The organism is Pseudomonas sp. BNK-30 (genome assembly GCF_047456185.1).
Taxonomy (GTDB): Bacteria; Pseudomonadota; Gammaproteobacteria; order Pseudomonadales; family Pseudomonadaceae; genus Aquipseudomonas; species Aquipseudomonas putida_E.
This window is the reverse complement of record NZ_CP179904.1, coordinates 3,631,646-3,687,562: the sequence shown is the minus strand read 5'-3', so window position 1 is coordinate 3,687,562 and position 55,917 is coordinate 3,631,646. Positions and strand designations below refer to the sequence as shown.

The following is a 55,917-nucleotide window of genomic DNA, read 5'->3' as shown; positions in this document are numbered from 1 at the left end:
GAGCTTGACCGAATACATGCCCAGTACATCCACGCCGAAACCTACGACGCCCTGGGTGAAGCCGGAGCGGGCATCGAGGATGAAGCTTTGCGTCCATTCCTCTCCCTTGGCTTGGGAGTGAGCCGGGTCGACAAAGTTGCGGTTGATGTAGAAGTTGCGCAGGTTGAGGGTGGCCTTGGCGTCCTCCATGAAACCGCCTTCGGCGGCCAATGCGGGGAGGGCACAGGACATGGCCAACAGGCCGGGCAGCAGCTGGCGTGCGGGGTGCGAAATGCTCATCTGTCGTGGATCTCTTGTTTTTATTGGCGAACCGGTGCGCTGCAGAGTGCAGCCTGCAGGGCGGGTCTTTTTGTCAAATTGGCAACGTGTTGCTGGAGAGGATGGTGCGGGGAGGGCAGCAGTGAGGCAATTCGTCGCAAGCGGAAGCGGGCGATAATCGAACGGAATGTTCCAGTTGGTTAATTATTTGTCAGGCAGCGTTGTGCGCAACAAAAAACCCACCGCGAGGGGTGGGTTTTTGTGTTTACCTGAACAGTCAGCTCTTCGGTGTTGCCGCCGATGCCTGCTGATTGGCCTGCCCGGTCTGCTCGTACCAGCCACCGCCGAGCGCTTTGTACAGGTTGACCTCGCTGGTCAGCTGCGACAGGCGATCGGTGATCAGCGACTGCTGTGCACTGAACAGGTTGCGCTGGGCGTCGAGGAAGGTCAGGTTGCTGTCGATACCGATGCGGTAACGGCGTTCGGCCAGGCGGTAGTAATCCTGGTTCGCCTGCACCAGGTCACGTTGCGCCTGCAACTGCTCTTCGAAGGTCTTGCGTGCCGCCAGGCCATCGGAGACTTCCTGGAAGGCGGTCTGGATGGTCTTTTCATACTTGGCGACGTTGATGTCCTTCTGGATCTTCGAGTAGTCCAGGCTCGCCTTCAGACTGCCGGCGTTGAAGATCGGCAGGTTGATCTGCGGCTGGAACAGCCAGGTCCCCGAACCACCTTTGAACAGCCCGTCCATGTCCGGGCTCAGGGTGCCGGCGTTGGCGGTCAGGCTGATGCTCGGGAAGAACGCTGCTCGCGCTGCGCCAATGTTGGCGTTGGCGGCCTTGAGCAGGTGCTCGGCTTCCTGGATGTCCGGGCGGCGCTGGAGGATGTCCGACGGCAGGCCAGCCGGCACTTCCGCCAGCTGGTCGGCATCGAGCTCCAGCGGCTTGGGCAGGTTGGCCGGGATGCCGGTACCCACCAGCACGGCCAGGCTGTTGAGGTCCTGGGCGACAAGGCGCTGATACTGCGAATACTTGACCCGTGCCCCTTCCACGGCGGTGCGCGCCTGGCTGAGGTCGAGCGCCGAAGCTACACCGACTTCGTTGCTGCGGCGGGTCAGGTTGTAGCTTTCCTCGTAGGTCTTGAGCGTCTCTTCGGTCAGCTTGAACAGTGCCTGGTCGGCCTGCCAGGTGTAGTAGGCGTTGGCCACGCTGGCCACCAGGGCGATCTGCGTGGAGCGACGCGCCTGCTCACTGGACAGGTAGGTTTCCAGGGCCTGCTCGGTCAGGCTGCGTACGCGGCCGAACAGGTCCAGCTCGTAGGCGCTGACGCCCAGCGTGGCCGAGTACTGGCTGGTGATGTTGGCCTCACCGGTTGTCGACAGGTCCGCCGGGACGCGCTGGCGGCTGCCGCTGCCGGTGGCTGAAACCGCCGGGAACAGGTCGGCGCGCTGGATGCGGTACTGCGCGCGGTAGGCGTCGAGGTTCAGTGCCGCCACGCGCAGGTCACGGTTGTTCACCAGCGAAGTCTGGATCAACTGCTGCAGTGCCGGGTCGTGGAAGAACTGGCGCCAGCCCTGTTCGGCGGCGGCCACGTCGGCCGACTCGGTCGGCGAGTACGCAGGGCCTTGCGGCCACTGCGCTGCCACCGGTGCTTCCGGCGTCTGGTAATCAGGGATCAGCGAGCAGCCGCCGAGAATGAAAGCGGTTACCGCCAGGGACAACAAAGACTTGGTCATTGCCCAGCCTCATAACGTGGAGTTTCAGGGGTGGCGTCCTGTTCCGGCTTTTTGCTGCCGAACAGCGACGACACTGCGACGAAGAACAGCGGTACCCAGAAGATGGCCAGCACGGTCGCACTGATCATGCCGCCGATTACCCCGGTACCGATGGCATGCTGGCTGCCCGCGCCAGCGCCGCTGGAAATGGTCAACGGTACCACGCCGAGGATGAATGCCAGCGAGGTCATGATGATCGGGCGCAGACGCATGCGGCATGCCTCGATCGCTGCGTCATACAGGCTCTTGCCTTGTTCGTGCAGTTCCTTGGCGAATTCCACGATCAGGATCGCGTTCTTCGCCGCCAGGCCGATGGTGGTCAACAGGCCTACCAGGAAGTACACGTCATTGGACAGGCCGCGCAGGCTGGTGGCGATCAGCGCACCGATGATGCCCAGTGGAACGACCAGCACGACGGCGATCGGGATCGACCAGCTTTCATACAGTGCTGCCAGGCACAGGAACACGAACAGGACCGAGAGCGCGAACAGTGCCGGCATCTGCGAGCCGGAGAGCTTTTCCTCGTAGGACATGCCGGTCCAGGAGTAGCCGATGCCGTCCGGCAGTTCGCCAGCGATCCGCTCCACCTCAGCCATGGCTTCACCGGTACTGTAGCCTGGTGCCGGTGCACCGAGAATCTCCATTGCCTCAACGCCGTTGTAGCGCGACAGCTTGGGCGAACCGTAGGTCCATTCACCGGTGGCGAAGGAGGAGAACGGTACCATCTCGCCTGCACCGTTGCGCACGTACCACTTCTGCAGGTCTTCCGGGCTCATCCGGGCGTTTGGTTCACCCTGGATGTACACCTTCTTGACCCGGCCGCGGTCGATGAAGTCGTTGACGTAGCTGGCACCCAAGGCAATCGACAGGGTGTTGTTGATGTCGGAGATGGTCACGCCCAGGGCGCTGGCACGTTCGTCATCAATGGTCAGCTGGTACTGCGGCTCGTCGTTCAGGCCGTTCGGACGCACGGCGCTGAGCACCTTGCTCTGGGCAGCCTTGGCCAGGAACTGGTTGCGCGCCTCCATGAGTTTCGCATGGCCGACGCCACCACGATCCTGCAGGAATACGTCGAAGCCGGTGGCGTTACCCAACTCCAGTACCGCAGGCGGAGCAAAGGCGAACACCATCGCATCACGGAAGCTGAAGAAGTGCTGCTGGGCACGCTCGGCCAGGCCGAACACGCTGTTCTCCTTGGAGCGTTCGTCCCACGGCTTGAGCATGATGAACGCCATGCCCGAGCTTTGCCCGCGACCGGCGAAGTTGAAGCCGTTGACGGTGAACACCGACGACACGGTATCGGCTTCGTCCTCGAGCAGGTACTCACGCATCTGGTCAATCACCACCTGGGTGCGCTCGGCACTGGAACCGGCCGGTGTCTGCACCTGGGCGAACAGTACGCCCTGGTCTTCCTCGGGCAGGAACGCGGTAGGGATGCGGGCGAACAGCCAGATCATGCCGACGACGATCAAGGCGTAGCCCAGCAGGAACGGCACCTTGTTGCGCAGGATGGTACCCACGCTGCGCTCGTAGCCGTTCACGCTGCGGTCGAAGTTGCGGTTGAACCAGCCGAAGAAGCCACCTTTGGCCACATGGTGCTCGCCCTTTTTAAGCGGCTTGAGCATGGTGGCGCACAGCGCCGGGGTGAAGATCAGTGCCACCAGCACCGACAGGCCCATGGCCGAGACGATGGTGATGGAGAATTGCCGGTAGATCACACCCGTGGAACCGCCGAAGAAGGCCATCGGCAGCAGCACTGCCGACAGCACCAGGGCGATACCCACCAGCGCGCCCTGGATCTGCTCCATCGACCGCTTGGTCGCCTCTTTGGGCGGCAAGCCTTCCTCGGACATGACCCGTTCGACGTTCTCCACCACGACGATGGCGTCGTCCACCAGCAAGCCGATGGCCAGGACCATGGCGAACATGGTCAGGGTGTTGATGCTGAAGCCCGCGGCGGCAAGGATGCCGAAGGTGCCCAGCAATACCACCGGTACGGTCATGGTGGTAATGATGGTGGCGCGGAAGTTCTGCAGGAACAGGTACATCACCAGGAATACCAGGACCACGGCTTCGATCAGGGTGTGTATGACCCCGCTGATCGATTCGGTGACCACCGGCGTGGTGTCATACGGGAACACCGCCTTGACCCCTGGCGGGAAGAACGGCTCCAGGTCGCTGATGGTCTTGCGCAGGGCCGTGGCGGTATCCAGGGCGTTGGCGCCGGTCGCCAGCTTGACCGCAAGGCCCGAGGCCGGCTTGCCGTTGAACTGGGCGCTGATGGCGTAGTTTTCGCCGCCCAGGCCGACCTGGGCAACATCGCGCAAGCGAACCTGCGAGCCATCGCTGTTGACCTTGAGCAGGATATTTTCGAACTGCTCGGCGGTCTGCAGGCGAGTCTTGCCGATGATGGTGGCGTTCAGCTGGGTGCCGGGTATGGCAGGCAGGCCGCCGAGCTGGCCGGACGACACCTGCACGTTCTGCGCGGCGACCGCGGTCTTGACGTCGACCGGAGTCAGCTGGAACTTGTTCAGCTTGGCCGGATCGAGCCAGATACGCATGGCGTACTGTGCACCGAACACCTGGAAGTCACCGACACCTGCCGTGCGCGAAATCGAGTCCTGCATGTTGGAAACGATGTAGTTGGCAAGGTCATCCTTGGTCATGCTGCCGTCTTCGGACACCAGGCCGATCACCATCAGGAAGTTCTTCACTGCCTTGGTGACGCGGATACCTTGCTGCTGTACTTCCTGCGGCAGCAGTGGGGTGGCCAGGTTCAGCTTGTTCTGTACCTGAACCTGCGCGGTATCAGGGTTGGTGCCCTGCTCGAAGGTGGCGGTGATGGTCATGCTGCCGTCGGAGTTGCTCTCCGAGGACACATAACGCAGGTTGTCGATACCGTTGAGCTGCTGCTCGATCACCTGCACCACGGTGTCCTGCACGGTTTGCGCCGAGGCGCCCGGGTAGGTCACGGAGATGGCGATGGCCGGCGGCGCGATGCTTGGGTACTGGTTGATCGGCAGCTTCAGGATCGACAAAGCGCCGACCAGCATGATCACCAAGGCGATCACCCAGGCGAAGATCGGGCGATCGATAAAGAACTTCGACATGGTTTACTCCGCTTTGGCGTCTGCTTTGGCCGCGCTGGCCTGATCAGGGCTGCCCGGTTTCTTGACGTTGGTGGCATCGCTGACCTTGACCTCGACACCCGGGCGCACGTACTGCAGGCCCTCGGTGATCAGGCGGTCGCCCGGGTTCAGGCCTTCTTCGATCAGCCAGTCGCTACCCAGGGTGCGGCTGGCCTTGAGCTGGCGCAGTTCGACCTTGTTCTCCTGGTTGACTACCAGCGCGGTCGGTGCACCCTTGAGGTCACGGGTCACGCCTTGCTGCGGGGCCAGGATGGCATTGCTGTTGACCCCGGCCTTGAGCCGCGCGTGCACGAACATGCCGGGCAGCAGGGTGTGATCAGGGTTGGGGAAGATGGCGCGCAAGGTCACCGAACCTGTGGTCTCGTCGACCGCCACTTCGGAGAACTCCAGGCGACCTTCCTGCTTGAACAGGCTGCCGTCTTCCAGCACCAGCTGGACGGACGCGGCGTTGTCGCCGGACTTCTGCAGCTGGCCGCTTTCCAGGTCACGGCGCAGCTTGAGCAGCTCGGCGGTGGACTGGGTGACATCGACGTAGATCGGGTCGAGTTGCTGGATGGTGGCCATGGCATTGGTCTGGCCATTGCTCACCAGCGCACCTTCAGTGAACGACGAGCGACCGATACGACCGCTGATCGGCGCCAGTACCTTGGTATAGCGCAGGTCGATCTGGGCACTTTTGAGCGCTGCCTCGGCCTGCAATCGTTTGGCATTGGCGTCGTCGTATTCCTGCTTGGACACCGCCTGTTCGTCTATCAGCTGCTTGTAGCGCTCGGCCAGCGAGCGGGTAGCCTGGAGGTTGGCCTGGGCGTTGGCCAGGGTGGCCTCGTATACGGCAGGGTCGATCTGGTACAGCTGCTGACCGGCCTTGACGTCGCTGCCTTCCTTGAACAGGCGCTTGAGAATGATGCCATTGACCTGAGGGCGCACTTCGGCCACGCGATAGGCGCTGGTGCGCCCCGGCAGCTCGGACGTCAGGGTGAAGGCTTGGGGCTGGATTGTCACGACGCCGACCAGAGGAGCCTGTGCTGCGGGCGCGGCTTCTTCTTTCTTACAGCCACTTAGCAGAGTTGCCAGGGCGACGGCGGAAACCAGAGCGGTAACGGCTGGCTTGAATTGCATGAGGATCCTCGGGTCGCTAGAGCAGGGAGACGCTCAAGAGTAATGGAAGAGTCTTGTCAGAAAAAATGCTATCAGGTGGATAAATAGCTTACTAACGAATATACTTACATTCATGGTTGTTTGTAAATACCGTTGGGTAGTACTTGGCTACTATCCGGCCCCTTGATTAGCCCATCCGGAGGCACCCTTCAGAGGTGACCCCGGCGGATTCCCCGCAAGCAACGTGCCTGCGGGCCCAGATGAGGTTGTACTGCCATGGTCCGTCGAACCAAAGAAGAAGCCCAGGAAACCCGAACCCAGATCATCGAGGCGGCGGAAAAGGCTTTCTACAAGCGTGGGGTTGCGCGAACCACCCTGGCTGACATCGCCGAACTGGCGGGCGTGACCCGCGGTGCTATCTACTGGCATTTCAACAATAAGGCGGAGTTGGTGCAGGCGCTGCTCGACAGCCTGCACGAAACCCATGACCACTTGGCGCGTGCCAGTGAAAGCGAGGACGAACTGGACCCACTCGGCTGCATGCGCAAGCTGCTGCTGCAAGTGTTCAACGGGCTGGTGCTCGACGCCCGGACCCGGCGTATCAATGAGATCTTGCATCACAAGTGCGAGTTCACCGATGACATGTGTGAAATTCGCCAGCAGCGCCAAAGTGCGGTGCTGGATTGCCATGAGGGCATTACCCTAGCGTTGGCCAATGCCGTGCGCCGTGAGCAGTTGCCGGCCGGGCTGGATGTAGAACGGGCAGCCGTGGCCCTGTTTGCCTATGTCGATGGCCTGATCGGGCGCTGGTTGCTACTGCCAGACAGCGTCGATCTGCTGCGCGATGCCGAAAAATGGGTGGACACCGGGCTGGATATGCTGCGCTGGAGCCCTGCCTTGCGCAATTGACACTTTGTTAAGGATTGTGAGGGAGTGTTTTCCCTGAGCATTAAGGGATGATTAAAACCTAAGGTGCTCCCCTAGCGCCCACGCAACTGCCGGTCCGGCAATGCCACTGCCGCCACCAGCCCCAGCAGCGCCACCGTGGCGCTGCCCAGCAACAGGTGCCTGAAGGTTTCCAGCAATCGTGCCTGGGTTGCAGGATCCGCTTCCCCAGCCTGCAGGCTCCCCAGCAACGGATTACCCGCCAATTCGAACCCCCCCTGATGCAGCAGTGCCAGCAGTACGCTGGACATGCAGGCCACGCCCATGGCGCCGCCAAGTGAGCGGAACAGATTGGTCGTGCTGGTGGCCACGCCGATGTCCTTGCTATCCACAGCGCTCTGGGTGCCTACCAGCGATGTCGGGAACTGCAGCCCACAGGCGATGCCTGTGAACAACATGAAAAGCGCACTGAGAACGCCCGACTGCGGTGGGGTGATGGCCATGGCGAAGATCGCCACCGGCATCAGCAACGCACCGGCGAGGATCTGCGGCTTGTAGCGGCCAGTGAAGCTGGTCATGCGCCCGCCGGTGAATGCACCGATGGGCAGGCCGATGGCCAAGGGCAGCAGGTGCAGCGCGGCGCTGTCGGCCCCGGCCCCGGTGATGCCCTGGTAGCGCAGGGGCATCAGCATGGTCAGAGAGATCGATTGGAAACTGGCGAAGAAAATCACCGCCCAGCACAGCACGGCCACCCGGTTGCCGAACAGCCCCAGTGGCAGCAACGGTTCCTGGCAACGACGTTCATGCCCGATGAACAAGGCTGTGCCAAGCCCGGCACAGGCGAACAGGGCCATCACGGCAGGCGCAGTCCAGGCGTGGCCCTGGCCGACCAGGGTAATGCCCAGCAGCAGGCTGCCCAGGCCAATGATCAACAACACCGCCCCCACATAGTCCACCTGGGCCTGACGGCGTTGCACGGGCATGCCCTCCAGGGCGCGGTGGATGGCCCACAGGGCGGCCAGGCCCAAGGGCAGGTTGATCCAGAACACCCAGCGCCACGACAGGTATTCGGTCAGCCAGCCACCCAGTACCGGCCCGGCCACGCTGGCTGCGGCATACATGCTGCTGAAATAGCCCTGGTAGCGGCCACGCTCCCGGGGTGGTACGAAGTCGCCAATGATCGCCTGGCTCACCGAAACCATGCCGCCCGCACCGATACCCTGCAGCACCCGCGCCAGCACTAGCTGCTGCATGTCCTGGGCCAGGGCGCAGGCGATGGAGGCCAGGGTGAACAGGCTGATGCCGGTAAGGATCATGCGGCGGCGCCCATACAGGTCCCCCAGCTTGCCGTAGATCGGCACTGCCACGGTCATCGCCACCATGTAGCCCGATATCACCCAGGCCAGCAGCCCGACGTCATTGAACCGGGCGGAGATGGCAGGCAGTGAAACGGCGACGATGGTCTGGTCGAGGGCGCCAAGGAAGATGGCCAGCATCAACGCGGTGAGGACGCTGCGCAGGGCGGTCGGGGGCAGTGCGGCGGTCACGGAGGGGCACCTTGTTTGAAAGACAGCAGTGGCTTTGCTGGCCCACGAGCGGGCCGGCACCAATACCGCGATTGTAACCTGACTTAGGTAGCTACCTATGTACTATCAGCATCGCCCATGCAAGATCGGCATTGGCGCATTCATCCAGTGCTGCATGGCTGCGTGATATCGTGCATGGACCGCAGAGCCTTGAATCCGCGGGTCGCACCAGCTTGGTGCAGCATGATGTCGCAGGATTCCAGTGCCGCTGTATCCCACACCTTTTATTCCTCTGCCTGCATGTCGAGCATGAGCGCCCCGATGGCGACGGTTGGAACAGGTCAGGTAGACCCGATTCAGGGGTCGGTAGCAACCGTTCAATTTCACGTATAAGCGGAGTGATCATGCCCAAGGCTTCCCATCAAGATCTGCGTTTTGCCTTCCGCGAGCTGCTCGCTTCAGGTTCCTGCTATCACACGGCCTCCGTGTTCGACCCGATGTCGGCGCGTATTGCCGCTGACCTGGGCTTCGAAGTCGGCATTCTCGGCGGGTCGGTCGCCTCGCTGCAGGTGCTGGCCGCACCAGACTTCGCCCTTATCACACTGAGTGAGTTCGTCGAGCAGGCTACCCGCATCGGCCGTGTGGCCCAGCTGCCGGTGCTCGCCGATGCCGACCACGGTTATGGCAATGCGCTGAACGTCATGCGCACGGTCATCGAACTGGAACGCGCCGGTGTGGCTGCGCTCACTATCGAAGACACGCTGCTGCCGGCCCAGTTCGGGCGCAAGTCCACCGACCTGATCCCGGTCGAAGAGGGCGTTGGCAAGATCCGTGCGGCGCTGGAGGCCCGGGTCGACTCGTCGCTCTCGATCATCGCCCGCACTAACGCCGGCGTGCTCAGCACCGAAGAAATCATCGTGCGCACCCAGAGCTACCAGAAGGCCGGTGCCGATGCTATCTGCATGGTGGGTGTCAAAGACTTCGAGCAACTGGAGCAGATCGCCGAGCACCTCAGCGTGCCGCTGATGCTGGTGACCTATGCCAACCCGAACCTGCGCGACGATGAGCGCCTGGCACGCCTTGGCGTACGGATAGTGGTCGATGGCCATGCCGCCTACTTTGCCGCGATCAAGGCCACTTATGACTGCCTGCGCCTGCAGCGCGGCCAGCAGAACAAGTCGGAAAACCTCACGGCCACCGAGCTGTCGCACACCTACACCCAGCCTGAGGACTATATCCGCTGGGCCAAGGAATACATGAGCGTCGACGAGTGATCGGCATTGCGCCGTTCGGCTCAGCGGACGGCGCTCAAGGTGGCGGTGTGCGGCACGCAGTGCGCCTGCTCGCAACTGGCTGCCGCGTTGGGCTGGCTGCGTAGCAGCTCGGCGCGCCAGCAGGCGGAGCCGTACAGCCCGGCGACTGCAGTCAATGCCATGACAAGGGCGACTCTTCTTGATTTGATGCCCATGGTGCTCACCTCCTGTTGCCAAAACAGGTGATACCTCAAGCATAGGTCAATCACAGGTGGACGCTTGACGCAACAGCCCGGTTGCGCGGCAGTTCACAACAAATCTTTATCCCACTCCGGTTCGTCCCTGAACCGCTGCGCCAGAAAATCCAGCATGCTGCGCAAGGTCGCCGGCATATGCTTGCGTGATGTGTACACCGCATTCAGGTTCAGCTCCTGCGGGCGTGCATCAGGCAGCAGGCGCACCAGTTCGCCTGTACGCAGGGCCGCGGCAGCCTGGTAAGTCGGCAGCATGGCGACCCCCGCACCGGCCAGTGCCGCCTTCTGCAGGGTCATGGCCTCGTTGGCACTGATATTACCTTCGACCGGGACAGTGATCGGCTGGCCGCCCACTTCGAAATGCCAGACGCTGTGGCCGAAGTAGGCATGAGTAAGGCAATTGTGCTGGCTCAGTTCCTCGACCCGTTGCGGGGTGCCATGCTCATGCAAGTAGGCGGGTGCCGCGCAGACGACTGAGCGGCATACAGTGAGGCGCCGGGCGATGAGGTTCGGGTCCAGGTCGTTGCTGGTGCGGATGGCCAGGTCGATGCGCTCGTCCACCAGGTTGACCGTGCGATCAAGCATCTGCAGCTCGACTCTCACCCCAGGGTAGCGGCGCACATACGCGGCTACCGCATCCACCAGTTGTGCCTGGCCGAATGAGGTACTGACGCTGATGCGCAGGGCGCCACGGGGCGCATCCGCCGGTTGCTGCACGGCGGCCTGCAGGTCGCCGGCCAGTTCCAGCAGATGCCGGCAGCGGGGCAGGGTCTCCAGGCCAGCGGCGGTCAGGCTCAATTTGCGCGTGGTGCGCTGCATCAAGCGCGCGCCAACCCAGTCCTCCAGCTCGGCGAGGTAGCGCGAGACCACCGGGCGGGACAGCTGCAGTTGATCGGCCGCCGCCGACTGGCTGCCCAGGTCGACGACGGTGACAAAAACGCGCATCGCGTTCAGACGGTCCATGATTTGCCCGATTTCAGAAACAAACTATGTTCGAGCATCGCATTTTTTGTCATGGATCGGGCAACTAAGCTGTTGATCATTCTTCTCGCGGACGGTCACAGAGCATGTCGATATTCACTCCCTTGCGCAGCCTGGTGCTGGCATGTGTCGCCTTGGCTGGCCAGGCCCAGGCTGCCGAGCCGTTGCAACTGGACATTTACAACCCAGGCCATGAGGCCATCTTCCCGGTCAGCTCGGTAATCGTCAGTGGCGAAAAGGACGCCATCCTGGTCGACGCCCAGTTCGGCAAGGCCCAGGCCGAACAGCTGGCGCAACGCCTGCGTGCTGGCGGCAAACACCTGACGACCATCTACATCAGCCATGGCGACCCGGACTACTACTTCGGCCTCGACACCCTGACCCAGGCCTTCCCTGAGGCCAGCGTGGTTGCTTCGGCCGACACCGTTGCCCATATCCGCCAGACCATGGATGCCAAGCTGGCTTACTGGGGCCCGCAGATGGGCTCCGACAAACCGGCGCGGCTGGTGGTGCCACAGGTGCTCGATGGCAATCGCCTGATGCTGGAGGGGCAGCCGCTCGAAGTCATGGGGCTGGATGGCCCGCAACCTGAGCGCAGTTTTGTCTGGATTCCGTCGATCAAGGCGGTGGTGGGTGGGGTGGTGGTCTCCGAAAACATCCATGTCTGGATGGCCGATACCCAGTCAGCCAAGTCGCATGCGGATTGGCTTGGCACGCTCAAGCACATCGAGCAGCTGGCACCGCGTACTGTCGTGGCCGGCCACTACTTGGGGCAGAGCGATCATTCGCTCGATGCCGTGCATTTCACGGCGAGCTACATCCAGGCGTTCGATGTTGAAGCGGCCAAGGCCAAAGACGCCGATGGGCTGATCGGCGCAATGAAGAAGCGTTACCCGGGCCTGGCCGACGAGAGCTCGCTGGAGCTCGGTGCCAAGGTCGCCAAGGGCGAGATGAAGTGGTAATTCCATTCAACTGAAGGAGTGTTCCTCATGAGCAAGATCGCAATCATCGGTGCTACTGGCCGCGCTGGCAGCCAACTGCTGGAAGAGGCGTTGCGCCGCGGGCACAGTGTGCTCGCCATTGCCCGCGACCCTTCGACACTGCAGGGGCGCGCGGGCGTGACCGTGCAGGCGCTCGACGTCAAGGACAGCGCGGCGCTGCACAAGGCGCTGGCGGGTGTGGATGCGGTGCTGAGCGCTGCGCGTTTTTCGACCATCGAGCCGCATGCGATCATCGAGCCGGTCAAGCGTGCGGGCGTCAAACGCCTGTTGGTGGTCGGGGGCGCCGGCAGCCTGCTGTTGCCTTCCGGGCATCGGGTCATCGACAGCCCGGACTTTCCCGAGGCTTACAAGGCCGAGGCCAGCGCCGGTGTACGCTTTCTTGAGGTGCTGCGCCAGGAACAGAACCTGGACTGGACCTTCCTGTCGCCGTCGGCTGAGTTCGTCGAAGGGGAGCGGACAGGGCATTACACCTTGGGCAAGGACCACCTGCTGATCGGCGCCGATGGCAAGAGCTGGATTACCTTTGCCGACTACGCCATTGCCATGCTCGATGAACTGGAGAAACCGGCGCATTCGCGGCAGCGTTTTACCGTCGGTTACTGAGCCTCGGCACGGCCCTCCAGCCAGTCCATCAGCTCGGCCAACCCTGCTGGCAAGCTTTTGGACTGGCAGGCCAGGTAATAGGCTTTGCCGGTGGTCACCTTCAACCCGAAGGGCATGCACAAACGCCCGCCGCGCAGGTCATCGCCAATCAATGCCCAATCGCCAATGGCAACCCCAGTGCCCTGGGATGCCATGGCCATGGCCATGTCCAGCGTCTCGAAGTGCTGCTTCGGCCCGTGCAGGTCGAGTGACGCACCGGCCGCTTGCAGCCACAGGCGCCAGTCATGCTCATCCCGCGATGGGTGCAGCAGCATATGGCGCGCCAGGTCCTCGACCTGCTTCAGTGGCAAAGGCCCAGCCAGTAACGATGGCGCGCAGACGGGCGTGAGTTGCTCATCGAACAGCTTGCGCACCCGCAGCCCATGATTGGGCAAGCTGCCATAGACCACCGCCGCATCGAACCCTTCGCGCCGAAAATCCACGCCATGTTGCACCGTGGTGGTCAGCTCTACCGGCACATCCGGGCGCAGTGCCTGCCATTCCATCAGGCGCGGCAACAGCCAGCGCATCACGCAGGTCGGCGCCTTGAGCTGCAAGGTCGTGCTGCGCCCGCCCACCTCGCGCACACCCTGTTCGATCAAGGCGAACACCTGTTGCACGCGCGGCAGCCAGTCCTGGCCTTCACGCGTCAGGCTCAGGCCGCGGGCCTGGCGTTGGAACAGGGCATACCCCAGGTGCTCTTCGAGCCCGGCGATCTGCCGGCTGACGGCGCCCTGGGTGATATGCAACTGCTGTGCGGCACGGGTGAAGTTGCAGTGCTGAGCGGTGATCAGGAAGGTGTGCAGAGCGGAAAGCGGTGGAAGGCGTTTCATCGCGCAAGCCATGATTACAGGACATGGCTAGTATGTGTTTTTTTGCCTTGTGGCGATAGCTGTGCGTTGGGTCCAATGAGCGCAGATTCCAACAAGATCCAAGGTGAAACGCGATGGCTACCTGCGGCGAAGTACTGGTCAAACTCCTCGAAGGCTATGGCGTAGACCATGTCTTCGGCATCCCCGGCGTACATACAGTGGAACTCTACCGAGGGTTGGCGGGCTCGTCCATCCGCCATATCACACCGCGTCATGAGCAAGGCGCCGGGTTCATGGCTGACGGCTATGCGCGTACGCGTGGCAAGCCGGGTGTATGTTTCATCATCACCGGCCCTGGGATGACCAACATCACCACCGCGATGGGCCAGGCCTACGCCGATTCGATCCCGATGCTGGTGATTTCCAGCGTGCAATCGCGCAGCCAGCTGGGTGGTGGCCGTGGCAAGCTGCACGAGCTGCCCAACCAAAGCGCCCTGGTGGCTGGGGTGGCCGCCTTCTCGCAAACCTTGATGAGCGCTGATGACTTGCCACAGGTACTGGCGCGCGCGTTTGCCGTGTTCGATGGCGCCCGGCCGCGTCCGGTGCATATCGAGATTCCGCTGGACGTGCTGGTCGAGCCTGCTGACCATCTGCTACCGGGCCGCCCTGTACGCAGTAGCCGCGCGGGCGCCGCGCCGCAGGCTGTGGCACTGATGGCCGAACGCCTGGCCAAGGCGCGCAAGCCTTTGATCCTGGCAGGCGGCGGTGCTTTGGCTGCTGGCCCTGCGCTTGCGCGCATGGCCGAGTACCTGCAGGCCCCTGTGGCTCTGACCATCAATGCAAAGGGCCTGCTGCCCTCTGACCATCCGTTGCAGATCGGGTCGACCCAGTCGCTGGTCGCCACCCGTGCGCTGGTGGCTGAGGCTGATGTAGTGCTGGCGATTGGCACCGAGCTGGCTGAAACTGACTACGACGTGACGTTCAAGGGCGGCTTTGAAATCCCCGGGGCACTGCTGCGCATCGACATCGACCCGGACCAGACCGTGCGCAATTACCTGCCGGAGCTGGCGCTGGTCGCCGATGCCGAGCTGGCAGCACAGGCATTGCTCGATGCCTTGCACGACCTGCCCCAGCCTGCCCGCGATGGCACGTGGGGGGCGGCACGCGCGCAGCGCCTGCGCACGTCACTGAACGCTACCTGGGACCAGCCAACCCTGAGCCAGACCCGCCTGCTGACCAGCATTCTGGAACGCTTGCCCAACGCCATCCTGGTGGGCGATTCGACTCAACCTGTGTACACCGGCAACCTGACCCTGGATATGGATCAGCCACGCCGCTGGTTCAATGCCTCGACCGGTTACGGCACCTTGGGTTATGCACTGCCGGCGGCGATGGGGGCGTGGCTGGGCAGCGCCGAGCAACCGGCCACGCGTGCCCCGGCAGTGTGCCTGATCGGGGACGGTGGGCTGCAGTTCACCCTGCCGGAGCTGGCCAGTGCGGTGGAGGCGCAGGTGCCGTTGATCGTGCTGCTGTGGAATAACCAGGGCTATGAAGAGATCAAGAAATACATGGTCAATCGTGCCATCGAGCCGGTAGGGGTCGATATCCATACCCCGGATTTCATCGGCGTGGCACGTGCGTTGGGGGCTGAAGCGGAACAGGTTGGCGATGTGCAGCAGTTGCAGGCGGCCCTGGGGCGGGCGGTGGAGCGTAAGGGGCCGACGTTGATCCAGGTCGATCAGAACCAGTGGCAGGCGGTGGTAGAAGGCTGATTGTGCACTCTATTACCCGGCACTGGCCCGCAAGCGCGCCACATCCCGGATCGGCGGCGCGCCATACAGCCGGCTGTACTCGCGGCTGAACTGTGATGGGCTTTCATAACCCACCCGATAACCCGCCACCGCTGCCTCGAGGCCATCGTTGAGCATCAGCCGGCGGGCCTCCTGCAGGCGCAACTGCTTCTGGTACTGCAAGGGGCTCATGGAGGTCACGGCTTTGAACCTGTGGTGCAAGGTTGACGTGCTGAGGTTGACCTCCCGAGCCAGGTCCTCGATGCGCAGCGGTTGCTGGTAATTCTGATTGAGCCAGGTGATGGCTTGGCACACCCGGTGCGTCTGGCTGTTGGCCAGGGCAATTTCATACAGGCGGTAACCCTGAGGGCCGCGCAACAGGCGATAGAGGATTTCCCGCCGGATCAGCGGCGCCAGCATGGCAATGTCCCGCGGGGCGTCCAGCAGGCGAATCAGGCGCAGCAGTGCGTCGAGCAGTTGCGGATCTGTCCTTTCCACATAGAGGCCGCGACCTGAGGGCAGATTGGGCACCAGCATCGGCCCGCTTTCGGCAATCAACTGGCTGATCTCGGCCGGGTCAAGGTCCAGACGCAGGCCCAGGCTGGGATTTTCCGGGCTGGCATCGAGCTTGGCACCGCTGAGCGGCAGGGTCACCGACACCACCATGTAATGCAGCGGGTCGTAGGCATACTGCTCGTCGCCCAGAAACAGGCTTTTGCTGCCTTGGGCGAGGACGCACAGGGCAGGCTGGGCCAGGGTTGGCACCGAGCGCACGTTCTCGGTGTAGCGCACCAGGTACAGATCATCGATGGCCGACGCGGGGCCGTGGGCTTCGCCGGCATGGCGCCCGATCAGCTCGGCCAGTTCCTGGCGCTGCACTTCCAGGGTCGGATCAATGGACGGGGCGGTGGTCATGATGGCTTTCCTCTGCTGACCGACGCAGCATAGGTTTGGGCAATGGCGGGCGCTAGTCCAAAGCTGCACGTCGATTGCCTGATCCTGCCGTGCGGCAGGATCAGGCAATCGACGTGCAGTAATGGCCTAACGCGCCGCGCGAGCGCGCCACTAACCTTGGCAGCCTGGTTTTCCCGTCCGTCTGCTCCAAGGAGATCGTGCAATGGCCCTTCTACAACCGGTCACCCATTTGGCTTTCATCCGTGCCAGCAGCGGTCGTTCGGCGGAGCTCGGCGCGCGCCTGCGGGACCTGCTTGAGCCTTCGCTGAGCGCGCCTGGCTGCCTGAGCTTTACCGTACAGCGTTCGCAGGCCGATGCCGATCTTTGGCTGCTCAGTGGGAGCTGGCGTGACCAACAGGCGATGACAGGTTATTTCGAGTCGCCGACCTTGCAGGTGTTTGGCGAACTGGTGCAGGCCCAGGTGGTCAGCAGCCTGGATCTGCATACCTTCGGTTGAATGCCATGCCGCGCAGGGTAAAATGCCGCCCCTCGATCAACGACGCGGATTGCAACATGGCACGTAAAGAATTCCCGCATTTCGAAGCGGTTTCGGCGATGGTCCCGGTGGAAGGCGGCGGCTACAACGCCGCTATCGCGGTCAAGGCGCTGGGCATGGGCGGTGCGCCGCGCTTTCACAAGGTGCTCGATGGCCAGGTGTTCAAGAGCGCCATGGCGGCCGATGAGGCCGCCTGCGCCGAACTCGAACGCCTCAAGGGCGTTGGTGAAGAAGGCGAGTTGGTCTGGTGATCAGGCCTGCGGCCTTCTCATCTTGAACAGGTTGCCCAGCTCGAAGTAGTCCGCCGGGCCACCGCCTCGCAAGATCGGCTCGGCGGCCGCGGTATCGTAGATACCGTCCTTGAGCAGGTGCTCAGCGATATGCACCGCCACCACCTCGCCGAGGATCAGCCAGCTCGGCACATGTTCCTGGTCGGCCCGCTTGAGCTGGACGATCTGGCTCACCTTGCATTCGAAAGCCACCGGGGTTTCGCCCACGCGGGGCACCTTCACCAGGCTCGACGGGGTTGCCGTCAACCCGCTCAAGTCGAACTCGTTCACCTCTGCCGGTACGGCTGCGCAGCTCTGGTTCATGGCTTCGGCCAGCGGGCGGGTGGCCAGGTTCCAGACGAACTCACCGGTCTGCTCGATATTGTTCAGGCTGTCTTTGCGCCCGACGCTGCAGAAACCGATGATCGGTGGGATGTAGTTGAAGGCGTTGAAGAAACTGTAGGGGGCGAGGTTCAAACGGCCTTCGCGGTCCTGGGATGAGATCCAGCCGATCGGGCGTGGGCCTACGATGGCATTGAACGGGTCGTGGGGCAGGCCGTGGCCTTTGGCGGGTTCGTAGTAGTACATCTGTCGGGCCTGTGGCCCTACCTCCAGAGGGGACGAGGCGCCTAGTGTGCCAAGCTTGTGCCCGCCTGGAAATGATCAAGCCCGACCGAGGCCGGGCTGGTTGCACGCATCAGGGATCAGCTGATGCGGTGGGCGTTGGTGCGGTCGAAGCCGTCTTCGGCGAAGCGTTGTGCGCCAGTGCGGTCGAAACCGTCTTCGGCGAAGCGTTGTGCGCCAGTGCGGTCGAAGCCGTCTTCGGCGAAGCGTTGTGCACCAGTGCGGTCGAAACCGTCTTCAGCGTAAGTGGCCGCTTGGCTCTGGGCCGCTGCGAAGCTGTGGGCGTTGGTGCGCTCGAAGCCATCTTCGGCGAAGGCGCCAGTGGCGAAAACCGAGAGGGCCAGGGTGAGGATCAGTTTGTTTTTCATGGTCGTTGCTCCGTTGGGTTCAAGAGGTTGTTTGTTTCTATGGGTCCAATGCTACGCCGATTAATTTGATTAAAAAGCGCAAAAATTGGCGTTAAATAATCGAATTATCAGATCATTTTGGGCGTACCGATTGTCACTTTGCACTGGGTACGGCCCGGCAACGCCAGGGATGCGTTGCGCAGTGCAATTGGGCTCTCCAGCCTACGCAGGATGCAGCAGCGGTATTAATTCGGGGTTAAGGCGGGGATTTGGTGGGCTGTCGGGTGAGTGTCAAGGGCGCCAGAACACTCAAACGATGCAACCAGCGACATCACAAAAGCTTTGCGAGCAACCAAAAAAGGGGCGCCCAGTTACTGGGGCGCCCCTTTTCAAACCGCAGGGTTACTGTCAGTCAGTCGTAATCCGCGAATGCTGCTTGGTGTCCTTCATGGTCGCGTACACCAACAGCGAACAAGCGATGCACGCCGTGACGTACCAGTAGAAACCGCTCTCCATCCCGGCGCTCTTGAACCACAGGGCTACGTATTCTGCGGTGCCGCCGAAGATCGAGACGGTCAGGGCGTAAGGCAGGCCAACACCCAGGGCGCGGATCTCGGTCGGGAACAGTTCGGCTTTGACCACGGCATTGATCGAGGTGTAACCGCTGACGATGATCAACGCAGCCATGATCAGGAAGAACGCGCCCCACCAGGACTCAATGGTGTGCAGGGTGCTGAGGATCGGCACGGTGAACAGGGTGCCCAGTACGCCGAAGGCGATCAGGATCGGGCGACGGCCGATCTTGTCCGACAGGCCGCCGATGATAGGCTGCAGGCACATGAACAGGAACAGTGTGGCCGCCGAAATGGTGGTCGAGTCACTGATGCTCATGCCAACGGTGTTGACCAGGTATTTCTGCATGTAGGTGGTGTAGGTGTAGAAGGCCAAAGTACCGCCCATGGTCAGGCCGACCACGGTCATCAGTTCCTTGGGGTGGCGCATCAGGGTGCGCATCAGGCTTTCCTTGGCCTTTTCCTTCTTGGTGAACGAGGCGGTTTCTTCCATGCCGCGGCGCAGGTACAGCGCGACCACCGCGCAGAGCGCGCCAATCACGAACGGTACGCGCCAGCCCCAGGCATACAGTTGCTCGGTGGTCAGCGTCTGCTGCAGAACGATCAGCACCGCCAGGGCGATGAGCTGACCGGAGATCAGGGTCACGTACTGGAAGCTGGAGAAGAAACCACGGCGCTCCTTGCTGGCCATTTCGCTGAGGTAGGTGGCCGAGGTGCCGTATTCACCCCCTACCGACAGGCCTTGCAGCAGGCGGGCGATGACCAGCAGGACCGGGGCGGCGACGCCGATGGTTTCGTAACCCGGGGTCAGGGCGATGACCAGAGAGCCGGCGCACATGAGCAGAACCGAGGCCATCAGCGCGGCCTTGCGCCCCTTGCGGTCGGCGTACAGGCCCATCAGCCAGCCACCGATCGGGCGCATGAGGAAGCCCACGGCAAAGATCGCGGCGGTGTTGAGCAGTTGTGCGGTGGAATCGCCGGCCGGGAAGAAGGCCTTGGCGAAATACAGCGAGAATGCGGCGTAGACGTACCAGTCGTACCATTCGACCATGTTGCCGATGGAACCGCTGAAAATCGACTTGAGGCGGCTGGCGGTGGTTCTTTCTGCGGCGGGCGCGACGGCTGCCCCGGTTGGCAGGGAGGTGGCGTTATCCATCAGGGATACCTTCTCGTTGTTTTTGTGGAGCGCGCCGAAGCGCAGCTTGCCAGCGAGATTGCAGAAGGTGTGCCAAACGGGTGCGTGGTGATTCATTTGAGGGCGCGTGGCGCCGTTCACGGAGCTGCAGCTTGCATGGAAGCCGCGCTGCCGCTGGCCGGCCGCGGTTTGCATCGGCCTGCGCCTGCACGTGATGAACTGCAGGGCAGGCTTAGGAAAAAGAGTAAAAGTAAGCGGATTTTTGCTTATTGAGATTAACCAATAGGCGGATTTCCGCTCATTCCCGCACGACGAAATCCTCGCGTACCAGCCCATGGCGCTGCATTTTTTCGTTGAGGGTGCGCCTGGGCAGTTGCAAGTCTTGCATCACGCCCTTGATCTCACCCTTGTGCAAGCGCAACGCCACACGCAGACATTGCGCCTCGAACGCCTCCATCTGCTCTACCAGGGATTGGCCTGCAGGCAAGCTGTCAAGGCTCGGCGAACCCAAGCCCAGCGCGTGGCGTTCGGCGGCATTGGCCAGTTCCCGCACGTTGCCCGGCCAGTCATGTGACAGCAGCTGCGCCAGTTGCGTACCCGACAACGGCGGGGCTGAGCGGCCGAGCTTCTGGGCTGCAGCGTGGGCGAAGTGTTCGAACAGCAGCGGGATGTCCTCGCGCCGCTCGCGCAACGGTGCCAGGCGCAGTTCGGCGACATTCAGGCGATAGGCCAGGTCTTCGCGAAAACGCCCGGCGCGTGCCTCTTCGAGCAGGTCGGGCTTGGTTGCGGCGATAATTCGCAGGTCGACGCTGATGCTCTGATTGGCCCCCAGCCTTTCCAGCTTCTGCTCCTGGATCACCCGCAGCAGCTTGGCCTGCTGGGCCAATGGCATGCTCTCGATTTCATCGAGAAACACCGTGCCGCCGTTGGCATATTCGAGCTTGCCGATGCGCTTGCCTTGGGCGCCGGTAAAGGCACCGCTTTCGTGGCCGAACAGTTCGGCTTCGAACAGCGACTCAGGGATGGCTGCACAGTTGAGCGCCACGAAGGGCTTGCCTGCACGCGGGCCGAAGTCGTGCAGGCAGCGCGCCACGCGCTCCTTGCCACTCCCGGTTTCGCCGCGAATCAGCACATTGACCGGCAGGCTGGCCAGGTCCAGCACCTGCCGACGCAATTGCTGCAGGCCTTGGGACATACCCAGAAGCGTGGATTCCAGGCGCGACTTGAGGTCTGCCTGCTCATGCAGGCGGCGGTTCTCCAGCACCAGCTGGCGCTTCTCCAGCGCGCGGCGCAGGCTCCCGAGCAGGTGCTGTGGCGTGAAGGGTTTTTCCAGGAAATCGTAGGCGCCGTTGCGCATGGCCTCGACCGCCATCGGCACATCGCCATGCCCGGTCAGAAGAATGACCGGCAGGTCCGGATCATCGGCCTGCAGGCGCTCGAGCAGCTGCAAGCCGCCCATGCCCGGCATGCGCACGTCACTGATGACAACCCCTGGAAAATGACAGGGCAACTGAGCCAGGCAGTCCTCGGCGCGGGCGAACAACTGCACGTTGAAACCGGACAGGTTCAACCATTGCTCGACGGCGCTGCGAATACTGGCTTCATCATCGACAACGATCACTGAATTCAACATGCAGGCTCCAGGTCGCGGGGCAGGGTAAGGCTCAGGCGCGCACCGCCTGGCAGGTTTTCGGCCTGTAACTGGCCGCCGGCTTCATGGATGATGCCATAGGAAATCGCCAGGCCCAGGCCGAGCCCTTCACCCACCGGTTTGGTGGTGAAGAAGGGGTCAAAAACCCTGGCCAGGTCGGTCTCGGCAATCCCGCCGCCAGAGTCGAGCACGCTCAGTCGCCATTGATCGTGCTCGGGTTCGATGCGGATTTCCAGGCGTTTGTAACGTTTGTCGGCCATGGCGTCGAGGGCGTTGCGCAGCAGGTTGATCAACACTTGCTCCAGGCGGATCGCATCACCGCGCACCCATGCCGGGCGCGCCAGGTAGAGGGCCACTTCGACCTCGTCGCTGCGGATGCGTGTGTCCAGCAGGTGCAGGGCCTGATCGACAACGGTCGCCAGGTCCAGCCGCTCGCGCAGGCCGACCGGGCTGTTACGGGCGAAGGTTTTCAGGTGGCTGGTGAGCGCGGCCATGCGCGTGAGCATCTGCTCCAGCGGCTCCAGGGCCTGGCGTGCCTCGTCGTAGCGGCCGTGATCGAGCAGCAGGCGCAGGGTTTCCAGTTGCATGCGCTGGGTCGTCAGCGGCTGGTTGATCTCGTGGGCCATGGCGGCTGACATCTGCCCCAGTGCGGCCAGTTTGGCCGACTGCACCAGGCCCTCCTGGGCGGTACGCAGCTCGCGGGTGCGCTCTTCGACCTGGCGCTTGAGCTCTTCACGGCTGCGCCGGCGCAAGCGGGCCAGGCGCAGGCGCTGGCTGACGAACAGTGCAGCGAACACCAGGCTCAGCCACGCGGCAGCTGCGCCCAGGGCTGCATTACGGCCATCAGCGGCCAGTTGTGGTTTGCGCAACAGGTGCAAGGTCCAGTCTTCACTTTCCAGCGGTAGGCTTTCCCACAGGTACTCGGCAGGCCCATCAGGCCCCTGCACGCGGCTGAGGGTGCTGTTGCTGGCGAAACGGGTCAGTACCTGATGCTGCAGCGGTACCAGCGGCTGCTTGTCGTACTGGCGGGTCTGGGCCAGCTCTGCCCGATCGGGCCCGCTGAGCGGTTGCAGCTCGCGGTAACGCCAGCCGTCCTGGTTGGCGATGAAGGTGATGCCGCGTGCGTCGCTGACCAGCAGGATGTCGCTGCCCTGGCGCCACTCGCGTTCAAGTTCGGGAAACTCCAGTTTCACCACCATGGCCCCGAGAAAGCGCCCTTGTTCGTCGGTGACTGCACTGGACAGGAAATACCCCGGCACGCCGCTGGTCACGCCCACGGCATAGAAGCGGCCGCTGCCCTGGCTGCGGGTTTGCTTGAAATACGGACGAAAGCCGTAGTTGGAACCTACGTAGGTGGTGGGCAAGCGCCAGTTGCTGGCCGCCACGGCCAGCCCGGTGTGGTCGAGCAGCTCCAGGGTGGAGGAATTGGCTGCACCATTTATTCGTTCGAGCTTGCGGTTGAGTGCGTCCTGTACCTGCTCGCTGATCGGGCCGCGCAGTGCCTGGATCAGTTCCGGGTCCAGCGCCAGGACGGCGGGCAGGGCGCGATAGCGTTCGATCAGGGTATGCAGCGACGTGGCGTACAGCCCCAACTGTTGGCTGGCGCGGCGGGCGTCATCCTCCATGGCTTGACGCTTGGCCTGCTGCATGGCCCAGCCCGCACTGAGCGCGGTGCCGGCCAGGATCAGCAGGGTGATCAGCCCCAAACGCAGGGCGCGAAAGGAAAATGGCATGGGGCGGGTCCGGATGAAGGAGTTGTCAGTACCGTCCTATCGCCGTCAAACCGGCGACAGGACGGTAATGCTTGCAGACCGGTTACAGCAGTTCGAAGCTCTTCTGCTGCACGGCCTCTGAGTCCAGCCCGACCTGGACATTGAAAGCGCCAGGTTCAGCCACCCGCTGCAGCTGCCCATTGAAGAACTTCAGGTCTTCTTCGCTTATGCGGAAGGCCAAGGTCCGCGACTCACCGGCCTTGAGCATCACTTTCTGGAAGTTTTTAAGCTCCTTCACCGGGCGGCTCATGGATGCTGCTACGTCCTGCAGGTACAACTGGACCACGGTCTCGCCATCCACCTTGCCGGTGTTCTTCACCGTCACCTTGGCCTCCAGCGTGTCGCCACGCTTGAGGTCCTTGTGCGACAGGTTCAGCCCCGACAGCTCGAAGGTGCTGTAGCTCAAGCCGTAACCGAACGGGTACAGCGGGCCGTTTGGCTCTTCGAAGTACTGTGAGGTGTAGTTGCCCGGCTTGCCTGGGGTGAACGGGCGGCCAATGCGCGTGTGGTTGTAGTACATCGGGATCTGCCCGACCGAACGCGGGAAGGTGATGGCCAGCTTGCCCGAAGGGTTGTAGTCACCGAACAGCACGTCGGCGATGGCATTGCCGCCCTCGGTGCCAGCGAACCAGGTTTCCAGGATGGCATCGGCCTGTTCGCGTTCCCAGGCGATCGACAGCGGCCGGCCGTTCATCAGCACCAGTACCAGCGGCTTGCCAGTGGCTTTCAGGGCCTTGATCAGCTCGCGCTGGCTGGCCGGGATCTCCAGGGTGGTGCGGCTGGACGACTCGTGGGACATGCCGCGGGACTCGCCCACCACCGCCACCACCACATCGGATTGCTTCGCTGCTTTGACCGCTTCATCGATCAGCACAGCGGCCGGGCGCGGATCGTCAACGATTTCCGGAGCATCGAAGTTGAGGAAGTTGAGGTAATCGACGATCGCCTTGTCGCTGGTAACGTTGGAACCTTTGGCATAGACCAGCTTGGCCTTGCCCTCGACGGCGCGGCGCAGGCCTTCGCGCACGGTGACCGAGTGCATCGGTTTGCCGTCGGCAGCCCAGCTGCCCATCATGTCGATCGGCGCATCGGCCAGCGGGCCGACCAAGGCAATGGTGCCGGCTTTTTTCAGCGGCAGGGTCTGCTTGCGGTTTTCCAGCAGCACCAGGCTGCGGCGCGCCACGTCGCGCGCGGCGTCACGGTGCAGGCGGTCTTCGCCGTAGTAATCCTTCAGGTCGGTTTCGGCCTTGCCGATCCGCACGTATGGGTCCTTGAACAGGCCCATTTCATACTTGGCGCCCAGTACTTCGCGCACGGCCTGGTCCAGTTCGGCCTGGGTCACCTCGCCTGACTTGAGCAGCCCTGGCAGCTCTTCGCCATACAGGGTGTCGTTCATGCTCATGTCGATGCCAGCCTTGATCGCCAGCTTGGCCGCTTCGCGACCATCGTGGGCGACGCCGTGGCGGATCAGTTCCTGGATGGCACCGTGGTCACTGATGGTCACGCCCTTGAAGCCCCACTCCTTGCGCAGCAGGTCGTTCATCAGCCAGGTATTGGAGGTGGCCGGCACGCCGTTGATCGAGTTCAGCGCCACCATCACCCCGCCGGCACCGGCGTCGAGCGCGGCGCGGTAGGGCGGCAGGTAGTCGTTGTACATCTTCGGCAGGCTCATATCGACCGTGTTGTAGTCGCGCCCGCCTTCCACCGCGCCATACAGGGCGAAGTGCTTGACGATGGCCATGATGCTGTCCGGGTTGGCCGGGCTGCTGCCCTGGAACGAGCGGACCATCGCCTGGCCGATCCTCGAGGTCAGGTAGGTGTCCTCACCGAAACCCTCGCTGGTGCGGCCCCAGCGAGGGTCGCGGGCGATGTCGACCATGGGTGCAAAGGTCATGTCCAGGGCGTCGGCGGCGGCTTCGATGGCCGAGGTGCGGCCGACCTTGGCGATGGCGTCCATGTCCCAGGTGGCAGCCAGCCCCAGGCCGATCGGGAAAATGGTGCGCTCGCCGTGGATGGTGTCGTAGGCGAAGAACATCGGAATCTTCAGGCGGCTGCGCATGGCGGCGTCCTGCATGGGCCGGTTCTCGGGGGCAGTGCGCGAGTTGAAGGTACCGCCGATACGGCCTGCGGCGATTTCTTCGCGGATCTTGTCGCGTGGCATCTCCGGGCCGATGCTGATCAGGCGCAGCTGGCCGATCTTTTCAGCCTCGGTCATCTGGCTGATCAGATGCTCGATGAATGCCTGCTTGTCCTGCAGGGGCGGGGCGGTGGGGGCGGCAAGGGCCGCCTGGCTGGCAAGGCCCAAGGCCAGGCCCAGCAAAGACAGTTTCATCATGAATTCCGTTGTCGAGGCCTGTGCCGTATCCACGGTGATACGCGCGCGGCCGAAGTTTTCAGGCGGCTATTGTTGTACGATTCACCGGCATTAATTCCAGCGGCGGATTATGCCTGATTATGGCGCTCGCTGAGGATCACCCGAGTGCCGGGACAACAACTATAAAAACGATCAGAGACCGAAGGCATGACTTCCCTCGACGAATACGAGCAGCGCCAGATCGCTGAGGCCATCGCGCGCGTGGAACGGCGCACCGATGCCGAGCTGGTGACCGTGCTGGCCCGGCGTGCCGATGATTACGCCTACCTTCCACTGTTTTGGGCCGCCGTGCTGGCGCTGGTGGTGCCTGGCCTTTTGCAGCTGCTGCTGGGCTGGCCCGTTGGGCACGGGCTGCTGGTGGCCAACCTGCTGCTGTTCATCGGCCTTTGTGCGCTGCTACGTACCCCACGCCTGAACGCCTGGTTGGTCCCCCCTGCGCTGCGCCGCTGGCAGGCATCGCGCCTGGCCCGGCAACAGTTTCGCGAGCAGAAACTGCATTGCACGGCCAAGGGGGCCGGGGTGCTGATCTTCGTGGCCGAGGCGGAGCTGCATGTGGAGATCCTGGTCGATCAAGGTATCGATTGCCACCTCGATGCACACTCGCGTGCGGTGATCGGTGCCCGCTTCGCCGAACAGGTGCGCCAGGGCCGTACCTTGCAGGGGTTTGTCGAGTGCATCGAGGCCTGCGGTGAACGGCTGTGCGAGCACGTGCCACGCACCCACGCACGCAACGAGCTGCCGAACCGTCTGGTGATTCTAGAGTGAACCACGCCCATCGCGAAAACCTTCGCCTGAGCCAGGCATCAACGTAGAATGCGCGGCATTGCGCAACGCGCTCACCGCTATCCGAGGCACCTGTTTTCCATGTCCGCCAGTACTTCCGCTTCTATCGCGCCGGACGCGCGCGCCCAGTTTCTCGACCTGCTGAGCGCTGCCTTGCACGGCAATACCCTGGTCAAACTGGTGCTGGCGCGCCATGTCGGCGCCGACCAGACCCTACAGCGGATCATCGCCAAGCCGGTGCAGGTAAAAGGGCAGCCCACCCTTTCGTTGGTCTACCGCCACCAGACCCGCGACATCACCCGCAACGTGCCGCTGGACCAGGCCCAGGCACTGATCGCCGAGCTGCTGGGGCAGAGCTTTCGCAACGCCCACCTGTTCGACGCCGACGGCGAAGTGCAACTGACCTTCAGCAAAAAGGGCAAGCCGATGCTCCAGCGCCACGGTGCCCAGGCGCCGCGCGAGGCTGCTGCCAGCACGGGCCACGACCGCGAGAAGAAGCGTTACCTGGAACTGTCGCGGCCCTTCCTGCGTGATCTGGGCGTGACCGACGCACAGGGTGCGCTGATCCCGTCCATGTCGCGCAAGTGGAAGCAGATCAACAAGTTCGTTGAAGTGTTCGATCACGCACTGGCCAATGCGCCGGTGCCGGCTGGCCAGGTGCTGCGGGTGGCCGATTTCGGTTCAGGCAAGGGCTACCTGACCTTCGCCATGCACGACTACCTGAGCAACAGCCTGGGCCGCGCAGCCCAGGTGACTGGGGTGGAGCTGCGTCAGGACATGGTCGATTTGTGCAATGCAGCGGCTTCGCGTCTGGAGCATCCGGGCCTGGAGTTTCAATGCGGTGACGTGCGCAGCGTAGTACCCGAGGCCATCGAGGTGATGATCGCCCTGCATGCCTGCGACATTGCCACCGATTACGCGATCCACACCGGAATCCGTTGCAACGCTGCGATCATCATGTGCTCGCCGTGCTGTCACAAGCAGATTCGCCCGCAACTGCACAGCCCGGGCTTGCTGCAGCCGATGCTGCAATACGGCCTGCATCTGGGGCAGCAGGCCGAGATGCTCACCGACAGCTTGCGCGCGCTGTATCTGGAAGCCTGTGGTTACGAGACCAAGGTGTTCGAGTTCATCTCGCTTGAGCACACCAACAAGAACAAGATGATTCTTGCGGTGAAGCGCAAGCAGCCCGTAGCGGCGCAAGCGCTGCTGGAAAAGATTGCGCAACTGAAAGCGTTTTATGGGGTGCAGGAGCATTGCCTGGAGACGTTGTTGCGCAACGACGGGTTGATTCCCCCCATCTCAGCGTAAGTCGGCTGTGGCGCTCGTCCCCGAGCGCCTGTCAGTGTTCTGCATGCACTGGCATCTTTATCGCGTACTCCGCCAACCCCAACGGATGCGTACCCGCATCAAAGAAATGCAGCGCTGTCCCCGCCAGATCACCAAAGCGGTCCACAAAGTGCTGCTTCTGATTGACCACCGAAGCCTCGCTCAATGGCCGTATGGCAATCGAAAGATGGCGCGGCCGCGCCTGGCGAATCGCTTCGAGCAAGTGCTGGTCACTGCTGTCCAGATGGTGCCCGAACAGGCATAGCCCCTGGTTTTCCTGGGCCAACTGGCCCAGGCACCAGGCCAGGTAATCCGAGTTGCGGATGGCGCGCAGTTTTTCGTCACTGCGGTCTTCGTTGACGAACAGCGGTACTTCACCCGGAATGTTCACGGCAAAGCCGTCCAGCAGCTCGGCGCTTTCGGCGCTGCGCTGACGGGTGGTACCGTCGGGCAGCTTGAGCAGGTGCAGGCCGCCGTGCAAATGCAGCACGCGCGTCCCTTCGCTGCGGGTGCGGCGTACGTCGAAGAAGCCTTGCTCATCGAACAGCGTGGCGAAGCCCTGGGGTGCGTGCTGCACTGCCCAAGGCAGGATCAGGTCGTAGTTGCTGGTATAGACACTGCGGTAGCCGCGCAAGGCTTGGTTGATCGATGCCAGGGTTGTCGCTGGCATCTTTGGCCATGGCAGGTGCACGGTACGCACGGCGTGGATCAGCGCTTCCTTGATCGAGTAGTAGCGGTTCAGCGGCGCGGTGGAGTTGATCGCCAGGGCGGCGTTGGCGCGCACAGTCTGGTTCAGCGTGCTCAGCACCGGCTCGAACAATTCAGTGCCCAAGGACTTGAACAAGGCCTGGTCGCTGATTGCCAGGCCTTTCTTGCGGCCGGCGCGCTGGGCCTCCTCGAACAGCGAGAAATAGCCGAATGATTTCCACAGCACGCGGCTGGCGCCGTTGCCCAGTAGCAGGGCATCGCAGGGGTGGCGTTGGGCGAGTTCCTGCCAGGTGGCGAGGTGGGCGTCTAGTGCGGGCATGATGGGTCCATTCGCTGGAGCGGGAAACGGGGGCGACTTTAGCATGTCATGCAATGTGTGCGAGGGTTGCGCTACAGCCACGACAAGGTTCGCAGAATGAAAGAGGACTTCACATGCGCAAGTGTTTGATCGGGATGCTGGCCTTGGCAGCACTGGGGCCGAGCTCAGTGGCCTTGGCAACGGACGGCAAAGCCCTCGCCGCAGCCCACGGCATACCATACCCGGCCGTGATCGCTCACCGCGGCGCCTCTTACGACGCACCGGAATCCACCAGGCCTGCCTACCTGTTGGCCCGCGAGTTGGGCGCCGACTACCTGGAACTGGACCTGCAGCGCACGCGCGACGGCGTGCTGGTCGTGGTCCACGACGATGAGCTGTCACGTACCAGCGATGTAGCCGAGCGTTTCCCCGAGCGCAAACACAGCCCGGTCAGTGCCTTCAGCCTCGCCGAGCTCAGGTCGCTGGACGCCGGCAGCTGGTTCAACAACGCCTACCCGGCACGTGCCAGGGCATCGTTCGCCAAACTGTCGATCCTTACCCTTGACGAAGTCATCGATATTGCCGAAGGCAACCCGCAGCGCCAGCCCGGTTTGTATATCGAGACCAAGGTTCCCAGCCAGTTTCCAGGCATTGAACGGCAGCTCAAAGAGCGCTTGGAGGCCCGTGGCTGGCTCGATCGGCCTGGGCGCGTGGTGCTGCAGACATTCGATCGCAACAGCCTGGCGTTGCTGCACGAGGCGATGCCGCAGGTACCGAAGATTCTGCTGCTGTGGGTGGGTACCAAGGCCATAGCACCGGCCTCGGGGCAAGATTTGGCGGATTCAGGCGAAAGCGACAAGGCCGCTTTTTATGCACGCCAGCAACCGAAGAGCCGGGCTGAGTTCCTGCGCTGGCTGGACTTCGCCAAGCAGGGCGGTGCGATCGGTACCGGGCCTTCTGCCAAGCGCAGCAAGCTGGGCGAACAGAGCTATGCCGATCTCATTCAGCCATGGATGAACCAGGCCAGCCATGAGCGCGGGCTGCTGGTGCACGTCTATACGCTCGATGACGCGCAGGACTTCGCCGCAAGCATGAAGGCAGGGGTGGATGGGATCTTTACCAACAGGGCGGGTGCGCTACTGCGCTTTTATGATCGCCCGGCTGAAAGTGAGCCAGGTTTGCTGAAAAGGCTGGGGTACTGAGCTGTTGAAGGCGGCAAGCAGATCGACTTGCGGATGATCTTCGCCTCAGGGGCAGCGATGACGCTGGTTGAACGCCATGCGGTAATGCGGTGTGGAGCGGGTAGAGGGAATCGAACCCTCGTCGGAAGCTTGGGAAGCTACTGTTCTACCATTAAACTATACCCGCGTCTGCGCCCGACTTTTTACCAGAACCTGCCTGGAATTAGAAGCCCTCGTTATAAACCGGTGAAAAAAAGCTGTCGGCGCCCATAGCCTGCAGGCCATGGCTACAGGGCGCCGATGCACTCAGATGGCCCATGCATGCTGCTCTTGGCTGGCGTTGTACGGGGTGCGTGCCCGGGCCTGGCGCACGGTCGGCTTGAGGAAGCCGAGCAACGCGCTGCGTGTGGCTTCGCAGGCCGTCTTGTTCTCCATGTCCAGGAAGTGCCCGGCATCACGGATCACCGTGAAGTGGCTCTTGCCGACATGGTTGCCGAACTGGCGAGCGTCTTCTGCGGTGGTGTACTCGTCACGGTCGCCGTTGATGAACAGCACCGGGATGTCGATGTTGCGCGCGCCTCGCAGTGCCCGTTCCAGGTCATGCTGCAGCACCTGGTTGATGTGGAAGTGCATCTGCGCATACTCGTGGCTGTCCAGGCTGCTGACGTGCCGGTAGTTGAAGCGCTTGAACAGCGATGGCAGGTGCTTGCCAATGGTGTCGTTGACCAGGTTGCCGACCTGGTAGCGATCGCAGGCAGCCAGGTACTGGCAACCACGGTTCAGGTAGTCGCGCATCGGTTCGTTGATCACCGGTGAGAACGAGCTGACCACCGCCTTTTTCACCATGCGAGGCTGGTGCGCCAGCGCCAGCAGGGTGCAGGCACCGCCCCAGGAGAACGACATCACGTGGTCGGCCTGGAAGTGCTCGATCAGCTCAAGCAGGATATGCGCCTCGTCTTCCTTGCTGATCAGGCGTTCCTGGCGGTTATGTGCCTTGGACTTGCCGGAGTAGGGCTGGTCGTACAGCACGACGTTGAATTGTGGGTGCAGGTTACGCACCGTCTGGGCGAACGAAGCCGTGGTGGCCAGTGAGCCATTGATCAGGATGATCGTCTTCTCGGCTGCATCCGCGCGATGGAACTCCGTGTAAACCCGATACTGACCTTGGATATCAAGTACAGCGATTTCTGGCCTCATGTCATCGACTCCTGGCGCAAAAAGGGTGTTCGCGTCACCTAGGGTGCACGTTCTTTATGACAGGTAGGCATTTGCCTGAAGGAATTACCGGGGCCCTGTGTCGATCCTTGGCACACGTGTCGACGGTATTGTTTTTGGCGGGCAATTTGCCGTGCTCCAAGGCATCGTGGCCTTGGGTAGCCGGCAAAAAGGTGTCTGGCGCGCGGTGTGACTGGCGAGTCACGCACGGACCGACAAGTTAGGAGTCAAGCAGTGGGTTGAGGATCACGCAAGTGCCGGCTGGGTGAAATTGTGACTTTTGTCGCCGGGCGGTCGTATGACGTCCGGACAGTGCCTGAAGCGGCCTAGACCGAGGCGATTTCCGTAGCCGTGAGCGCCCGGAATTCACCCGGCGCCAACCCTGGATCGAGCTGGATCGCGCCCATGGTTTCCCGGTGCAACCCTACAACCTTGTTGTCGAAGTAGCCGAACATGCGCTTGACCTGGTGATAACGCCCTTCAATGATGGCCAGCCTCGCCGTGCGCGGGCCAAGGATGTCCAGTTGCGCGGGGAGGGTGGTCAGGTCTTCGAAGGCGAAGTAGAAGCCTGTGCGAAACTTGTCGACGTAATGCGCGCCAATTTCATCTTCCGTTTCCACCAGGTAGTGCTTGGGCAGCTTGGTCGCCGGCTGGGTCAGGCGCCGCGACCATTGGCCGTCGTTGGTCAGGATCATCAGCCCGGTGGTGTTGTAGTCGAGCCGCCCGGCAATGTGCAGGTCCTCGCGCAACGGCGCAGGCAGCAAATCGAGTACGGTGCGGTGCTGTGGGTCGTGCGTGGCGCTGACGCAGCCGGCCGGTTTGTGCAGCATCAGGTAGCGCGCCGGGCGCCCCGTCTGGAGTAGTTGATCATCCACCTCGATACGGCTGAATTCGCGGACTTCAGCCCGTGGGTCGGCTACCGTTTCGCCATCCACGCGCACGCGGCGCTGTACCAGCAGCAGGCGTACTTGCTGGCGGCTATAGCTGGGCAGGTTGGCGAGGAAGCGGTCAAGGCGCATGGCATCAAGGACGTCGAGGGGAGTGGCGCGCAGTCTAGCGCTTTTCTGCCTCGACCTGGGCGGGCGCGTTCTCGGGCAGACCTGCCCCTGCGGCGCAGCGCGGGCAGAGGCAGGCTTTGTCGCGCAGCTCGGTTGGCAGGGCCTTCAGAACTGCGGGGTCGATGTTCACGGCGTAGCACCAGCAGGCTGCTGGCGCGGTGCGCGGGTCGGCCAGGGTGCATTGGTTGAGGGCGCCGCAGGCAGGGCAGTGCTGGCTGTCATTCATACACTAGTCCGGGGTGTTCAATGCAGGCACGGTTGCGGCCGGCCTGCTTGCATCGTCGAGGTGCTCATTCTAGTGATATGGCCGGAAAAAGACTGCAGGTTTATTGGGGTATCCAAGCTATTTCAAATTATTGCGCAAATGGCACTGCACGATGGCGACAATGTCTCAATCATTGTCGATGTTCGCTTTGGCTTCGACGCTCGGCAGCGCCGCTGTACGGGCACCCCAGCGGTCCAGGAGGCCGCCATGTCCTATCGAATTCTGTTGATCGCCCTGTTGGGCCTGATGACAACCGCCTGCGTGCCTTACCACGAGGGAGGCCGTTATTATCGTACGGATTACTACACCGCTGACCGGTATGCCTCGCCGGGTTATTACCGCCATGACCGCTATTACGTAGCCCCCCAACCGCGCTATTACTACCCGCCGGCACCGCGTTACTACCGGCCTGCGCCCGTGCCGCAATACCGTCCGCACCCGCAGCCGGGGATGAAGCAGTGGCATGGCAACCCGCGTCACGACTACGGCAACCGCCAGCGTTATGACTACGGCCGTGATCGTGACCGGCATGATTACCGCAACGACAGCCGGCGGTACCAGAACGACCGTTGGCACTCCAATGGACGGGGTGATGGTGACCGCCGTCCCGGTGGTGGGCGCAGTGGTGATCGCAACTGGCGACGGTGAAGGTTGACGGGGGCGCGCGGAACGGCCCAGGTCAGGCAAGATCGGCCAACGGGTGGCGCCCCTCCCATACCTTCACAAAATGGGCTTCGACCACGGCCGCCGGCACTTGCGCAACATCCGGCCAGTGCCAGCGTGGGTGGTTGTCCTTGTCCAGCAGGCGGGCGCGCACGCCTTCGCTGAATTCGGGGTGACGGCAGCAATTGAGGCTCATGCTGTATTCCATCTGGAATACCTGGGCCAATGACAGGTGTCGGGCCCGACGGATCTGTTCCCAGACCAGGTGCGCCGTGAGCGGGCAGCCCTCCTGCAGGCGTTGGCCTGCATCAGCCAACAATGGGTCGTTATGCTGCTTGAGCCCCTCCAGTGCACGCCACGCGGCCGCCGGGTCGGCAACATCGAGCAGCGCATCGATCACCTGGCGCCGGGGCAGCCATTGCGCCTCCGGCAGTTCGGCATAGGCGCGGTGCTGTTCGGCCTTGAGCAGGCTGTTCAGCTGCAGGTCGGTCTGCTCTTGCCAGTTCAGTTGCAACAATTCTTCGATAAGCCCTTCCTGTTGATGCTCGCCAAAGAATCGGTCCGCCAGGCCCAGGTCGATGGCGTCCCGGGCATTGATGGGGGCGCCGGTGAGCCCCAGAAACAGCCCGAGCTTGCCCGGCAGGCGCGCAAGAAACCAGCTGGCGCCCACGTCGGGGTAGAGGCCAATGCTGATTTCTGGCATTGCCAGGCGGCTGCTAGGCGTGACTATGCGTATCCCCGCCCCCTGCAACAGCCCCATGCCGCCCCCCAGCACATGGCCGTGGCCCCAGCACAGCACCGGCTTGGGGTAGGTGTGCAGGAGATAGTCGAGGCGGTATTCGGCGGCAAAGAACGTGGCAGCCAGCGGTGGCACGCTGCCGGGGTGGTCGCGGCAGGCCTGGGCCAGAGCCCGTACATCGCCGCCGGCGCAGAATGCCTTGGCGCCGTTGCCACGCAGCAATACACAGACAACGCCCGGGTCGCGGGCCCAGTCTTGCAGGTATTCGCCGAGCACTTCGATCATCGGCAGGTTCAGGGCATTGAGCGCCTTGGGCGCATCCAGTGTGGCAATGCCGATGCGGGCGCCATCGGCGCCGGTGAGTACCTCGCAATGAATGGCCATGGACTACCTCGTTCAAGTCATCGCTCAAGTATGGCCTGCCTGGGCGATCATGCAGGCCATAGGTCAGACCGATTGACAAGGGGGGATGGCTTACCTAGTGTCGCGCCATTGTTTACGGATGGCCTCATGACTGACGACGATCGCATCAAACTTGAACCCGGCTGGAAAAACGCCCTGCGTGCCGAGTTCGATCAGCCCTACATGCACCAGCTGCGTGAGTTTCTGCGCCAGGAGCACGCCGCCGGCAAGGAAATCTACCCGCCAGGCCCGATGATCTTCAATGCGCTCAACTCCACCCCGCTTGAGCAGGTGAAAGTCGTCATTCTCGGCCAGGATCCGTATCACGGCCCGGGCCAGGCACACGGCCTGTGCTTCTCGGTGCAGCCGGGTGTGCCGACGCCGCCGTCGCTGGTCAACATCTACAAGGAGCTGCAGCGCGACCTGAACATTCCCATCGCCAGCCATGGTTACCTGCAGAGCTGGGCCGAGCAGGGAGTGCTGCTGCTCAACACGACCATGACCGTCGAACGCGCCAATGCCGCTTCGCATGCCAAGAAAGGCTGGGAATTCTTTACCGACCGGATCATCCAGGTGGTCAGCGAGCAGTGCCCGAATGTGGTGTTCCTGCTGTGGGGCGCGCATGCCCAGAGCAAGCAGAAACTGATCGATGGCACCAAGCACCTGGTGCTCAAATCGGTGCACCCGTCGCCACTGTCTGCGTACCGCGGGTTCTTGGGTTGTGGGCATTTCAGCCGGACCAACGGCTTCCTCGAACAGCGTGGCCTGGCGCCGATCAACTGGGCGTTACCGCCGCTTTAAGGGGCGAGCCGGTGCTCAGTGGCCGGCTTGCCGGCGATCACCTGCAAAGCTTTCAGTGCTGGCCTTTCACCCAGCATCTGAACAGCGGTTCGGCCAGAAACAGCACGAACAGCAAGCGCATCACCTGCAACGCCGTCACCAACGGCACCGACAGCTGCAATGTCTCTGCGGTCAGGCTCATCTCGGCAATGCCGCCCGGCATCATGCCCAGCGTCAGCGAGCGCAGATCCAGCGCAGTCATCACGCTCAACCCCCAGGCGGCAGTGCCCGCGATCAGCATGCACAGCGCCGTGGCGAGCAACGTGCGCAGCAAGAACGATGGAGCACGGCGGAAGAATGCGCGATTGAAGTGGCAGGCCAGGCCACTCCCGATCAGCCATTGGCCGATCTGGCTGGCACCGTCGGGCAGGGCGATCTGCAAGTTGCCCGCCAGGCTTAGCGTGGCGGCCACCAGCAGTGGCCCGAACAGCCAGGGGTTAGGCTGGCGCAAGCGCTGCCAGGCGAAACCGACCGCTACACCCAGCGGTGCGATCAGCGCCAGCCAGCCCCAGCTCACGCTGCCGGCATGATTGAGCGGTACACCGTCACCGATCAGGAACTTGAACAGCGCCGGTACGCACAGCACCACCACCAGCACACGCAGGCTTTGCGCCGCCGCCACCTGGCTGAGCACCGCGCCGTTACGCGCGCCGAGGTTGACCATCTCACCGGAACCACCGGGCATGCTGGCAAAAAATGCCGTGGCACGGTCTTCGCCGGTACGCCGCAGCAGCCACACGCCAACCACGCTGGAAACGGTGGTCAGCAGTGCGGCAAAGAAGATCAGCACGAAATGGCTGGCGACCTGCTCGATCACCGCTGGGGTGAAGTGCAGGCCAATACCCAGGCCGATGATGCATTGGCCGCACTTGCGGCCATTGGGGATTTCCGAAAGCTGCCAGGGCGTCAGGCAGCGCACCAGGATGATCGCCAGCAATGAGCCGACCATCCAGGGCAAGGGCCAGCCGACCTGGCTGGCGAGATACCCGCCCGCCAGGCCGACCAGCCCTGTCGCCCAGTACAGCGGCAACGACCGATCAGGCATCGGCCATCGCCCGACGCTGCAGGCTACGTTTGCGCCAGATACGCAGCAGCGGCAGGCAGAGCATGCACACCACCAGTACCCAGATGCCCATGCTGATCGAGCTCGACCACAGAATGCCCAGCTCGCCATTGGAAATCGACAGCGCACGGCGCAGGTTCTGCTCCATCAGGCCGCCCAGGATGAAGCCGAGCAGGATAGGCGACAGCGGGAAGTCCAGCTTGCGCAGGATGTAGCCCATGATGCCGATGCCGACCATCAGGAACAGGTCGAAGGTGGTGGCGTGCACCGCGTATACACCGATCGCGGTGATGATCGCGATTACCGGCACCAGCGCCCAGTTCGGCACGGCGAGGATGCGGGTGAAGATGCGGATCATCGGGATGTTCAGGATCACCAGCATGATGTTGGCGACGAACAGCGAAGCGATCAGCCCCCAGACAATGTCAGGTTGCTGTTCGAACAGCAGGGGGCCGGGGGTGATGTTGTACAGGGTCAGTGCACCGATCATCACCGCCGTGGTGCCCGACCCGGGAACACCCAAGGTCAGCATCGGTACCAGCGCGCCGCAGCAGGATGCGCCGATGGCTGTTTCCGGGGCAGCCAGGCCACGGGCATCGCCCTTGCCGAACTTGCCGCTTTCCCCAGCGATGCGCTTCTCGCTCATGTAGGCCACGGCGCTGGCCAAGGTCGCTCCCGCACCTGGCAGCACGCCCATGATGAACCCAAGCAGGCCGCAGCGGATGTTGACGACGAACACCGAGGCCGCTTCCTTGAAGTTGAACAGCATGCGCCCTGTGGCCTTGACCGCTTGATGCCCATGATGAGTCTTCTCCAGCAGCAGCAGGATTTCGCTGATCGAGAACAGGCCCAGCACCAGCACAACGAACTGGATACCGTCGGCCAGATGCACGCTATCACCGGTGAAGCGGTATACGCCGCTGTTGGCGTCGATACCGACCGCTGACAGGAACAGGCCGATCAGTGCGGCGATGAAGGTCTTCAGCGGTTTGTCCCCGGCCATGCCGCCCAAAGCAACGATTGCGAACACCATCAGCACGAAGTACTCCGCCGGCCCGAAGGCAATCGCCCATTTCGCCAGCAGCGGGGCGAACAGCACCATGCCGCAGGTGGCGATGAGTGCGCCAATGAACGAACTCCACGCCGACAGCGACAGGGCAACGCCAGCCAGGCCGTTGCGGGCCATCGGGTAGCCGTCGAGGGTGGTCATCACGGTCGAGGCCTCGCCCGGGATATTCAGCAGGATCGAGCTGATCCGCCCGCCGTATTCGCAGCCCAGGTACACCGCTGCCAACAGGATCAGTGCCGACTCTGGGGGCAGGCCAAGGGCGAAGGCGATCGGTATCAGCAGCGCCACGCCGTTGATCGGGCCCAGCCCCGGCAGCAGGCCGACCACGGTGCCGATGAGGGTGCCCGAAAGGGCGGTAACCAGGTTGTAGGGGCTCAGGGCGACGCCGAAGCCCTGGCCCAGGTAGCTCAAGGTATCCATCTGTCAGTTCTCCAGTACGCTCAGCAGGCCGAGGGGCAGGGGCACATCCATCACGCGGTCGAACAGCCAGTAGAGGAACAGGCTCATGCCCACCACCACCAGGGTGCTGCGTAACCAGCGGCCGCCGTACAAGCGGGCCATAGGGATGCCAACCAAGATGGCGCTGAGGATGAAGCCCAAGGCTTCAAAGGTGCTGGCGAAGAGCAGCAGCAGGCCGACGCAGGCGGCAATCTTGGTCAGGGTTGCGCGGTCCAGCGCAGGCTCGTCGTCCTTGTGCACGATGGGCGTGGGGCGTATGGCGAGATAGAGCAGGCCTAGGCTCATCAGCCCAAGCATCAACAGCGGGTAGGCACGTGGGCCGACCGGTTCGTAGGAAAAGGCCGCCTGGTAGGGCCAGGCCATCACGGCCAGGACGGCGCACAGCGCCAGCAAAGCCAGGGCGAAGATGCGTTGCAGGATCATTGGGAATCCTCATTGAGGTTGCAGTGGCCGTAAAGGCCTATTCGCCGGCAAGCCGGCGATGGGGCCAGTACATGCACCCAGGCTTACTGAACCAGGCCGAATTCCTTGGCCAGTGCCTTGTAGTCCGCCACTTGCTTCTTCACATAGGTGTCCAGTTCGTCACCTGTCATGGCGAACGGGAACAGCTCGCGCTGGTCACGCAGCTTGGCGAAGTCTTCAGAGGCGAGCATCTTGTCGAAGGAGTCCTTCCACCAGGCGTACTCTTCATCGCTCACTTTCGGCCCAAGGTAGAAACCGCGCACCACCGGCCAGACGATGTCGTAACCCTGCTCCTTGGCGGTGGGGATGTCTTTCATCTCCGGCTCGTCCAGGCGGTTTTCCGAGAACACCGCAAGGATGCGCATGTTGCCGCTCTGGATGTGTGGCATGGAGTCGGAGATGTCGGTGGAGCCGACCTGGATGTGGCCACCTAGCAGCGCGGTGGCGATTTCACCGCCCCCTTCCAGGGCCACATAGCGCAGGTCGCGGGGGTTGATGCCGGCGGCCTTGGCGATAAGAGCAGTCTGCATCCAGTCCTGGCTGCCGACGGTGCCACCGGAGCCGATCACCACCTTGCTCGGGTCTTTCTTCAGCGCCGCGACCAGGTCATCGAGGGTCTTGTAGGGCGAATCGCTTTTCACGGCAATGGCGCCGTAGCTGGTGCCGACCGCCGCCAGCCATTTCACGGCATTTTCGTCGAAGCGGCCGAACTTGCCCTGGGCCAGATTGAGCAAGGAGCCGCTGGACCACGCCACCAGCGTGCCGGCATCGCCCGGGCGCTGCGCTACCACGGCGTTGTAGGCCACTGCGCCGACACCGCCTGGCATGTAGGTGACGCGCATTGGTTTGCTGAGGATCTTTTCCTGCACAAGGGCGCTTTGCACCAGTTTGCAGGTCAGGTCGAAACCGCCGCCGGGCGAGGCCGGGGCGATGCATTCGGGGCGTTTGGGTTCGGCGGCGAGGGCATTGCCGGCCAGCAGCAGGCAGCCGGTAGCCAGGGCGAGGCGGCGCAGTGAAAAGGTCATCGTCTATCTCCGTGAGCGTTGTTGTTATGGGTTACCACAGGGCGACGCTGTAGCTCACCAGCAGCCGCACTTCGTCGGCATCGCGGGCGAAATTCGAACGGAAGGTGGCGTTGCGCAGGCGCACGGCGACGTTTTTCAACGGGCCGCTTTGTACCACGTACTTGAACTCGGTATTGCGCTCCCACTCCTTGCCCTCGCTGCCATCGGCGCGGCTGACGTTGTCGCCGTTGATGTAGCGGGTCATGAAGGTCAGGCCAGGGACGCCCAGCGCTGCGAAGTTGTAGTCGTAGCGCACTTGCCAGGAGCGCTCGTCGGCGCCGGCGAAGTCGTTGATCTGCACGAAGTTGACCAGGTACGGGTTGGCACCATCGACATAAGGGAAGGCGCTGTCACCTGACAGGTGCTGGTAGGCGGCGCTCACCTTGTGCCCGCCCAAGGCATAGCTGAACATGCCGTTGACGGTGGTGTTGTCGATGTTGCCGGCCTTGGCCTGGCCCTGATCATCGCTCACTGCCAGGCGCAGGTCTGCACCGAAGGTGCCCGGGCCCCAAGGCTGGGTGGCGACCATGCCGAGGAAGTGCTGGCGGTAGATGTCGTCGAGCTGGCCGAAGTGGTAGCTGCCGGTGATGCGATCGGTGAATTGGTAGTCGACGCCCGCCAGGTCGAGGTTGTCTGCCGCGAACGTGCCGCCGAAGCGACCGTTCTTGTTGTTCAGGGTCAGGTCTTCCCAGTTGGTGTCGTTGCGATCCTTGACCTTTTCCAGGCGCCCGCCGGTGAAGGTGAGGTTCTGGATTTCTTTCGAGGTGACCAGGCCGCCCTCGAAGGTCTGCGGCAGGATGCGCCCGTCGTTGGGCTGCAGGGTCGGCAGTTCGGGGATCAGTGAACCGATTTTCAGTTCGGTCTCGGACACTTTCACTTTGCCGGTCAGGCCGAGCTTGGAGTACTCATCGGCGGCCTTGCCATCATCGTGGGTCGGCAACAGGCCGGAGCCTGCGCGGTCGGGGCTTGAGTCGAGCTTGATGCCGAGCATGCCCAGGGCGTCCAGGCCAAAGCCCACGGGGCCGTCGGTGTAGCCGGATTCGAAGTTGAGCATCAGGCCCTGGGCCCACTCTTCGCGCTTGGATTGCTGTGCACTGGTGCCGTCGCGGAAGTCGCGGTTGAAGTACATGTTGCGGGTTTCGAAGGTTGCCGTGCTGTCTTCGAAGAAGGCGGCCTGGCTCATCGGGGCGACGCCGGCAAGCGCAAGGGCGCAGGCATAGGCGTATGGGCGTGCGGATGGGGAACGGGTAGGCGCGAACGCCTGCGGCTGCGATGACAGCATCGGGGATGACTCCGTTATTGTTCTTATTCGTTGCACCTTGCTGGTGCTTTATTTCGGCGCGTGGGGCGACCGTGGTGCGATGCTAGGTAACGAACCTTTCGCTAACCTTTCAGCCTGAAAGGTTTGTTACAAGGGGCTTCACAGACCGGGCGACAGCGGTACACTCCGCGCCACCGCCCCACCCGAGCAGGGAGAATCCGATGCGTGTGCTGCTGGTCGAAGACCACGTACAACTGGCCGAAAGCGTGGCCCAGGCCCTGAAGAGCCATGGTTTGACCGTGGATGTGCTGCATGACGGCGTGGCCGCCGATCTGGCTCTGGCCAGCGAGGAGTACGCCGTTGCCGTGCTCGATGTGGGCCTGCCGCGCATGGACGGCTTTGAGGTGCTGGCCCGCCTGCGCGGGCGCGGCAAGACCCTGCCGGTGCTGATGCTGACGGCGCGCAGCGATGTGAAGGACCGGGTGCATGGCCTGAACCTGGGCGCCGACGATTACCTGGCCAAGCCCTTCGAGCTGACCGAACTGGAAGCACGGGTCAAGGCCCTGCTGCGCCGCAGCGTGCTCGGCGGCGAGCGCCAGCAGCGCTGCGGCCCGCTGGTGTATGACCTTGATACCCGGCGGTTCGCCCTGGGCGAGGACAACCTGACCCTGACCTCCCGTGAGCAGAGCGTACTTGAGGCGCTGATCGCACGCCCCGGCCGGGTGATGAGCAAGGAGCAATTGGCCGCCCAGGTCTTCGGCCTGGACGAAGAGGCCAGCCCCGACGCCATCGAAATCTACATCCACCGCCTGCGCAAGAAGCTCGACGGCCAGTCGGTGGCCATTGTCACGTTCCGTGGCCTCGGCTACCTGCTCGAGCACCGCGATGCGTGACAATGGCAGCCTGCGCGGGCGCTTGCTGGGCAACCTGGCGCTGTTGCTGGTAGTGCTGATGCTGGCCAGCGGCCTGAGCGCCTACTGGAATGGCCGCGAGGCTGCCGATACCGCCTACGACCGTACTTTGCTGGCATCGGCGCGGACCATCGCTGCCGGCCTGTCCCAGCGCGACGGCACGCTCAGTGCGGACGTGCCCTACGTGGCGCTGGACACGTTTGCCTACGACAGCGCCGGGCGCATTTACTACCAGGTGCTGGACATCAACCAGAAACTGATCTCGGGCTACGAGAACCTGCCGCCACCCCCGCCGGGCACACCGCGTACCGACGATTACCCGGCGCTGGCGCGCTTCTACAACGCCACCTACCTCGGGCAGGACGTGCGTGTGGTCAGTCTGCTCAAGGCGGTCAGCGAGCCAAACATGAACGGCATGGCTGAAATCCGTGTGGCCGAGACGGAGGAGGCGCGGGTGAGGATGGCGCGCGGGCTGATGGCCGATACCCTGCTGCGCCTGGGCATGCTGGCGCTGGGGGCATTGGGGATGGTCTGGTTCGCCGTGAGTGCGGCGCTGCGCCCGCTGGAGCGTCTGCGCAAAGCCGTGGAAGAGCGCCAGCCGGATGACCTGCGCGCGCTGCCGCGGGTGCAGGTGCAGCGTGAGCTTGACCCGCTGGTGCGTGCCTTGAATCACTTCACCGAACGCTTGCGAGGGCAGTTCGAGCGCCAGGCGCAGTTCATTGCCGAGGCCGCCCACGAACTGCGCACGCCATTGGCAGCGCTCAAGGCGCGGGTCGAGTTGGGCTTGCGCTCGAAGCAGCCCGAACAGTGGCACCAGACGCTGGAGTCTGCCGCCCAAGGCACTGACAGGCTGACCCATCTGGCCAACCAGCTTTTATCGTTGGCACGGGTGGAAAATGGCGCTCGGGCAATCGCCGAAGGTGGCGCTCAGCGCCTGGACCTGAGTCAGCTGGCACGCGAGCTGGGCATGGCGATGGCACCGCTGGCGCATAAACGGGGCGTGGCCCTGGCGCTGGAGGCCGCGGCGCCGGTGTGGCTCAAGGGGGAGCCGACGCTGCTCAACGAGTTGCTCAGCAACCTGGTGGACAACGCGCTGGCACATACCCCGGCGGGCGGTAATGTGATCTTGCGGGTTCTGGCGCCAGCGGTACTGGAGGTCGAAGATGATGGCCCGGGTATCCCCGAGGATGAGCGCGAGCGGGTATTCGAGCGCTTCTATCGCCGCAGTGCCCAGGGAACTGGCTTGGGGTTGGCGATTGTGGGTGAGATCTGTCGCGCGCACCTGGCGCAGATCAGTCTGCATGACGGCGAGAATGGCGGGTTGAAAGTGCGAGTGAGTTTTATCGCTGACTGATGGCTTGCCTGTGCAGAACCTTTGGCGGGCAAGACGCTGGCTAGCGCAGCATGCTCCGCGCTTCCAGCAGTTCGCCAATCTCCAGTTCCGTGCCAAACGGCAACCCCAGGTGCCGATAGGCCGGCAACGCCGCCAGCGGCCGGCTGCGTCCGCGCTGGCTGAGGCAGCGGGCAATCTGCACCACGTCGATGTAGTCCACTTTGTCGGTGCGCCGGTCCAGGTCTTGAACCTGGCTTGGCAAGTTGACCAGTTGCTCGGGGAACTCCCATGACGAAAGTATCTTGTCGCCCAGCACAGGCTGGATCTGCTCGATCACGTAGTGCAGGCATACCGGGTCGGAGAGCAGTTCGTTGTGCTCTTCGGCGTAGATCAGCACCGGCAGCGCGCCGATCTGGTTGACCAGGCCGCCGAGGGTGGCCTGGTCAGGCTTGAGGTGGGTAAAGCGGCGGCAGATTTCGTAGCTGATGCCCGCGACTTCGAGGCTGTTTGCCCAGATATCCCTCAATTTTTGCTCAACTGCCGATGAGCGTGCATGAAAGATCTGCTCGATCACCAGGCCGATGGCCAGGTTGCAGCTGTAGTTGATACCCAGGCGGGTGATGGCCGTGTGCAGGTCGGTGACCTCGATCGCCGCCCGCAGCAGCGGGCTGTTCACCACCTTGATCAGGCGGGCGGAGAGGGCAGCATCGCGGCCAATCACCTTGCTCAGCGCAGCAACGCTGATTTCCGTGTCCTCGGCAGCCTCGCGGATGCTCAGGGCAACTTCCGGAAGGGTCGGCAGAACCAGGTCATCGTTGGCGATGGCAGCCAGCAACTGTGCTTGAACCATCTCGGCCAGCTTGTTCATGTACTTCTCTACAGCAGGGGTGGCGGGCTGGTCAGCGCTGGATTTCCCGGTCGCGATCCAGTTCGTAAGGCAGGCTCGAGACCTGCAGGCGTGGGCCTTGCAGGCTGCCCAGGTGCAGGTTGTCGTCTTCCACGGCCTCGGCACTGAGTACCGCAAGCAGCTCGCAGCCCTGACCCGTGCTGGCCGCGATGACCACTTCCCCGACCGATGAACCATGGGTCGGCGAGAAGATTTGCGCACCCGGGGCAGGAATATCCTGCTGGTCCAGCAGCAAGCGGTACTGACGTCGCTTGAGCTTGCCCAAGTACTGCATGCGGGCGACGATTTCCTGGCCGGTGTAGCAGCCCTTCTTGAAACTCACGCCATCGACCGCCTGCAAATTGATCATTTGCGGGATGAACAGCTCACGGGTCGGGCCCATGACCTGGCCGATGCCAGCACGGATCTGCCCCAGCAGCCAGTCGTTGAGAGGCCCTTGCGGCAATGCGCTTGCCAGTTGTTCACGCACGCTGGCGGCGGCGTCCGCCGGTACCCAAAGTTCCACGCGACCTTCGGAGACGGCCACGGCGATCAGGCCTTCATGGCGTTCGGTGGCGCCGGCGCTGGTCGGCACCTTCAAACCCAGAGTCCGCAGCGCCGCATCACCGCCCTGCAGGCCGAAACGCGCCCAGGCGGCGCTTTCGTCGCTGAGCGTGGCTTTGGAAAACACGGCGTATTTTTTCAGGTCGGCCAGCTGCGCCTCGAGCAGTTCGCTGGCCATGGCCAGCAGGTAGCCGTTGCCTTCGGGCAGGATGCGGAAGCTCGACTGCATGCGCCCCTTGACCATGCAGCGGGCGCCAAGGCTTGCGTGCTCGGGGCTGAGGTAGTTGATGTTGCAGGTCAACTGGCCCTGCAGGAACTTGCCGGCGTCGGAGCCGCGGACGGCGAGGATGCCCTCGTGGGACAGGGGGCTGTAGAAAGCGGAATCGGCCATGGGGGATCGCGGTGGCTAAAGACTGGCGGCCATCATAGAACGCCAGTAACAAAATAGGTAGGTGACTAGACCAACGCCTCGTGCCGCTTCGTGCGCCTGGCTGTATACTGGCCGCCCATTTGAGGAGGGCCCCATGGTCGAACAAACTGAACTCAACCGGCTTTTCTGGCACAGCCGCCGCGGCATGCTGGAACTCGACGTACTGCTGGTGCCTTTCACCCAGGAGGTCTACCCGACCCTGAGCGAAGCCGATCGCGAACTCTACGTTCGCCTGTTGAGCTGTGAGGATCAGGACATGTTCGGCTGGTTCATGGAGCGCACCGAGTCCGAAGACCCGGAGCTGCAGCGCATGGTCCGCATCATTCTGGACCGTGTCCAGCCCAAGTGAGTGTTTCGAGTGCCGTTGGCAGGGCTCGCGCCTGCTGCTGACGGCCTACCTGATCTGCCAGGTGCTGGCGTTGCTTGCCTTGTGGCTGAGTGCGCTGCCCTGGTGGCTTTCCCTTCCTGCCTCCGTCGCTTGTCTGGCCCATGCCTGCTGGGTGATCCCCCGACGCATACTGCTGACCCATGCTCAAGCCGTCACTGGCCTGCGCCGGGATGCTTGCGGCTGGCAGCTTTTCAGCCGTGCCGGGGGCTGGCAGGCGGTGCGTCTGTGTCGCGACAGCGTGGCGCTGCCGGGCCTGGTGGTATTGCGGTTCGCAAGGCCTGGGCGCTGGTTGGGCGAGAGTCAATGTGTTGTCGGCGATGCGCTGGCGGCGGATCAGCATCGGCGCCTGCGGGTACGGCTGAAATTCAGTCGGCGCAGGTGGGCTGAGGTCGCGGCACGCTAGTCAGGTGCCGCGTCGCCCCTTTGCGGTTTTACCCGCGAAGGGGCATCGATCTTCAGGCTGGGCTCAGTATGGTGTCCTTGGCCTCAGCCAGCATCCCGGGGTAATCCAGGGTGTAGTGCAACCCGCGGCTTTCCTTGCGCTGCATGGCCGAGCGGATCATCAGCTCCGCCACCTGTGCCAGGTTGCGCAACTCGATCAGGTCGCGGCTGACCTTGTAGTTGCTGTAGAACTCGTCGATCTCGTCCAGCAGCAGGCGCACGCGGTGCTCGGCACGCTGCAGGCGCTTGCTGGTGCGCACGATACCCACGTAGTCCCACATGAACCGCCGCAGTTCGTCCCAGTTGTGCGCAATGATCACATCCTCATCCGAGTCGGTGACCTGGCTGGCATCCCAGCAGGGCAGGGCTTTGGGCATGGCAATCTGCGCCAGACGGGCCTCGATGTCCGCGGCAGCGGAACGGCCGTAGACGAAACACTCGAGCAGCGAGTTGCTGGCCATGCGGTTGGCGCCGTGCAGGCCGGTGAAGCTGGTCTCGCCGATGGCGTACAGGCCCGGGACGTCGGTATGACCGCGATCGTCGACCACCACCCCGCCACAGGTGTAGTGGGCGGCGGGCACTACCGGGATCGGCTGACGGGTGATGTCGATACCGAAGGCCAGGCAACGCTCATAGACCGTCGGGAAATGGCTTTTGATGAAGTCGGCCGGCTTGTGCGTGATGTCCAGGTAGACGCAGTCCACGCCCAGGCGCTTCATCTCATGGTCGATGGCCCGGGCTACGATGTCGCGGGGAGCCAGTTCTTCGCGTGGGTCGAAGCGCGGCATGAAGCGTTCACCATTGGGCAGGCGCAGCAGGGCGCCTTCGCCGCGCAGGGCTTCGGTGATCAGGAAACTCTTGGCCTGCGGATGGTAGAGGCAGGTGGGATGGAACTGGTTGAATTCCAGATTCGCAACCCGACAGCCGGCGCGCCAGGCCATGGCGATGCCATCGCCGCAGGCACCATCGGGGTTGCTGGTATACAGGTAGACCTTGGCGGCGCCGCCGGTGGCAAGCACGGTAAATCGCGCCCCGAAGGTGTCCACCTCACCACTGTTGCGGTTCAGCACGTAGGCGCCCAGGCACCGCGCGCCTGGCAAGCCCAGGCGCCGCTCGGTAATCAGGTCGACCGCCACTCGTTGCTCAAGCAGTTCGATGTTGGGGCGTTTGCGGGCTTGCTCCAGCAACGTGGTGAAAATGGCTGCGCCCGTGGCATCGGCGGCATGGATGATGCGTCGGTGGCTGTGCCCGCCTTCGCGGGTCAGGTGAAATTCGAAGCCGCCATCGTCAACGCTGGAGTGCTCATCGCGGGTAAAGGGCACGCCCTGTTCGATCAGCCACTCAATGGCTTCGCGGCTGTGCTCGACGGTGAATCGCACGGCATCTTCGTGGCACAGCCCGCCGCCGGCATTGAGAGTGTCCTCGACATGGGACTGCACGGTATCGGTGTCGTCCAGTACCGCGGCCACGCCACCTTGGGCCCAGAAAGTCGAGCCATTGGCCAGGTCGCCCTTGCTCAGTACGGCGATGCGCAGGTGGGCGGGAAGGTTGAGTGCCAGGCTGAGACCGGCTGCGCCGCTGCCGATCACCAGGACATCATGTTGGAATTGTTGGCTCATGTCGGGACACTAGTAATCTTCGGAGGGGGCACGGCACAATAGACACGCGTAGATGGCATTGTGAAACTATCGTGAATAGAGGCCGGGTTGCCTTTATAGCAGCCTGCGGTGGCCAATTTCCATGCCACTTGCGACGTTAGGGCAATCTTCGTGGGAACTTTCCTACATGGCTGGAAATCCTATGAAGGCTGCCCGTGCGCCATCATTTCGCGCGGCGACGCGTGGCGGCGGCTCTATCCGGGCTGACACCTGCGTATCCGAAACCTGATTATCGACGCTGCCGGCCGTGCCCGCGCCGCGTCTTCCGTGCGAGCCAGTCAAGGGCCGCAGGAAACTTGCTTGGAGGAGAGAACTTTTGCGAAAAGCCCGAGTCTATGTTTGCAAGCCCGAACGATGGCTGATGCAACGCTCCTTCGAGTTCACTGAGGAGTGTTCATGCTAACCCAGGAAGAGGATCAGCAGCTTGTCGAGCGCGTGCAGCGCGGTGACAGGCGAGCGTTCGATCTGTTGGTGCTGAAGTATCAGCACAAGATTCTCGGGTTGATCGTGCGGTTCGTTCACGATACCCACGAGGCCCAGGATGTAGCGCAGGAAGCCTTTATCAAGGCCTACCGTGCGCTTGGCAATTTCCGCGGTGACAGTGCGTTTTATACCTGGCTGTACCGCATCGCCATCAATACGGCGAAGAACTATCTGGTGTCCCGTGGAAGACGGCCGCCAGACAGCGATGTGAGCTCCGAGGATGCGGAGTTTTACGACGGCGATCATGGCCTCAAGGATCTCGAGTCCCCAGAACGCTCCCTGTTGCGGGATGAAATCGAAGGCACAGTCCATCGCACCATCCAGCAACTGCCTGAAGATTTGCGCACGGCTCTGACCCTGCGTGAGTTCGACGGGTTGAGTTACGAAGACATTGCCAGTGTCATGCAATGTCCGGTGGGTACCGTGCGCTCTCGAATCTTCCGCGCTCGGGAGGCCATAGACAAAGCCCTGCAGCCCTTGTTGCAGGAAACCTGAGACAGCGGCGACAGCCAAGAGAGGAACCGCCATGAGTCGTGAAGCTTTGCAGGAATCGCTGTCCGCGGTAATGGATAACGAAGCGGACGAACTGGAATTGCGACGGGTGCTGAGCGCCGTCGACGATGCCGAAACCCGTGCCACCTGGTCGCGTTACCAGGTAGCCCGCGCAGCGATGCACAAGGAGCTGTTGCTGCCGAAACTGGATATCGCCTCGGCGGTGTCTGCCGCCCTGGCTGACGAAGCCGTACCGGCCAAAGTCAAGCAAAGCCCATGGCGCAGCATTGGCCGCCTGGCCGTTGCCGCCTCGGTTACCGTTGCTGTGCTGGCTGGCGTACGCATGTACAACCAGGACGAGATCACCGGCGCCGAGCTGGCTTCGCAGCAACCTGCCCAGCAAGGCCTGAGCATGCCACAAACTCAGGGCCCGGCTGTTTTGGCAGGCTATAGTGAAGGCAGTGAGCAACCGACCGGGCCGATGGCCAATGGCGTGCTGCAGAACCAGGCCGGCTGGGATCAGCGTCTGCCGGGGTATCTGCGCCAGCACGCGCAGGAATCCGCGCTCAAGGGTACTGAAACTGCCCTGCCGTATGCCCGCGCCGCCAGCCTGGAAAACCGCTAAGTAAGGAGGATCATGCGCGCGCTACCTCTCCTGTCACTGCTTGTAGGCAGTTGCATGACGGTGCCGGCGTTGGCAGCCAATTCGTCGCCCCAGGCAAGCGAATGGTTGAACAAGCTGGCACAGGCCGAACAAAGGCAGAGTTATCAGGGCTCCTTCGTTTACGAACGAAACGGCAGCTTTTCCTCCCACGACATCTGGCATCGGGTTCAGGACGGCAAGGTCAGCGAGCGATTGCTCCAGCTTGACGGTGCCGCCCAGGAAATCGTGCGGGTGGACGGCAAGGTGCAATGCGTCAGTGGTGCATTGGCCAGTGGCGTGAGCAACTTGCCCGATGCCGCGCCGCGCATGCTCGACCCCCTCAAACTGATGAGCTGGTACGATTTGGCTGTAGCGGGCAAGGCACGGGTCGCCGGGCGCGACGCGGTCATTGTCACGCTTACTCCGCGCGACCAGCACCGCTACGCATTTGAAATGCACCTGGACAGCAAAACCGGCCTGCCGCTACGCTCGTTGATGCTCAACGACAAGGGGCAGTTGCTCGAGCGCTTCCAGATGACGCGCCTTGATACCGATGACCTGCCTACCGATGCCGATTTGAAGGCCAGTGCCGCCTGCAAACCGGTAGAGCGTGTGGCCCGCCCCAAGACCGAAGCCGTTGCAGGCTGGCGCTCGGACTGGCTGCCACCGGGTTTCGAGCTGATCAACAGTACCGTACGGCGTGACCCTTCTGGCGATAGCACCATCAGCAGCCTCATGTATGACGATGGCCTGGCACGCTTCTCGGTGTTTCTGGAGCTGGTCACGGAAGATGCCAGCGCTGATGTGCGTACTCAGCTAGGCCCTACTTCGGCCGTTTCACGTCGCCTTAACACGCCCAAGGGTAAGGTGATGGTCACTGTGGTCGGCGAAATTCCATTAGGTACTGCAGAACGCGTCGCATTGTCGATGCGCCCACAGGATGCTCAGGCGCGTCAGTAATGGCGCCCTTTTTCGGCTCATGCCAAGGCGCACGGACATGCGGCTGAAATGAAATTAAAGCATTGTCATTTGCAATCCATCTGTAAATTTTCTATAGGTCAGGCTTCTTGGAGTCTGGCCTTTCCTGCTTTTGCAGGCGGTCTTACGCTAACTACGCTCGTTGTGACGGGAGCCGTATGTCAATACCACGCTTGAAATCCTACCTATCGATGTTCGCCGCCGTGCTGATGCTTGGCCAGGTGCTGACCGCCCAGGCCGAGGAGGCCCTGCCGGACTTCACCACCTTGGTCGAGCAGGCCTCGCCGGCCGTCGTCAACATCAGTACCAAGCAAAAGCTGCCTGACCGCCGTGTCGCTGCCGGTCAGATGCCGGACCTCGAAGGCTTGCCGCCGATGTTCCGCGAGTTCTTCGAGCGCAACATGCCGCAACAGCCGCGCTCGCCACGTGGTGACCGCCAGCGCGAGGCCCAGTCGCTGGGCTCAGGCTTCATCATTTCCAGTGACGGTTATGTGCTGACCAACAATCACGTGGTTGCCGATGCCGACGAGATCATCGTCCGTCTGTCCGATCGCAGCGAGCTGCAGGCCAAACTGGTCGGCACCGACCCGCGCACCGATGTGGCCCTGCTCAAGGTCGACGGCAAGAACCTGCCCACCGTCAAACTGGGCGACTCCGAGAAGCTCAAGGTAGGTGAGTGGGTGCTGGCCATCGGTTCGCCGTTCGGTTTCGATCATTCGGTGACCAAAGGGATCGTCAGCGCCAAAGGCCGCACCCTGCCCAATGACACCTACGTGCCCTTCATTCAGACCGACGTGGCCATCAACCCAGGCAACTCCGGCGGGCCGCTGTTCAACATGAATGGCGAAGTAGTGGGTATCAACTCGCAGATCTTCACCCGTTCGGGCGGTTTCATGGGCCTGTCGTTCGCCATCCCGATCGATGTCGCGATCGATGTCTCCAACCAGTTGAAGAAGGACGGCAAGGTCAGCCGCGGCTGGCTGGGCGTGGTCATTCAGGAAGTCAACAAGGACCTGGCTGAATCCTTCGGCCTCGACAAGCCGGCCGGTGCCCTGGTGGCGCAGGTGCTTGAAGATGGCCCGGCAGCCAAGAGCGGCCTGCAGGTGGGCGACGTGATCCTGAGCATGAACGGCCAGCCGATCGTCATGTCGGCCGACCTGCCGCATCTGGTAGGCACCCTGAAGGCTGGCGCCAAGGCCAAGCTTGAGATCATCCGTAATGGCAAGCGCCAGAACCTGGATGTGACCATTGGTGCGATGCCTGATGACGATGCCGATATCGGTACTGGTACGGGTGCCGATGGCAGTGCAGAGCGCAGCAGCAACCGCCTGGGTGTTTCCGTCTCTGACCTGACCGCCGAGCAGAAGAAATCGCTGGAGCTCAAGGGTGGCGTCGTCATCAAAGAAGTCCAGGATGGCCCGGCAGCCATGATTGGTCTGCGTCCGGGTGACGTTATCAGCCACTTGAACAACCAGGCGATCGCCTCGGCCAAGCAGTTCACCGAAATTGCCAAGGACCTGCCGAAGAACCGTTCGGTATCCATGCGCGTGCTGCGCCAAGGCCGGGCGAGCTTCATCACCTTCAAGCTTGCTGAATAAGCCGGCTTGCCGGTTGCAAAGGGCAGCTTCGGCTGCCCTTTTTCATGAGAGTTCACAATTCTTGGCGGGAGTCAGCCTGTATCGTGCGTCAGAGGAATCTCCCATATCCCTGCTGGTTGAGGTACAATTCCCGGCTATTTTTCGGCGGGCGTCCGGCTCGCAGCCTTTTCGAGTGTTGACCCGTGAGTGATTTGAGTCATATCCGCAATTTCTCCATCATCGCCCACATCGACCATGGCAAGTCGACGCTGGCCGACCGTTTCATCCAGATGTGCGGTGGCCTGTCGGCACGCGAAATGGAAGCTCAGGTTCTGGATTCCATGGACCTGGAGCGCGAACGCGGGATCACCATCAAGGCCCACAGCGTCACGCTTCACTACAAGGCGCAGGACGGCAAGACCTACCAGCTGAACTTCATCGATACGCCCGGCCACGTCGACTTCACCTATGAAGTCTCGCGTTCGCTGGCGGCCTGCGAAGGTGCGCTGCTGGTGGTGGACGCCGGCCAGGGTGTCGAAGCCCAGTCGGTGGCCAACTGCTACACCGCCATCGAGCAGGGCCTTGAGGTCATGCCGGTCCTGAACAAGATGGACCTGCCTCAGGCCGACCCTGATCGGGTCAAGGACGAGATCGAGAAGATCATCGGCATCGATGCTACCGACGCGGTGGCGTGCAGTGCCAAGAGCGGCATGGGCGTCGACGAGGTGCTCGAGCGCCTGGTCCACACCATTCCCGCGCCTGTGGGCGAGATCGATGCCCCGCTGCAGGCGTTGATCATCGACTCCTGGTTCGACAACTACCTGGGCGTGGTTTCGTTGGTGCGCGTGCGTCAGGGCCGCGTCAAGAAGGGCGACAAGATCCTGGTCAAGTCCACCGGCAAGGTGCACCTGGTCGACAGCGTGGGTGTCTTCACCCCGAAACATACCCAGACCGCTGATCTGAAAGCCGGTGAAGTAGGCTTCATCATTGCCAGCATCAAGGACATCCATGGTGCGCCGGTCGGTGACACCCTGACCTTGTCCTCGACTCCCGAGGTCGAAATGCTGGCCGGTTTCAAGAAGATCCAGCCGCAGGTTTATGCCGGCCTGTTCCCGGTCAGCTCCGACGATTTCGAGGACTTCCGCGACGCCCTGCAGAAGCTGACCCTGAACGACTCGTCGCTGCAATACATGCCCGAAAGCTCCGATGCACTGGGCTTCGGCTTCCGTTGCGGCTTCCTGGGCATGCTGCACATGGAGATCATCCAGGAGCGCCTGGAGCGCGAATATGACCTGGACCTGATCACCACGGCTCCGAGCGTGATCTACGAGCTGGAACTCAAGACCGGCGAAACCATCGTTGTCGACAACCCGTCGAAGCTGCCTGATGTTTCGGCTGTCACGGACTTCCGCGAGCCGATCGTCACCGCGACCATCCTGGTGCCGCAGGAGCATCTGGGCAACGTCATCACCCTGTGCATCGAGAAGCGTGGCGTGCAGCGCGACATGCAGTTCCTCGGCAGCCAGGTGCAGGTGCGTTATGACATGCCGATGAACGAAGTGGTGCTGGACTTCTTCGACCGCCTGAAGTCGACCAGCCGCGGCTATGCTTCGCTGGACTATCATTTCGATCGCTATCAGTCGGCCAACCTGGTCAAGCTGGATGTACTGATCAACGGCGACAAGGTCGATGCCCTGGCATTGATCGTGCACCGCGACAACGCGGCCTATAAAGGCCGTGCGTTGACCGAGAAGATGAAGGAACTGATCCCTCGGCAGATGTTCGATGTGGCGATCCAGGCAGCCATTGGCGGCCAGATCATCGCGCGGACAACCGTCAAGGCGCTCAGAAAGAACGTACTGGCCAAGTGCTACGGTGGTGACGTCAGCCGTAAGAAAAAGCTGCTGGAGAAGCAGAAGGCCGGTAAGAAACGCATGAAACAGGTGGGCAACGTGGAGATTCCACAAGAAGCCTTCCTCGCCGTGCTCAGGTTGGATAGCTAGGTCCTATGTCGCTAAATTTCCCGCTGTTGCTAGTCATCGCCGTAGCCGTTTGCGGTCTGTTGGGCTTGATCGACCTGCTGTTCCTGGCCCCGCGCCGGCGGGCGGCAGTCGCCAACTACCAGGGTAGCGTCACCCAGCCAGAAATGGCCGTGGTCGAGCGCCTGAACAAGGAACCGCTGCTGGTCGAGTACGGCAAGTCGTTCTTCCCGGTGCTGTTCATCGTACTGGTGCTGCGCTCGTTCCTGGTAGAGCCGTTCCAGATCCCCTCGGGGTCGATGAAACCGACCCTGGAAGTGGGCGACTTCATCCTGGTGAACAAGTTCTCGTACGGCATTCGCCTGCCGGTGATCGACAAGAAGGTCATCGAGGTGGGTGACCCGCAACGCGGTGATGTGATGGTGTTCCGCTACCCAAGCGACCCGAACGTCAACTACATCAAGCGTGTGGTGGGCCTGCCAGGTGACCAGATCCGCTACACCAGCGACAAGCGGTTGTTCGTCAATGGCCAGCCCATTGCCGAGCAATTGGTCGGCGCCGAGCCCGGCACCCTGGGCAGCGCCGAGCTGTACAAGGAAAAGCTGGGCGAAGCCGAGCACCTGATCCGCAAGGAAATGACCCGTTATCGCATGCCGCCGGACCAGCAGTGGACCGTGCCGGCCGGCCATTACTTCATGATGGGCGACAACCGCGACAACTCCAACGACAGCCGTTACTGGGATGACCCGAACATTCCCAAGGAACTGCACGGCATGGTTCCGGACCGGAACATCGTCGGCAAGGCCTTCGCGGTCTGGATGAGCTGGCCAGAGCCCAAGCTCAGCCACTTGCCCAACCTGTCGCGGGTCGGCCTGATCCATTGATACCCTTCGGCGCTGTCCAGCAGACAGCGCCGAATGCATTTCTGACATAGGCTGTGTTCTCAGGGATCGAGAGATTCGTCGCTCGCCGCGACGGGCCACAGCCAAACAGTCTTTCAGGATGTTGATTTGAACAACGCGTTGAACAACCAACGGGTGGCTGCATGAGTGCTTCCCTTGCCCGTCTCGAGCGCAAGCTCGGTTACACCTTCAAAGACCAGGACCAGATGGTGCTGGCCCTGACCCATCGCAGCTACGCCGGGCGCAACAATGAGCGCCTGGAGTTTCTCGGCGATGCCATTCTGAACTTCGTGGCCGGCGAGGCGCTGTTCGAGCGCTTCCCGCAGGCCCGCGAAGGCCAGCTGTCGCGCTTGCGTGCGCGCTTGGTCAAGGGCGAAACCCTGGCCCGGCTGGCCCGCGGTTTCGACCTGGGTGAGTACCTGCGCCTGGGCTCCGGTGAGCTCAAGAGCGGCGGTTTCCGCCGCGAGTCGATCCTGGCCGATGCCCTCGAAGCCCTGATCGGCGCCATCTACCTTGATGCCGACATGCAGACCGCCCGCGAGCGCGTGCTGGCCTGGCTGACCGACGAGTTCGAAAGCCTGACCCTTGTCGACACCAACAAAGACCCGAAAACACGCCTGCAGGAGTTTCTGCAGTCGCGTAGCTGTGAGCTGCCTCGCTACGAGGTGGTGGACATCCAGGGCGAACCGCACTGCCGTACCTTCTTCGTCGAATGCGAAGTGGTGCTGCTGAACAACAAGAGCCGTGGCCAGGGCGTGAGCCGGCGTATTGCCGAGCAAGTCGCTGCCGCCGCCGCATTGATCGCCCTGGGCGTGGAGAATGGCAATGACTGAGAACAATCCGACCCGCTGCGGTTACGTGGCCATCGTCGGCCGCCCCAACGTGGGCAAGTCGACCTTGCTCAACCATATCCTCGGCCAGAAGCTGGCGATCACCTCGCGCAAGCCACAGACTACCCGCCACAACATGCTCGGCATCAAGACCGAGGGTGATGTGCAGGCCATCTACGTCGACACCCCCGGCATGCACAAGGCCAACGACAAGGCCTTGAACCGCTACATGAACCGCAATGCCTCGGCGGCCCTGAAGGACGTCGATGTGGTGATTTTCGTGGTCGACCGTACGCGCTGGACCGATGAGGACCAACTGGTGCTCGAACGCGTTCAGTACGTGACCGGCCCGCTGATCATTGCAGTCAACAAAACCGACCGCATGGACGAAAAAGCCGAGCTGATCCCGCACCTGCAGTGGCTGCAGGAGCAACTGCCCAATGCCGAGGTCGTACCCATCTCTGCCCAGCAGGGGCACAATCTGGACGCGCTCGAGGCGCTGATTGCCAAGCACCTGCCGGAGAATGATCACTTCTTCCCGGAAGACCAGATCACCGACCGCAGCAGCCGCTTCCTGGCCGCTGAACTGGTGCGCGAGAAAATCATGCGCCAGCTGGGTGCGGAATTGCCGTACCAGATCACCGTGGAGATCGAGGAGTTCAAGCAGCAGGGCCATGTGCTGCACATCCATGCGTTGATCCTGGTGGAGCGTGACGGCCAGAAGAAGATCATCATTGGCGACAAGGGCGAGCGCATCAAGCGCATTGGCTCCGACGCGCGCAAGGACATGGAAACCCTGTTCGACGCCAAGGTCATGCTCAACCTCTGGGTCAAGGTCAAAGGCGGCTGGTCCGATGACGAGCGTGCACTGCGCTCGCTGGGCTACGGCGACCTGTAACCCCTCCAGCGGCCCGGATCTCTCCGGGCCGCTCTGCTTTCAGGCCACACT

At 62.6% G+C, this 55,917-nt stretch carries 52 protein-coding genes and 1 tRNA gene (1 of these 53 running past the window's edge); 24 read left to right on the top strand and 29 right to left on the bottom strand.

All coding sequences use genetic code 11. From position 1 onward, the window contains the following. The 4 genes from ACMGGN_RS17125 to ttgA form a co-directional block, all read right to left on the bottom strand. A protein-coding gene (locus tag ACMGGN_RS17125; protein WP_115273675.1) for an OprD family porin crosses the window boundary here: on the bottom strand, positions 1-279 show its beginning. 975 nt of this gene lie to the left of the window's left edge; 279 of the gene's 1,254 nt are visible here — the first part of the coding sequence; it begins with the start codon at positions 277-279; its stop codon lies beyond the left edge, outside the window. Between the two features lie 256 nt (positions 280-535). Continuing rightward, on the bottom strand, positions 536-1,990 hold the full coding sequence (locus tag ACMGGN_RS17120) for an AdeC/AdeK/OprM family multidrug efflux complex outer membrane factor (RefSeq protein WP_046784917.1): 1,455 nt from the start codon (positions 1,988-1,990) through the stop codon (positions 536-538). Next, positions 1,987-5,139 carry a multidrug efflux RND transporter permease subunit TtgB gene (ttgB, locus tag ACMGGN_RS17115; protein WP_046784918.1) on the bottom strand — a complete coding sequence of 1,051 codons (3,153 nt, stop codon included), beginning with the start codon at positions 5,137-5,139 and terminating at the stop codon, positions 1,987-1,989. The genes ACMGGN_RS17120 and ttgB overlap by 4 nt, the downstream gene beginning before the upstream one ends. 3 nt (positions 5,140-5,142) lie before the next feature. After that, complete coding sequence (gene ttgA / locus ACMGGN_RS17110) at positions 5,143-6,297, bottom strand: toluene efflux RND transporter periplasmic adaptor subunit TtgA (protein WP_012312947.1); 1,155 nt, start codon at positions 6,295-6,297, stop codon at positions 5,143-5,145. A gap of 255 nt (positions 6,298-6,552) precedes the next feature. Here ttgA and ttgR point away from each other — a divergent pair, with 255 nt between their 5' ends. Continuing rightward, entirely contained in the window at positions 6,553-7,185 is a 633-nt protein-coding gene (gene ttgR / locus ACMGGN_RS17105) for an efflux transport transcriptional regulator TtgR (RefSeq protein WP_046784920.1), read from the top strand. Between the two features lie 71 nt (positions 7,186-7,256). On the opposite strand, the gene ACMGGN_RS17100 is transcribed toward ttgR, so the two are convergent. Beyond that, positions 7,257-8,708 (bottom strand): MDR family MFS transporter, encoded by a 1,452-nt coding sequence (locus ACMGGN_RS17100; RefSeq protein ID WP_119688339.1) that lies wholly within the window; start codon positions 8,706-8,708, stop codon positions 7,257-7,259. A gap of 383 nt (positions 8,709-9,091) precedes the next feature. Here ACMGGN_RS17100 and ACMGGN_RS17095 point away from each other — a divergent pair, with 383 nt between their 5' ends. Beyond that, positions 9,092-9,961 carry an isocitrate lyase/PEP mutase family protein gene (locus ACMGGN_RS17095; protein ID WP_046784922.1) on the top strand — a complete coding sequence of 290 codons (870 nt, stop codon included), beginning with the start codon at positions 9,092-9,094 and terminating at the stop codon, positions 9,959-9,961. 20 nt (positions 9,962-9,981) lie between these two features. Here the strand turns inward: ACMGGN_RS17095 and ACMGGN_RS17090 are convergent, their stop codons facing one another. After that, positions 9,982-10,122, bottom strand: coding sequence for a hypothetical protein (locus ACMGGN_RS17090; protein ID WP_172655287.1), 141 nt, complete (start codon positions 10,120-10,122; stop codon positions 9,982-9,984). A 126-nt stretch (positions 10,123-10,248) separates the two neighbouring features. Beyond that, positions 10,249-11,157, bottom strand: coding sequence for a LysR family transcriptional regulator (locus ACMGGN_RS17085; RefSeq protein WP_115273676.1), 909 nt, complete (start codon positions 11,155-11,157; stop codon positions 10,249-10,251). Positions 11,158-11,261: 104 nt separating this feature from the next. On the opposite strand from ACMGGN_RS17085, the gene ACMGGN_RS17080 reads away from it, so the two are divergent. Both ACMGGN_RS17080 and ACMGGN_RS17075 read left to right on the top strand, forming a co-directional pair. Beyond that, positions 11,262-12,137, top strand: coding sequence for an MBL fold metallo-hydrolase (locus ACMGGN_RS17080; protein WP_115273677.1), 876 nt, complete (start codon positions 11,262-11,264; stop codon positions 12,135-12,137). A 27-nt stretch (positions 12,138-12,164) separates the two neighbouring features. Continuing rightward, the gene (locus tag ACMGGN_RS17075; protein ID WP_115273678.1) at positions 12,165-12,779 is read left to right on the top strand and encodes an NAD(P)-dependent oxidoreductase; all 615 of its coding nucleotides are present in this window, start codon (positions 12,165-12,167) and stop codon (positions 12,777-12,779) included. Here ACMGGN_RS17075 and ACMGGN_RS17070 read toward each other — a convergent pair. Next, positions 12,773-13,651, bottom strand: a complete 879-nt coding sequence (locus ACMGGN_RS17070; RefSeq protein ID WP_119688340.1) for a LysR substrate-binding domain-containing protein — start codon at positions 13,649-13,651, stop codon at positions 12,773-12,775. The genes ACMGGN_RS17075 and ACMGGN_RS17070 overlap by 7 nt on opposite strands. 113 nt (positions 13,652-13,764) lie before the next feature. Here ACMGGN_RS17070 and ACMGGN_RS17065 point away from each other — a divergent pair, with 113 nt between their 5' ends. Further along, on the top strand, positions 13,765-15,402 hold the full coding sequence (locus ACMGGN_RS17065; RefSeq protein WP_125924253.1) for a 5-guanidino-2-oxopentanoate decarboxylase: 1,638 nt from the start codon (positions 13,765-13,767) through the stop codon (positions 15,400-15,402). Between the two features lie 12 nt (positions 15,403-15,414). Here the strand turns inward: ACMGGN_RS17065 and ACMGGN_RS17060 are convergent, their stop codons facing one another. After that, positions 15,415-16,335 carry an AraC family transcriptional regulator gene (locus ACMGGN_RS17060; protein ID WP_039604874.1) on the bottom strand — a complete coding sequence of 307 codons (921 nt, stop codon included), beginning with the start codon at positions 16,333-16,335 and terminating at the stop codon, positions 15,415-15,417. A 202-nt stretch (positions 16,336-16,537) separates the two neighbouring features. Between ACMGGN_RS17060 and ACMGGN_RS17055 the strand changes: the two genes are divergently transcribed. Continuing rightward, a complete protein-coding gene (locus ACMGGN_RS17055; protein WP_012312958.1) occupies positions 16,538-16,831 on the top strand; it encodes a putative quinol monooxygenase in 294 nt (97 codons plus the stop codon). Between the two features lie 56 nt (positions 16,832-16,887). Further along, positions 16,888-17,121, top strand: a complete 234-nt coding sequence (locus tag ACMGGN_RS17050; RefSeq protein ID WP_115275480.1) for a hypothetical protein — start codon at positions 16,888-16,890, stop codon at positions 17,119-17,121. Here the strand turns inward: ACMGGN_RS17050 and ACMGGN_RS17045 are convergent, their stop codons facing one another. From ACMGGN_RS17045 to bglX, 6 genes are all read right to left on the bottom strand, one after another. Continuing rightward, the gene (locus ACMGGN_RS17045) at positions 17,122-17,727 is read right to left on the bottom strand and encodes a flavin reductase family protein (protein ID WP_125924252.1); all 606 of its coding nucleotides are present in this window, start codon (positions 17,725-17,727) and stop codon (positions 17,122-17,124) included. Between the two features lie 116 nt (positions 17,728-17,843). Then, on the bottom strand, positions 17,844-18,131 hold the full coding sequence (locus tag ACMGGN_RS17040) for a hypothetical protein (RefSeq protein WP_115273681.1): 288 nt from the start codon (positions 18,129-18,131) through the stop codon (positions 17,844-17,846). A 387-nt stretch (positions 18,132-18,518) separates the two neighbouring features. Further along, a complete protein-coding gene (locus tag ACMGGN_RS17035) occupies positions 18,519-19,838 on the bottom strand; it encodes an MFS transporter (RefSeq protein WP_046784965.1) in 1,320 nt (439 codons plus the stop codon). A gap of 277 nt (positions 19,839-20,115) precedes the next feature. Next, a complete protein-coding gene (locus tag ACMGGN_RS17030; RefSeq protein ID WP_046784929.1) occupies positions 20,116-21,450 on the bottom strand; it encodes a sigma-54-dependent transcriptional regulator in 1,335 nt (444 codons plus the stop codon). Further along, complete coding sequence (locus ACMGGN_RS17025) at positions 21,444-23,201, bottom strand: ATP-binding protein (RefSeq protein WP_174142067.1); 1,758 nt, start codon at positions 23,199-23,201, stop codon at positions 21,444-21,446. The genes ACMGGN_RS17030 and ACMGGN_RS17025 overlap by 7 nt, the downstream gene beginning before the upstream one ends. 82 nt (positions 23,202-23,283) lie before the next feature. Continuing rightward, positions 23,284-25,575, bottom strand: a complete 2,292-nt coding sequence (bglX, locus tag ACMGGN_RS17020) for a beta-glucosidase BglX (RefSeq protein ID WP_174142066.1) — start codon at positions 25,573-25,575, stop codon at positions 23,284-23,286. 186 nt (positions 25,576-25,761) lie between these two features. Between bglX and ACMGGN_RS17015 the strand changes: the two genes are divergently transcribed. Beyond that, the gene (locus ACMGGN_RS17015; RefSeq protein WP_046784931.1) at positions 25,762-26,379 is read left to right on the top strand and encodes a TPM domain-containing protein; all 618 of its coding nucleotides are present in this window, start codon (positions 25,762-25,764) and stop codon (positions 26,377-26,379) included. 99 nt (positions 26,380-26,478) lie between these two features. Then, positions 26,479-27,708 (top strand): class I SAM-dependent methyltransferase, encoded by a 1,230-nt coding sequence (locus ACMGGN_RS17010; RefSeq protein ID WP_174142065.1) that lies wholly within the window; start codon positions 26,479-26,481, stop codon positions 27,706-27,708. 31 nt (positions 27,709-27,739) lie between these two features. Here the strand turns inward: ACMGGN_RS17010 and ACMGGN_RS17005 are convergent, their stop codons facing one another. Next, entirely contained in the window at positions 27,740-28,753 is a 1,014-nt protein-coding gene (locus ACMGGN_RS17005; RefSeq protein WP_174142064.1) for a DUF4917 family protein, read from the bottom strand. A gap of 113 nt (positions 28,754-28,866) precedes the next feature. On the opposite strand from ACMGGN_RS17005, the gene ACMGGN_RS17000 reads away from it, so the two are divergent. Beyond that, complete coding sequence (locus tag ACMGGN_RS17000) at positions 28,867-29,934, top strand: glycerophosphodiester phosphodiesterase (RefSeq protein WP_174142063.1); 1,068 nt, start codon at positions 28,867-28,869, stop codon at positions 29,932-29,934. Between the two features lie 92 nt (positions 29,935-30,026). Here the strand turns inward: ACMGGN_RS17000 and ACMGGN_RS16995 are convergent. The 4 genes from ACMGGN_RS16995 to ACMGGN_RS16980 form a co-directional block, all read right to left on the bottom strand. Beyond that, a tRNA-Gly gene (locus tag ACMGGN_RS16995) sits at positions 30,027-30,100 on the bottom strand. 119 nt (positions 30,101-30,219) lie between these two features. Beyond that, complete coding sequence (locus tag ACMGGN_RS16990; protein WP_046784933.1) at positions 30,220-31,110, bottom strand: alpha/beta fold hydrolase; 891 nt, start codon at positions 31,108-31,110, stop codon at positions 30,220-30,222. Between the two features lie 344 nt (positions 31,111-31,454). Then, positions 31,455-32,147, bottom strand: coding sequence for a pseudouridine synthase (locus ACMGGN_RS16985; RefSeq protein ID WP_115273685.1), 693 nt, complete (start codon positions 32,145-32,147; stop codon positions 31,455-31,457). A 34-nt stretch (positions 32,148-32,181) separates the two neighbouring features. Beyond that, entirely contained in the window at positions 32,182-32,412 is a 231-nt protein-coding gene (locus tag ACMGGN_RS16980) for a cysteine-rich CWC family protein (RefSeq protein WP_174142062.1), read from the bottom strand. 246 nt (positions 32,413-32,658) lie between these two features. On the opposite strand from ACMGGN_RS16980, the gene ACMGGN_RS16975 reads away from it, so the two are divergent. Then, a complete protein-coding gene (locus ACMGGN_RS16975; protein WP_125924245.1) occupies positions 32,659-33,099 on the top strand; it encodes a hypothetical protein in 441 nt (146 codons plus the stop codon). Positions 33,100-33,130: 31 nt separating this feature from the next. Here the strand turns inward: ACMGGN_RS16975 and ACMGGN_RS16970 are convergent, their stop codons facing one another. Then, positions 33,131-34,237 carry an enoyl-CoA hydratase/isomerase family protein gene (locus tag ACMGGN_RS16970; protein ID WP_115273686.1) on the bottom strand — a complete coding sequence of 369 codons (1,107 nt, stop codon included), beginning with the start codon at positions 34,235-34,237 and terminating at the stop codon, positions 33,131-33,133. Positions 34,238-34,363: 126 nt separating this feature from the next. On the opposite strand from ACMGGN_RS16970, the gene ung reads away from it, so the two are divergent. Next, on the top strand, positions 34,364-35,056 hold the full coding sequence (gene ung, locus ACMGGN_RS16965; RefSeq protein ID WP_115273687.1) for a uracil-DNA glycosylase: 693 nt from the start codon (positions 34,364-34,366) through the stop codon (positions 35,054-35,056). A gap of 52 nt (positions 35,057-35,108) precedes the next feature. On the opposite strand, the gene ACMGGN_RS16960 is transcribed toward ung, so the two are convergent. The 5 genes from ACMGGN_RS16960 to ACMGGN_RS16940 all read right to left on the bottom strand — a co-directional run bounded on the left by ACMGGN_RS16960 (position 35,109) and on the right by ACMGGN_RS16940 (position 40,494). Beyond that, positions 35,109-36,140 carry an AbrB family transcriptional regulator gene (locus ACMGGN_RS16960; RefSeq protein WP_115273688.1) on the bottom strand — a complete coding sequence of 344 codons (1,032 nt, stop codon included), beginning with the start codon at positions 36,138-36,140 and terminating at the stop codon, positions 35,109-35,111. Next, a complete protein-coding gene (locus ACMGGN_RS16955; RefSeq protein ID WP_115273689.1) occupies positions 36,133-37,647 on the bottom strand; it encodes a tripartite tricarboxylate transporter permease in 1,515 nt (504 codons plus the stop codon). Before ACMGGN_RS16955 ends, ACMGGN_RS16960 begins: the two co-directional genes overlap by 8 nt. A 3-nt stretch (positions 37,648-37,650) precedes the next feature. Then, entirely contained in the window at positions 37,651-38,109 is a 459-nt protein-coding gene (locus ACMGGN_RS16950) for a tripartite tricarboxylate transporter TctB family protein (protein ID WP_115273690.1), read from the bottom strand. Positions 38,110-38,192: 83 nt separating this feature from the next. Further along, complete coding sequence (locus tag ACMGGN_RS16945; RefSeq protein WP_115273691.1) at positions 38,193-39,173, bottom strand: Bug family tripartite tricarboxylate transporter substrate binding protein; 981 nt, start codon at positions 39,171-39,173, stop codon at positions 38,193-38,195. A 31-nt stretch (positions 39,174-39,204) separates the two neighbouring features. Then, positions 39,205-40,494 carry an OprD family porin gene (locus ACMGGN_RS16940; protein WP_161872334.1) on the bottom strand — a complete coding sequence of 430 codons (1,290 nt, stop codon included), beginning with the start codon at positions 40,492-40,494 and terminating at the stop codon, positions 39,205-39,207. Between the two features lie 200 nt (positions 40,495-40,694). Between ACMGGN_RS16940 and ACMGGN_RS16935 the strand changes: the two genes are divergently transcribed. Further along, positions 40,695-41,366, top strand: a complete 672-nt coding sequence (locus ACMGGN_RS16935; protein ID WP_012312981.1) for a response regulator — start codon at positions 40,695-40,697, stop codon at positions 41,364-41,366. Further along, on the top strand, positions 41,359-42,738 hold the full coding sequence (locus ACMGGN_RS16930) for a sensor histidine kinase (RefSeq protein WP_046784942.1): 1,380 nt from the start codon (positions 41,359-41,361) through the stop codon (positions 42,736-42,738). Before ACMGGN_RS16935 ends, ACMGGN_RS16930 begins: the two co-directional genes overlap by 8 nt. Positions 42,739-42,778: 40 nt before the next feature. On the opposite strand, the gene ACMGGN_RS16925 is transcribed toward ACMGGN_RS16930, so the two are convergent. Beyond that, positions 42,779-43,585, bottom strand: a complete 807-nt coding sequence (locus ACMGGN_RS16925; RefSeq protein ID WP_046784943.1) for an HDOD domain-containing protein — start codon at positions 43,583-43,585, stop codon at positions 42,779-42,781. Between the two features lie 31 nt (positions 43,586-43,616). Next, entirely contained in the window at positions 43,617-44,558 is a 942-nt protein-coding gene (locus tag ACMGGN_RS16920) for a YgfZ/GcvT domain-containing protein (protein WP_414156142.1), read from the bottom strand. Between the two features lie 133 nt (positions 44,559-44,691). On the opposite strand from ACMGGN_RS16920, the gene ACMGGN_RS16915 reads away from it, so the two are divergent. Both ACMGGN_RS16915 and ACMGGN_RS16910 read left to right on the top strand, forming a co-directional pair. After that, positions 44,692-44,946: a succinate dehydrogenase assembly factor 2 gene (locus tag ACMGGN_RS16915; RefSeq protein ID WP_008094993.1), complete on the top strand. Its 255-nt coding sequence runs from the start codon at positions 44,692-44,694 to the stop codon at positions 44,944-44,946. Next, positions 44,930-45,388: a protein YgfX gene (locus ACMGGN_RS16910; RefSeq protein ID WP_046784945.1), complete on the top strand. Its 459-nt coding sequence runs from the start codon at positions 44,930-44,932 to the stop codon at positions 45,386-45,388. The genes ACMGGN_RS16915 and ACMGGN_RS16910 overlap by 17 nt, the downstream gene beginning before the upstream one ends. Positions 45,389-45,440: 52 nt before the next feature. Here the strand turns inward: ACMGGN_RS16910 and nadB are convergent, their stop codons facing one another. Continuing rightward, on the bottom strand, positions 45,441-47,045 hold the full coding sequence (gene nadB, locus ACMGGN_RS16905; protein WP_125924242.1) for an L-aspartate oxidase: 1,605 nt from the start codon (positions 47,043-47,045) through the stop codon (positions 45,441-45,443). 435 nt (positions 47,046-47,480) lie between these two features. Here nadB and rpoE point away from each other — a divergent pair, with 435 nt between their 5' ends. The 8 genes from rpoE to era all read left to right on the top strand — a co-directional run bounded on the left by rpoE (position 47,481) and on the right by era (position 55,866). Further along, entirely contained in the window at positions 47,481-48,062 is a 582-nt protein-coding gene (gene rpoE, locus ACMGGN_RS16900; protein WP_003252049.1) for an RNA polymerase sigma factor RpoE, read from the top strand. A gap of 31 nt (positions 48,063-48,093) precedes the next feature. Next, complete coding sequence (locus ACMGGN_RS16895) at positions 48,094-48,684, top strand: sigma-E factor negative regulatory protein (protein WP_115273695.1); 591 nt, start codon at positions 48,094-48,096, stop codon at positions 48,682-48,684. A gap of 12 nt (positions 48,685-48,696) precedes the next feature. After that, the gene (locus ACMGGN_RS16890) at positions 48,697-49,662 is read left to right on the top strand and encodes a MucB/RseB C-terminal domain-containing protein (protein ID WP_115273696.1); all 966 of its coding nucleotides are present in this window, start codon (positions 48,697-48,699) and stop codon (positions 49,660-49,662) included. Between the two features lie 209 nt (positions 49,663-49,871). Next, a complete protein-coding gene (locus ACMGGN_RS16885) occupies positions 49,872-51,278 on the top strand; it encodes a DegQ family serine endoprotease (protein ID WP_196998204.1) in 1,407 nt (468 codons plus the stop codon). Positions 51,279-51,460: 182 nt separating this feature from the next. Then, positions 51,461-53,260 carry a translation elongation factor 4 gene (gene lepA / locus ACMGGN_RS16880; RefSeq protein WP_046787795.1) on the top strand — a complete coding sequence of 600 codons (1,800 nt, stop codon included), beginning with the start codon at positions 51,461-51,463 and terminating at the stop codon, positions 53,258-53,260. 5 nt (positions 53,261-53,265) lie between these two features. Next, entirely contained in the window at positions 53,266-54,120 is an 855-nt protein-coding gene (gene lepB, locus ACMGGN_RS16875; protein WP_115273697.1) for a signal peptidase I, read from the top strand. A gap of 161 nt (positions 54,121-54,281) precedes the next feature. Further along, positions 54,282-54,971 (top strand): ribonuclease III, encoded by a 690-nt coding sequence (rnc, locus tag ACMGGN_RS16870; RefSeq protein WP_012312992.1) that lies wholly within the window; start codon positions 54,282-54,284, stop codon positions 54,969-54,971. Beyond that, positions 54,964-55,866 carry a GTPase Era gene (gene era / locus ACMGGN_RS16865; protein ID WP_046787792.1) on the top strand — a complete coding sequence of 301 codons (903 nt, stop codon included), beginning with the start codon at positions 54,964-54,966 and terminating at the stop codon, positions 55,864-55,866. The genes rnc and era overlap by 8 nt, the downstream gene beginning before the upstream one ends. Positions 55,867-55,917 lie beyond the last annotated feature (51 nt).

Coding starts and splice junctions, on each gene's coding strand:
- ACMGGN_RS17120 (WP_046784917.1), bottom strand. CDS start 1,990: ATGACCAAGTCTTTGTTGTCCCTGGCGGTAACCGCTTTCATTCTCGGC.
- ttgB (WP_046784918.1), bottom strand. CDS start 5,139: ATGTCGAAGTTCTTTATCGATCGCCCGATCTTCGCCTGGGTGATCGCC.
- ttgA (WP_012312947.1), bottom strand. CDS start 6,297: ATGCAATTCAAGCCAGCCGTTACCGCTCTGGTTTCCGCCGTCGCCCTG.
- ttgR (WP_046784920.1), top strand. CDS start 6,553: ATGGTCCGTCGAACCAAAGAAGAAGCCCAGGAAACCCGAACCCAGATC.
- ACMGGN_RS17095 (WP_046784922.1), top strand. CDS start 9,092: ATGCCCAAGGCTTCCCATCAAGATCTGCGTTTTGCCTTCCGCGAGCTG.
- ACMGGN_RS17090 (WP_172655287.1), bottom strand. CDS start 10,122: ATGGCATTGACTGCAGTCGCCGGGCTGTACGGCTCCGCCTGCTGGCGC.
- ACMGGN_RS17085 (WP_115273676.1), bottom strand. CDS start 11,157: ATGGACCGTCTGAACGCGATGCGCGTTTTTGTCACCGTCGTCGACCTG.
- ACMGGN_RS17080 (WP_115273677.1), top strand. CDS start 11,262: ATGTCGATATTCACTCCCTTGCGCAGCCTGGTGCTGGCATGTGTCGCC.
- ACMGGN_RS17075 (WP_115273678.1), top strand. CDS start 12,165: ATGAGCAAGATCGCAATCATCGGTGCTACTGGCCGCGCTGGCAGCCAA.
- ACMGGN_RS17070 (WP_119688340.1), bottom strand. CDS start 13,651: ATGAAACGCCTTCCACCGCTTTCCGCTCTGCACACCTTCCTGATCACC.
- ACMGGN_RS17065 (WP_125924253.1), top strand. CDS start 13,765: ATGGCTACCTGCGGCGAAGTACTGGTCAAACTCCTCGAAGGCTATGGC.
- ACMGGN_RS17060 (WP_039604874.1), bottom strand. CDS start 16,335: ATGACCACCGCCCCGTCCATTGATCCGACCCTGGAAGTGCAGCGCCAG.
- ACMGGN_RS17055 (WP_012312958.1), top strand. CDS start 16,538: ATGGCCCTTCTACAACCGGTCACCCATTTGGCTTTCATCCGTGCCAGC.
- ACMGGN_RS17050 (WP_115275480.1), top strand. CDS start 16,888: ATGGCACGTAAAGAATTCCCGCATTTCGAAGCGGTTTCGGCGATGGTC.
- ACMGGN_RS17045 (WP_125924252.1), bottom strand. CDS start 17,727: ATGTACTACTACGAACCCGCCAAAGGCCACGGCCTGCCCCACGACCCG.
- ACMGGN_RS17040 (WP_115273681.1), bottom strand. CDS start 18,131: ATGAAAAACAAACTGATCCTCACCCTGGCCCTCTCGGTTTTCGCCACT.
- ACMGGN_RS17035 (WP_046784965.1), bottom strand. CDS start 19,838: ATGGATAACGCCACCTCCCTGCCAACCGGGGCAGCCGTCGCGCCCGCC.
- ACMGGN_RS17030 (WP_046784929.1), bottom strand. CDS start 21,450: ATGTTGAATTCAGTGATCGTTGTCGATGATGAAGCCAGTATTCGCAGC.
- ACMGGN_RS17025 (WP_174142067.1), bottom strand. CDS start 23,201: ATGCCATTTTCCTTTCGCGCCCTGCGTTTGGGGCTGATCACCCTGCTG.
- bglX (WP_174142066.1), bottom strand. CDS start 25,575: ATGATGAAACTGTCTTTGCTGGGCCTGGCCTTGGGCCTTGCCAGCCAG.
- ACMGGN_RS17015 (WP_046784931.1), top strand. CDS start 25,762: ATGACTTCCCTCGACGAATACGAGCAGCGCCAGATCGCTGAGGCCATC.
- ACMGGN_RS17010 (WP_174142065.1), top strand. CDS start 26,479: ATGTCCGCCAGTACTTCCGCTTCTATCGCGCCGGACGCGCGCGCCCAG.
- ACMGGN_RS17005 (WP_174142064.1), bottom strand. CDS start 28,753: ATGCCCGCACTAGACGCCCACCTCGCCACCTGGCAGGAACTCGCCCAA.
- ACMGGN_RS17000 (WP_174142063.1), top strand. CDS start 28,867: ATGCGCAAGTGTTTGATCGGGATGCTGGCCTTGGCAGCACTGGGGCCG.
- ACMGGN_RS16990 (WP_046784933.1), bottom strand. CDS start 31,110: ATGAGGCCAGAAATCGCTGTACTTGATATCCAAGGTCAGTATCGGGTT.
- ACMGGN_RS16985 (WP_115273685.1), bottom strand. CDS start 32,147: ATGCGCCTTGACCGCTTCCTCGCCAACCTGCCCAGCTATAGCCGCCAG.
- ACMGGN_RS16980 (WP_174142062.1), bottom strand. CDS start 32,412: ATGAATGACAGCCAGCACTGCCCTGCCTGCGGCGCCCTCAACCAATGC.
- ACMGGN_RS16975 (WP_125924245.1), top strand. CDS start 32,659: ATGTCCTATCGAATTCTGTTGATCGCCCTGTTGGGCCTGATGACAACC.
- ACMGGN_RS16970 (WP_115273686.1), bottom strand. CDS start 34,237: ATGGCCATTCATTGCGAGGTACTCACCGGCGCCGATGGCGCCCGCATC.
- ung (WP_115273687.1), top strand. CDS start 34,364: ATGACTGACGACGATCGCATCAAACTTGAACCCGGCTGGAAAAACGCC.
- ACMGGN_RS16960 (WP_115273688.1), bottom strand. CDS start 36,140: ATGCCTGATCGGTCGTTGCCGCTGTACTGGGCGACAGGGCTGGTCGGC.
- ACMGGN_RS16955 (WP_115273689.1), bottom strand. CDS start 37,647: ATGGATACCTTGAGCTACCTGGGCCAGGGCTTCGGCGTCGCCCTGAGC.
- ACMGGN_RS16950 (WP_115273690.1), bottom strand. CDS start 38,109: ATGATCCTGCAACGCATCTTCGCCCTGGCTTTGCTGGCGCTGTGCGCC.
- ACMGGN_RS16945 (WP_115273691.1), bottom strand. CDS start 39,173: ATGACCTTTTCACTGCGCCGCCTCGCCCTGGCTACCGGCTGCCTGCTG.
- ACMGGN_RS16940 (WP_161872334.1), bottom strand. CDS start 40,494: ATGCTGTCATCGCAGCCGCAGGCGTTCGCGCCTACCCGTTCCCCATCC.
- ACMGGN_RS16935 (WP_012312981.1), top strand. CDS start 40,695: ATGCGTGTGCTGCTGGTCGAAGACCACGTACAACTGGCCGAAAGCGTG.
- ACMGGN_RS16930 (WP_046784942.1), top strand. CDS start 41,359: ATGCGTGACAATGGCAGCCTGCGCGGGCGCTTGCTGGGCAACCTGGCG.
- ACMGGN_RS16925 (WP_046784943.1), bottom strand. CDS start 43,585: ATGAACAAGCTGGCCGAGATGGTTCAAGCACAGTTGCTGGCTGCCATC.
- ACMGGN_RS16920 (WP_414156142.1), bottom strand. CDS start 44,558: ATGGCCGATTCCGCTTTCTACAGCCCCCTGTCCCACGAGGGCATCCTC.
- ACMGGN_RS16915 (WP_008094993.1), top strand. CDS start 44,692: ATGGTCGAACAAACTGAACTCAACCGGCTTTTCTGGCACAGCCGCCGC.
- nadB (WP_125924242.1), bottom strand. CDS start 47,045: ATGAGCCAACAATTCCAACATGATGTCCTGGTGATCGGCAGCGGCGCA.
- rpoE (WP_003252049.1), top strand. CDS start 47,481: ATGCTAACCCAGGAAGAGGATCAGCAGCTTGTCGAGCGCGTGCAGCGC.
- ACMGGN_RS16895 (WP_115273695.1), top strand. CDS start 48,094: ATGAGTCGTGAAGCTTTGCAGGAATCGCTGTCCGCGGTAATGGATAAC.
- ACMGGN_RS16890 (WP_115273696.1), top strand. CDS start 48,697: ATGCGCGCGCTACCTCTCCTGTCACTGCTTGTAGGCAGTTGCATGACG.
- ACMGGN_RS16885 (WP_196998204.1), top strand. CDS start 49,872: ATGTTCGCCGCCGTGCTGATGCTTGGCCAGGTGCTGACCGCCCAGGCC.
- lepB (WP_115273697.1), top strand. CDS start 53,266: ATGTCGCTAAATTTCCCGCTGTTGCTAGTCATCGCCGTAGCCGTTTGC.
- rnc (WP_012312992.1), top strand. CDS start 54,282: ATGAGTGCTTCCCTTGCCCGTCTCGAGCGCAAGCTCGGTTACACCTTC.
- era (WP_046787792.1), top strand. CDS start 54,964: ATGACTGAGAACAATCCGACCCGCTGCGGTTACGTGGCCATCGTCGGC.